We start from the raw sequence: 57,671 nt of genomic DNA on the forward strand, positions 1-57,671 counted from the left end.
GTTCCACTGGCAGACCCGATAACAAGGGGACTGAAAGGTCATGGCCGCGGGTGCACGACTTGATGCTCTCTATGGCGTTCCACTGGCAGACCCGATAATGTTTTTAACAACGAAAAACTACCGCAAAAAGCGGCAAATTTTTCACAAAGAATTGCCGGGGAAATTTCCAGCTGAAAAATAAAAAAGTGCTTCCCCGGATTCCTGTCAGAATCAAATCAAAGGGGAAACACTTTTCACATAAAAAACAACTTGAGAGTATAAATTTTGGCTGTGATGTCAAGTGTGAATTTGAAAATTAAAAGGGTACCCGTTTTTCACAAACAACCAGCATAGAATATCGTCATATCATGATAATTTTGCACACAAATCTGATATTTGGTAATAGTCGTTTTCACAACATCACATTCTTTTAGAAAAAAACGGTCACAAAAGGTGTGACCGAACGGGATAACTACAACCCCATTTCCTGGACCGCCAGGCGAACAACTTCCTCGTCAATCAACTCCTTCTTGGCCTGGTAACCACACAACAGGCAATGGGTAGCTAAATTATTGACCAAGCGAGGCCAGCCACGGGAGTGGGAAGCAATAGCCCCCAGCGCAACATCACTAAAAACATCATGTTTAGCCCCAGCCAGGCTCATATAATGCCGGATGTAACCAGCCATCTCATCCCTGTTAAGGGGTTCGATCTTGTAGCGCATCACCAACCGCTGCGACAAAGGGCGGTTATGGTTCAAAGACAGCTTGTCCTGCATATATGGAAGCCCCGAAATAACCAGAATAAACGGGTTTTCCGAGTCCATGCCGAAATTGAAGATGATGCTTAGATCGTGCAAGAAAAGATCCTTGGCCAGTTGCATCTCGTCCAGGATAAAAACCGGCGTAATTTTCCGCTCCCGGTAAAACGTCAGCACCGCTTTTTGTATCTGGTGAAACAAATCCACCTTGCGAAACTTGGGCTCCTCCCCCAGGCCTGTGACAAGGCCCCGGAAAAAGTCCATCACTGTACCCGTAGAAAGAGGGAAATAAATCACCTTGTACAAAGAAGGATTCAAAGACTCGGCAAAAGCCCTTAGGGTGAAAGTCTTTCCGGCACCCGGCTCACCGATTAAAAGCCCCATGCCCTTTACCTTTTTAAGATAATCCAGCCGGGCTCGTGCTTCAGCAAAAGCCGCGGAAACAAAAGAATCGGCTGTTTTTAAACCCTTGGCAAAGGGCTCCCGGGAAAGGGAATAAAAAGCCTTGTACATCAGCTTTCCTCCTTCACGGTGGACATCTCCCGGAAAGATAAGGCTCGCTTGACCCTGGCGTTATCGGCGAAATTAACAGGCACCGCTGTGGCTACCTGCACGCCGTTATCATAGACATAAATACCCGTGTCATCATACCGCGGCTCAACCCTTTGGCCGATAAATTGCGGGGGCAGCTCAAAGAGCCGGCCCATGATAGACACCGTGCCATCGTGCTTGACCTTACTTTGGACACGTTTTAAGAACAGGACATCCAAAGAGGCGGGATCTTCCACCATGCGCACACTGCTTGCCTGGGACAAATACATATCCAAGGGGGTCATGCCCAGAGAGGAGTGTATTTTGCGGTGGTAATCTTCCTCCAGCCAACGCCAGAACCTTTGATTAAGCTCATCCAGAGAAGATGGCGGCTGGCTCTTTAAAAGTGGAAAGAACCTTGTCTTAACCGTGCCGAAAAAACGCTCAATTTTCCCTTTAGATTAGCTGGGCAGCATGCTTACCTTCACAGGATAGCCCTAAACGGTAATCTATGATCATACGGCCATAAACATCTACGACGCTCATTAAATAAAAGAATCGATGCTCACCGGCTTATATATCCATATTTGATATCTAGTTCAAAAAAGCCGGTTGGAATTGGTTGTCTCATGGTTGATTGCTATCTTGCGTGGGTGCTTAATTACGTATTTGTTGCTGTGGCGCTAGTATGTCTAGTTCCTTGCACAGGCGGTATACTTTTTTCTTGTTAATTATTAGTCCATACTGGTTCTGTAAGCAAAGGGTTAATTTCCTGTAACCATAGATACTTTCTTCGCCGGCAATTAATTCCATAAGCCATTCTTTGATTTGTTCATCGCTAATTGGCTTGTTAGTTTCTTTAGTAAGGGAGTCCCCCGGGGGTTTCCTACCACCTTTATAGATACGGTTTTCCTTAGGTGGGTGCTTTTTTCTGTTATAGTAGGTAGCTTCAAGTACGCCGGCAATTCTAAGCACAACTGCTGCTGGGTATCCCCGGTCAATCCATTTGTCGGCTATTGCTATTCTGTCTGAAAGCCGGGGTTTTACTTTTTTATAAGATCCCTCAGTATGGCTATTTCAAGGTCTTTTTCGCCAAGTATTTGTTTAAGTTTATCGTTTTCTTTTTCTAACTGTTTAAATTCTTGATGCGATGGCACGTATACAGTTGTTTTCTTGGCATCACCTTTTGTATGCTGCCATGCTTTGTGTTTAGACTCGCTGATCCAGCGGTATAGTGTTTTTACGTTAATTTCATGGCGTTTTGCTACTTGAATGGCATTGCCGATTTCTAATGCTTCCTTGATTAGTTGGTCCTTATATTCTTTCGGATATCTTTTACGTTGCATGCTTATCCCCTTCCCGTTAATTTTAGTTTATACTATTAGGGGACAAGACTCAATTATCGTATAGGGGCTAAATAGAAACCATAGGCACTTTTTTTATTATGATGTGTTTTGATTCTGCCGCCGTGGCTGTGGTCAGTGTGGATAACGTGAAACGTTATCCAAGCATTGTGGTCAACCTGGAAGGTTGTCCACAATGCGGCACTGTCCATCAGCCTGTTTACGGTTATGTTTAGTGAGTGCGTAAAGAAAACGCCTTTCTTTTATCCTGAACTAATGCGTTAATACCGTGGTATGATGTAGGGACGTATGTAATTGGAAATTAGTCCGGCTGTTAATTTTGAGAAATTCCCGGCAGTTTATCGTGAGAAACAACATGTCGCCCCCCGCGCGGGGGCGTGGATTGAAACATAGAGTACATAATTTTTGTTATGTGCATTATATTTTACTCATGATTTTTATTGAAGATGGAACCTTTTTTGTTATTTACCGCCAAATATATAAAAATAAACTTGTTGAAAGAAGGTTCCAATTATGAGAAAAAATATAATTCTATTAACTATTATTACTTTAATAGTAGCGGGATGTAGCGTAATATCCTCAAATTCGCCACAAAGATCAATATCTACCCCAGGAGAAATCGTAACAAATGTAAAATATACCCCACCAAAATATAATCCCAATAAGTCAATAACCTACAATAAACCTTATTCCGACCTGAAAGATGAGTTACTTTATGCACGCATTACCACAGGTGACGATTCAACTGGGCGTAAAACTATTAGCTACATAAAAGACAATAAACATTTAGTTCAAATAGTTCAGGAATTTGATAAACTTAAATCTTCAATGCCTCAAAAATACTGCCTTGACCCTAAAAAACAAATTTGTTATGTTGTTACAATCTGGAGAGAGGGAACGTCCGTTAGTTATGTCATAATGGCATATCAATCGGATTTTTATTACTTAGAAAGACCGAATTTAGGAATTAGAAAGATGCCTGAAAAATTAGTTAAACTTCTAGGGTTTTAAGCAGAAGTTTTTGTACATTATTCAGTAACTGTGCAACCAGCATGCCCTCGCTGAGCGCATTAGGGCTTTTCCGCAGCGACGCCAGGAACAAGGAGAGCCTGCTGCTGTCCTGTTCCTCCAAAACGGGAACCGCCACCGCCTCCACACTTCTGCCGCCCATTTCCCGAAGGGCAAAAAACTCGCATTCTCCAGACAACACCAGGCGGGTGCCATCCGGAAAGTTCCCCACCACCGGAGGCGTGAGCAGGCCGTACTCCCGGACAACCCGGGCACAGCGCTCCACATCCTGCCGGTTTACCGAGAGGGACAGTACCTGATTGTCTTTTACACAGGCCGTTTCTACCTGTGTAATGATTCGTTGCGCTTTTTGCATTTGCATCACTTTCGAGAGAAGTGGCTGAGGTTTATCAGGAGCCGTATACGAGGCCCGTACGTGCGGCTATGTGAGAGCAGAAAAGTCGGGATTAGTTATCCCGACTTCGAGCTACTCGATTCTTAATGCAGTGACTTCTTATATTCTTCCAGAAGTTTATCCATTTCCTGTTGAGTTTCCTCATCAAAAATCTGCTTTATGTCAATCATTTGTTCCTGCAAGGCTTCCGAAATGTTGATGGGCACTTCCGCCCTGATGGCAAGAGCAATGGCATCGCTGGGACGAACGTCGATTAAAAAGTCATCATTTTCAGTGGACAGGTATAATTCGGCAAAAAAAGTATTGTCCTTGATTTGTGTAATCTCAACCCTGGTTACTTCTGCCCCCAGCGTTCGGCAGATGGTCAGGGTTATGTCGTGCGTCATCGGTCTTGGCGGAGGGAATTCCTCCAAGGCCACCGCAATGGAGTGAGCTTCCAATAATCCTATCCAGATTGGAAGTACTTTTTGTTCTGTCGGGTCTGTAAGCAAAATAATGGGGCTGCCCGACATATCATATGCTATACCTTTTACTTTGACAATCATGGGACCAAACCTCCCAAAAAAGTTTGTTTTGGAGTTGCTGGTCCATTTACAACAGCTTTTTTATATGAACCTGATGTTGAAGTTATTCTACCACTTTTCGGCCAAATCTCAAAAGGTAATATAGGTTCTTTAGCGACTTTCTCTGAAAATTAGGTTGAGGAACCAGCTAATAACTCCAGTTATAATGGCACCCCAGAAGGCGCCTCCAAAACTCAGCACATCAAAACCGGGGACCAACCAGGAAGCGATAGTAAATGTTAATGCGTTAATAATAAATATAAATAGCCCCAGGGTCAGCATTGTAAATGGGAGGGTTAATAAAACCAGTACTGGGCGTAAAAAAGTGTTAACAATACCCAGGGCGGCGCCTGCCATAAACGCGGGTAAAATACCTGAAATATGAATTCCGTCAATAAGGCGGTCTGCTAACACTACTGCCAGAGCGTTAAGCAAAAAAGATAGTATCCAGTTCATTTGTTTACCTTTCCTATTCATATTTGGAAACTGTACTATATATATTACATTTTTCCAAGTATAAATGAAACAAAAAAAAGCAATATAAATAATGTTCCGGTTAAAAAAAACAAATCGGAGGTGTTACAATTTGCAGCCATGGAAGGATATGGAAAGATGCGTTGAAGTAAACCCGACCTTTGGTAATCAGGTTAATATTATTTATGACGGGTTATTAAGCAAGTGCGGGGCTGACAGGGTTTTTCTCCATTGTGGTTACAGCGATCCCCATAACTGGAGAGATGTTACCACCGTAGAGATGGACCGTACGGCCAGGGGATGGGAAAAGTCGGTTCCGATGAAAAACCATACCATTGCTTTTTGTTTTAAGGACAGTGCCAACAACTGGGACAATAACAGTGGCTTTAACTGGATTGTACGGGCATAATGTTCTTGATAAAGCCCCTGATTGAGGGGCTTTATTCTATTTAAGGTAACGTCTTTTCCGGATAAAGCTAGGGCAAGCTGTTTTATATACCTTTAATATGTTATAATTTGGTTCAGTTATCGCTGTCCCCTTTCATAAGTTGGGGACATTTCTTTGAAACATCGTCAAGGTATTTCCAGCGCGAGCGAACCTGATCAATTAATGAAATATCTAATGTTGCGCGCAGTATGCCGGGTTCAGTGTCCGTATCATTGAAGAAGAGCCCGTCAGGACCGGCTACAAAGCTTCTGCCTGTTACCTCGCGACCGTCGGGGTAACTGGTCCGGGTATTGTTGGCCATAGCCAGAAAAACGGTATTTTCCGCAGCCCGGGTAATACCTATGTGCTGCCATAAATCCATGCGGCCAGCCGGGATGTTGGCAGGGTTAAAGATAATCTGCGCTCCTTTGAGTGCCAATTTCCTTACAATTTCCGGGTAAAATAAATCGACGCAAACAACGGCGGAAACTTTTATGCCCCTGTATTCGAAGACAGGTTGTCTTGTTCCGGGTGTGACAAAATGTCTTTCACCGATGGCATGGGAAGGAAATATTTTATCGTAAAAGGCAATTCTTTTTTTAGTTACAAACGCACCGGTGGATATAATTACTTCCGATTGCCGAACGTATTGCGCTCCGGATATTAATAAAATGTTCTCGGAGGGCAGCGAATTTTGCATTAGACCAATGACTGACATGTGATAGTCTTCATCAACTACAAGCGGTCCGAGCCAGTCTTCCGGCAGCAGGATGAAATCTGCTTCTTTGACTTCCTTTAGAATTTGTATCATTTTTTGCGCGTTGATATCAGGTTTGCGGTTACTGCGGTCAAATTGAACAATGCAAAGATTATAATTCATTAATATTCCACCTTGTCAATTCAACATGCTTTAAAAAATTCTTGTTGTCAGGGTCGGCAAAGGAATAGCCCCCGGCCTTAAGTTTTTGGATCAAATCAGGTAAAGCTTTTAAAGACGCGCTGCGGTCAATATGATGGGCAGGGTCTCCGTCGTGTATAAGCAAAACAGGATTATGCCTAAATTTTATTTTAAAAATTAATCTTTTTACCATTTTAATGGCATCATTATTATATCTTTTTTTTTCCAAACCAGCATCCCAGATCACCGGTATAAAGCCTAAATTATTTATTACTTCAATATTTTTTCGCGAATAATGTCCGCGGGGCGGGCGGAAATATACCGGCCTTTGTCCTGTGGTTTGCTGAATAAGTTTTGCTGTAAGTAAAATTTCTTTTTCCAAATCTTTTGGGGACATATAAGTTATATCCCGGTGGGTGTAGGTATGGATCGCTAAAATATGGCCTTGACGGCTTATTTCTTTTAATAATTCCGGGTTTTTAGCCGCTTCCTGCCCAACTACAAAAAACATGGCCTTGATATGGTTTTGGGCCAATATTTCCAGTACAGTTGGTGTGTATAGTTGGCTTGGACCGTCATCAAAAGTCAGCAATACTTCCTTGCTGCCGTAAATCCAGCCGGGTAATATGGATAAAACGATAAACAGCAAGACGAGAACAATTGCCAGCTTGGATAGATTATTTAAAATTTTGTTGTTGAATAATTGAAATTCCGGAAAACGCATAATAACCCCCAAAAAACCTGTAAAATACAAACGGTGATTGAAAATGAAAAATTCTTATTTAAAATGGTTTAAAGGTAAAGTTAAACGGGCCATAACCAATTATGGTATGATTGAAGACGGGGACAGAATCGCCGTAGGGCTGTCGGGCGGGAAAGACAGTATGGCGCTTCTGCATGTGTTAAATTTAATCCGGCGTGAAGTGCCTGTAAATTACCGTCTTCACGCAATTTATATAAACCCGGGTTGGCCTGTGGACATTGGTGTGATGGAAAAATTCTGCCATGAGCGTGAAGTGCCTTTTACCAATAAAATAACAGATATTGGTGAAGTGGTTTTTTATGAGCGCAATGAAAAAAACCCGTGTGCGCTGTGTGCTAATTTAAGAAGAGGTGCAATAAATAATACTGCCCGGGATCTTGGCTTAAATAAATTAGCTCTGGGACACCATTTGGATGACGCCATTGAAACTTTTTTCATGAGCCTGATTTTCACCGGCCAGTTTAGGACCTTTTCGCCTGTTACATTTATGGACCGGAGCGGAATAACTTTAATTAGGCCGATGATTTACCTGACAGGTCAGACAGTAGAAACTTTAGTTGGAAAAGAGAACTTGCCTGTTGTAAAGAGCCTTTGCCCGGTTAATGGTGAGACCAAGAGAGAAGAGATGAAAAATCTGGTATCAGGGTTAAGCAAGCAATACCCTGAGCTTAGGACACGTTTTTTAACGGCTTTTCAAACACTTGATCCCACAAATCTTTGGCCGCCTATGGTTAGGCGCCATCCAGTCTCAAAGCGGGGTGATGATAGTTGAAGAAAGAGCGATATGTCGCGGGGCAGCTAATAATAGGAGTTTCCGTCTTTTTACTTGTATATACCTTTTTTTATTATAGCAAATATATGAATATTCCCGGAAGGGGAGGTGAATGGGGGACATCAATATTTTTATCCGCCACTGCGGTGTTGGCGGGTATGTTAATTGAATTGGGACGATTTTGGGGCTGGGTAATTGAGGTAAGGATTAACAAGGACCTGCTGGTGCTGCAGGGTATACCCGCAGCCATCTTAAGTATAGTGCCAGGCCCGTATTGGTTGCAGGCAGGCGGAAACGCTTTCCCTTTTAACTTTTTTGCTGATCCTGTGGTTACAGGTATATCAGGAGTTTGGTTGGGTGTAGTCCTGCTCCGTGGTATTTTTAATAATAAACGCATTGGTGACGAAGAAGAGATAAAGAAAAAAAATATTTCAGCATAATTTTTTTTGCCACTAGAAGGTAATTTATGTAATCATGTCTAAAATTTACTATCTATATGGTTGAAGAAACGCTGACGGAGGTGCTGGAATGTTGTTTAAAAGGTATGAAGAAGTCATTCTTCGCCTTGAGGAGTTGGGTGCCCGGATGGGTAAACTTTGCAACAGCGAAAGACAGGAACTGCAAAGTTTATTGGAGGAACAGTCCTGGCTTGGCCTGACACTGGTCAAGAAGGCAAGGTCAATGATGGAAGATATAGACAAGAATTTTGAGAGATTGTTTGACTGGATGATTTTAAGCTCGGATTTAATTGACCGGGCTGCTGAACAGGGCGGCAGGCCTGACGATGTCCTCAGGTTAAAGCTGGTGATGTCGGAAGCAGGTAGCCTGCGGGAACAACTTAAAAAATTATCTATTAATAATAACATCATCGAAAACAATGGCCGGAATCAACAACACGACGCTAATTCTGATGATTCTACCGAAAGTATGGAAATTGAAACGCCCCTGGAAGTTGGGGCGGTTTATGAAGCAGCAGCAGCACTGGAGCCGGTGGAGATCGTTCCTGCGGCACCGGTTCAGCAGGTAAAAATGAAAAAGGTTCGAAAAAAAAAAGACCAAAGTAAGAAAATGGCTAACTCATATGCCCCCCCAAAAGAGCTGTTAATGGCTATTTCACAGCGAGTGGCTCCTGCTGTTAAACGTTATGTAAACTTGCCTGAACTTAACCCGGTTGTAAGTGATATAATACAACCACGCCAGGAATAAAAAGCACTTGCATTTTAGCTTAACATCATATAAGATTTTTAACTATAATTGATGTATTACGGGGTGAAGTATTTGGCTTATTCCGAAAACGGTGCAGGGGTGGTCAACAAGTTTCTGGAAGCCATAGAAGGCGGAGATGCTATAACTTTTTGGAATTTGTTGGATAGTAGAGGGAAGGGTTATTTCCTTGGTATGTGGTTTTATGCCCTGGGTAATGCTGATCTTTCAGCCATTTCACATTTAGCTGAAGATGATAATTTTTTAAAAGACGCGCTGGACCAGATCATCAAAGATTTAAAAACAAACCTTGCGGCCTTATTGGACAATTTTCGGGTCGGCGACCTGCAATATACCGACAGCCACCACGCTGTTGTTCCAGTGAGCGCGGGGAGTGGAGAAGAAAAAGTTATCACCGATCATATTCCATTAGTGCTTGAGCTTGCTTCGACTGAAGGGCAATACGACGGGAAAGTAGGCATGACCTGCTGGAAAATTGATACCCTTAAATGTTTTAGTGTTCGCAAGAACTAAGAGGAAAGGGGACACACCCCTTCGGTAAATGTCCCCAACGTATGAATGTCCCAAATTAAAGCCCCCTGCACATTAATGCCGGCAGAGGGCTTTTTAGAAAAATATACCTGGCCATAGATATGGCCGGGTTAAGGAGAAAAGTACTGAAAAGCGCGCTAAGGGAACTGATTTAGCGCGCTTTTCTTGTTGAAAAAGCTCCAACGGGGCAGGCGCCGGCGCATGCACCGCAGCTGTCGCAGCCGCTCTCGCCCAGTGGCGCATCTCCGAAAGTGGTGACAATTCGTTCATAGCCGCGCCGGGTAAAGCCTAAAATACCCCTGCCGCTGCTGCGGCAGGCGAGTACACAATGCCCGCACAGGACACATTTGCCGGGATCGTAAAGGATGCCGGCAGCGCTGCTGTCCACCGGCAGGTCCCTTTCCAGGGCCGGCAGGTTTTTGGGCTTTAGTCTTAGCTTGCGTTCTTTGGCAATTCGCTGCAGCTCACAGCTGCCGTTGGCGGCGCAATTTTTGCAATCCAGCCGGTGGTTGGACATGATTAGCTCAAATCCGGCCGCCACCAGAGCGTCAACTCTTTCGCTGCGTGTACTGACCACCATTCCATCCGCTACTTTTACAGTGCAAGCCGGAACAGGCATGGGACGTCCCTGCATTTCCACGAAACACAGCCGGCAGGATGCTGAAGGGTGCTCTTCTTCCCGGTGGGCGCACAGGTGGGGGATGTATACGCCGTTGTCCAGGGCTGCCCATAACAGTATGTCACCTTCACGGGCGCTTATTTGCCTGTCGTCAATGGTAATAGTTATTTCGCTCATTATTTTTTCCCCCTTTCTTGTTCCATTTCAGCTACCTTGTAAGGGGGAGAAACTTTGATCACTGCCTTGTATTGCGGCGGGCAGGCTACCATGCAGCTGTCACATTTAACGCATTTCTCCTGGTTGATCACCTTAATGCGGTCTTCGTTATCATAGATTGCTTCCACCGGGCAGCTTCCCACACAGGCGTCGCATGAGCGCTCGCACTTGTCCGGTAGTATATAATAAGCAATTAAATCCTTACACATCAGCGAAGGGCAACGGCCTTCGTTGATATGGGCTTCGTATTCTTCACGGAAATATTTTAGGGTGCTCAGCACCGGGTTGGGCGCTGTTTTACCCAGGTTGCAAAGCGAGCCTTCCCTAACCTTGGAAGCCAACTCCATCAGCATATCAATGTCTTCAGGTTTGCCCCGGCCCTTGGTGATTCTCTCCAGTATGTCCAGCATGTGCTTGGTACCCAAACGGCAGAAAGTGCACTTGCCGCAGGATTCCTTTTGGGTGAAGTCAAGGAAGAACCTGGCGATTTCCACCATGCAGTCATTCTCATCCAGCACCACCATGCCGCCCGATCCCATCATTGCGCCGGCCTTGGTTAAAGAGTCAAAGTCAATAGGTGTATCCAGGGCTTCTTCAGGCAGGCAGCCACCGGACGGCCCCCCGATTTGCACAGCTTTAAAATTCTTGCCGTTGGCAATGCCGCTGCCCACGTCAAAAATAAGCTCCCGCAAAGTAGTGCTCATGGGCACTTCAGCAAGGCCGGTGTTGACCACTTTACCGGCCAGTGCGAAAATAGCGGTACCCGGGCTTTTTTCCGTGCCGTTGCTCCTAAACCACTCGGCCCCCCGGTTAATAATATAAGGCACGTAAGACAGAGATTTAACGTTATTGATAACAGTTGGTTTACCCCATAGCCCGGATATTGCCGGAAAGGGCGGGCGGTGTCTGGGAATACCGGGCTGCCCTTCCATCGACGCAATCAGTGCGGTTTCTTCACCGCAAACGAAAGCTCCCGAGCCCTGGAACAGCTCAATATCAAAGTTAAAATCACTGCCCAGGATCGATTTGCCCAGCAGGCCTTTTTCTTTGGCTGTTTGGACTGCCAGGGCGACCCGCTCTACGGCCAGGGGATACTCGGCCCTGATATACACATAACCTTTTTCGGCGCCGGCGGCCCTGGCGGCAATAGCCAGGCCCTCAATCAACAGGTGCGGGTTTGATTCAAGGATGGTCCTGTCCATAAATGCGCCGGGGTCGCCTTCATCGGCGTTGCAGATGACGTATTTTTGATCGCCTGCTGAGTTGCGGCATGTCTCCCATTTAACTCCGGTGGGAAAACCTGCACCGCCGCGTCCCCGCAGCCCGGAAGCTTTTACGGTTTCGATTATTTCTTCGGGTGTAGTTTCCAGAGCTTTAACCAGTGCGCTATAACCACCGGTTGCAAGATAGTGGTCAATATCACGGGGGTCAATAAAACCGCACTGCTCCATAACAATTTTATTTTCATAAACACCGCGCGGAAAGTCCTGGAAGGTTGGGAAAAAATCATTGGGCTCAATGGCCGCCAGTGCAAACTCGATGCCGGGGTCTCCTTCGGTAAGGTAATCGCGCACTATCCTGGCCCCCACGCCCTCTTTGACATAGCCATAGCAAATGGTCGGGAAACCTTCATTATAAATTACCATAACCGGTTCGGCGTAGCAATGTCCCATGCAGCCGACTTCCAGTACAGTGGCATCCAGCTGTAGTTTTTGAAGTTCGGTTTTTACTTCTTCAAGCAGGCTTAATGCTCCGGCGGCGCGGCCGCAGGTGGCGGCCCCCACCAAAATAAGTGGTTTGGAGTGCAATTGTTCCCATTTTTGTTGGGCGGCGGCTTTCAATTGTTCAAAAGCGGCCGAAACAACTGCAGTGTTATTGTTACCCATTGTTGGCATCGCCTTCTTTCATTTTCCGCTTATCCAGTTGATGGGAGAACAACAGCCCGTCGACCCTGGTAGGTGTAATCTTACCGTGTACCTCTTCATTAATGACAACTACCGGGGCCATGGTGCAGCAGCCTACGCAGGCCACCCGTTCCAAACTATATTCGCGGTCCTCGGTGGTCTCACCAACTTTAATATTCAGCCGTCGTTCCCAGGCTTCCTGGATTATGTGGGCGCCTCTCATGTGGCAAGCTGTACCCATGCAAATTTTTACCTGGTTTTTGCCGGGAGGTGTAAGGCGGAACTGGTTATAAAACGTAATTATTCCATAAATGTCTACGGGCGGCACACCGAAATGGGCGGCCACCTCTTCCATGGCGATTTGTGGAACGTAGCCCAGCTTGCTTTGGACCTGCTGCAGCACGGGTATGATACGCCCCTTATCGCCCTGGTCAAGTCTTCCCAAAATTGCTTGGGTAACCTCAACTGCCGCTTGTTTTTCTTCTTCGGTCAGTCTCATAAATCATCGCCCCACTAGGTTTTTAATAAATAAATTGTTAACAAATAAATTATATCATAAAATTTATCGCAAAATCTATATTTTACGATTTTTGATTAAAAATATTTTCTTCCAACCAGTTCCTTATTTCAGCATTAATATCAAACAAACGGTCATGATTAATGTTGCCGCCCTGTTCCTCAACGGCCTTAATCATCATTTCCCTGGGGGGTTGGTCCAGCAGCGGTTGGGTCTTGCTAAGATGCTTTTTAATCATGTAGATGGCTAAAACAGGGTTTTTATCGCAAACATCAATTACAAAGGCATAACCAATGCGCCTGTTTTTAAATTCTTCTTCCAGGCGGAAATCCCATAAAATACTATCCCTGATTTCATCAAAAAATTTCATCTATCCCACCTGCCAATCTTTTTTGTTTTGTACATATGTTTAAATTTTAGCACAGATAAAAGATTTAATCAAAAACTCGTATAAAAAGTAAAAATACCCTTTGGCCGGGTGGTAAAATTTAGTGGAAATGATATGGTTTAATGCCCATATGCATAGCTGCAACCCCGCCGGAATAAGCCTTTACTTCAATTTTTTCAAGCCCGGCCAAGCGGAACATTTCAGCTAACTCCTTGCTGTCCGGGAAATCCCTGGCTGATTCCTGCAGCCAGGAGTACTGGTCGTAGCTGTTCGCAAAAAGCTTTCCCAGCAGAGGCATAACAAACCGGAAATAAGCATAGTAGACCTGTTTGAATACCGGCAAACTGGGTTGTGACGTTTCCAGGCAGACAACTTTGCCGCCCGGCTTGGCGACACGGCGCATTTCTTTTAGTACCTGCATATAATCAGGAACGTTGCGCAGCCCAAAACCGATGGTGACGTAATCAAATGTATTGTCGTCAAATGGCAATTGCATGGCGTTGCCGTGGATCAGCTTTACCTGGCCCAGCCGCGCGGCATTAACTTTCTCCTGCCCTATTTTAAGCATATTTGGGCTGAAGTCCAACCCGTAGACTATCCCTTTCGGCCCTACTGCGTTAGCCAGGGCAATCGTCCAATCCGCCGTTCCGCAGCACACATCAAGCGCCCGATGGCCCTTTTTAACCTTCATGCGGCGCATCGTATCCTTCCGCCACGCTTTATGGCGCTGAAAACTAATAACGGAGTTCATAAAGTCGTATTTTTTATAAATTGTTTCAAAAACTTCGTGCACCCGCTCTTCCTTGGTCTGCTGCATGAGGTACCTTCTTTCCATTTAATCGTGGGCCTTTTTCTTATTATTACCCTCCACCGGTAAAAATCCTTTTTTAAAATTAGTTCTTTCTATAATACTTCCGAAACGCTCGCCCGGCTGCCCTTCGTTTAGCAGCAATTCCAAACACATTTACAGTGATTTTGCCGCCCCGGCAACGTTGGTCAATTAAACCAATTAAAACACCTCTTTATTGAAAAAAAATCCATGTCAGCATCCCCTGGTAGTTGCTTTACTTAACTAAAAGATCTTCTCCATGTTCGCCCCGGGCTACAAAAACCCGTCCGGTATTTCTCTGTTTGTACTTCAATTTCATTCCCCCGTACATGAGATTTATTCTTGAAAATTATTAAAAAGTATATCACGGAGGGTAGGGTATGGTTAAAAAATTCTACTGTTTAGGAACATTTTGTCCTGACAGTAGGTTGAAATGAAAACGGGGGCAGTGCCCCCTTTTGATGCTTTCAGCTTAGTTTTAAAAAAATTTGGCCACGTATTCCGCCAGATCCACTACTCTACAGGAATAACCCCACTCATTATCATACCAGGCCATTACTTTAACCAGTTTGCTTCCCATAACCATAGTCGACAGCCCGTCAACTATGCTGGACCTGCTATCTCCATAATAGTCCCTGGATACCAGCGGTTCATCGGAAAAACCCAGGATGCCTTTAAGTTCTCCTTCCGCTGCGTTTAATAGCGCGGTATTTACTTCAGCTGCTCCGGTTGCTTTTTCCGTCAAGGCCACAAAATCTACCATGGACACGTTGGGGGTCGGCACCCGGATGGCAAAGCCGTTGAGTTTTCCTGCCAGCTCCGGCAGCACTTGTCCCACTGCTTGCGCGGCACCGGTAGTAGTCGGGATAATTGAAAGCGCCGCCGCCCTGGCCCTTCTTAAATCTTTGTGAGGAAGATCTAAAATCTGCTGGTCGTTGGTATAAGAGTGCACTGTGGTCATCATACCATAATCAATGCCAAAATTTTGATGCAAAACTTTTACAACCGGAGCCAGGCAATTGGTGGTGCAGGATGCATTAGATATGACGTGATGTTTTGCGGGGTCGTAAGTGTTTTGGTTTACACCCATGACGATGGTTGCATCAACTTTCTTACCCGGGGCGCTGATAATTACTTTTCGGGCACCGGATTGTAAATGTAGGCTTGCGCTTTCCATATCCACAAATCTGCCTGTGGACTCAATTACAATGTCTACTCCAAGTTTCCCCCACGGAATATCTGCCGGATTTTTATAATTAAATACCTTGATTTTTTGATCATCAACTATTAGATTTTCTTCATCTGCTTGAACCGCTGCGTTTATTCTCCCATGCACCGAATCGTATTTTAAGAGATGGGCCAGGGTTGCCGGTGAAGTAAGGTCGTTTACTGCTACAATATCAAATTCCGCCTTTCTGTACTGGCACACCCTTAAAACGTTTCTTCCGATTCTGCCGAAGCCGTTAATACCGATCCTTACGCTCATCATATTCCCCCTCAACTGGTTTCCAAGAATTGTACATGGATTTGTTAATATTGTAAATACAATCACATGAAATTTAACAAAAAAGCTTATAATTTAGGTTAACCGTTCTATGGTTTCATTTTTCCATGGATTATCTTGGTTATTAATTACAATAACTGCAGATATTGATTAATATTTGGGGTATCATGACGTGGAATAGGATACCACCAATTCAAAAAAAAGAACTGGTTGGTCAGTTTCCGGGTTTTTCTACCCGGGTATATTTTATTTTTTACCAAACAGGTTTTAAAAGCGATGCAGAAACAGTACAATATTTAGGGTAATTTTGTTCCGTGAGGTGACATTAGTTGGATTCTTTACCAGCCGGCATTATAGAGACAATAGCCCGGGAATCCGGATTGCCCGGTAGTAAAGTGGAAGGTACCGTCAAGTTGCTGGATGCGGGCAATACAGTCCCCTTTATCGCCCGTTATCGAAAAGAATTTACCGGGGAACTGGACGAGGTTCAGATCAGGCGTGTGGAGGAACTGGTCAGCTATTACAGGAATTTGGAGCAGCGCAGGGCTGAAGTGCTCAGAATTATTGAGGAGCAGGGTAAGCTCACTGATGAAATCAGGCAGCGGCTGATGGCTGCAACTAAGCAGGCAGAAGTGGAAGATATCTACCGTCCGTTCAGGCAAAAGCGTAGGACCAGGGCAGGCCAGGCCAGGGAGAAGGGATTGGAGCCACTGGCGGAATACATTCGTTCTTTTCCTGTTTCAGGCAACCCCGAGCATGAAGCAGCCCTATATTTGTCAAACGATGTTCCTTCTGTCGAGGAAGCTCTTCAGGGAGCCATGGACATTGTGGCGGAGCAGGTGGCCGATGATCCCGATGTGCGCGGATGGGTGCGCAGCTATGCCCGGAAAAAAGGGTGGCTGGTCAGCCGGGCTAAGGATACCGGCTCCGATTCTGTTTACCGGATGTATTATGATTACCGGGAGCCCGTGCCAAATGTTGCACCGCACAGAGTGCTTGCGATAAACCGCGGGGAGAGAGAGGATGTACTTACAGTTTCCATTGAATTGGATCAGGAGGAAATTCTGGCCTGGTTGCAGCGACGTTTTGTTAAGCAAAATTCCGTCACGTCCGGACTTGCGGCAAGGGCGGCGGCGGATGCCTATCGGAGGCTGGTGGCGCCTGCCGTAGAGCGGGATGTGCGTAATGAGTTAACTGAAAAGGCCGAGGAGCAGGCACTGAAAGTGTTTGCCCGCAACCTGCGCAGCCTGTTGCTGCAGCCGCCTGTTCCGGGCAAAGTGGTGTTGGGGGTGGATCCGGCCTACCGTACGGGCTGTAAATGGGCCGTAGTGGATGAAACAGGCAAACTATTGGAAACAGGAGTTGTTTATCCCACACCACCCCAAAAGAAGGTTAAAGAGGCCAAAGCTGAGTTTGACCGCCTGGTAGATAAATACGGTGTGCAGGTTATAGCCATAGGGAATGGTACTGCCTCTCGCGAAACCGAACAATTTGTAGCCGGCTTTATCAAGGAGCGGCAAGGGGAAACACTGGCTTACGTAATTGTAAGCGAGGCCGGAGCCAGCGTCTACTCGGCGTCGGAGCTTGCTGCCGGGGAATTCCCGCAGCTGGATGTTACGGCGCGCAGCGCGGTTTCCATCGCAAGACGCCTGCAGGACCCCCTGGCCGAACTGGTAAAAATTGAGCCCAGGGCCATAGGTGTTGGCCAGTACCAGCATGACGTGGCTCCCAAAAAACTGGATGAGAACCTGGCAAAAGTTGTTGAATCAGTGGTTAATTACGTGGGCGTGGACTTAAATACAGCTTCCGCTGCCCTGCTCAAGTATGTAGCTGGAATTAACGCTGTTGTTGCTGAGAATATAGTGAAATACCGGGAGTTGGAAGGAAAATTTGTCAGCCGCCGGCAGCTGGCCAAAGTGCCAAGACTGGGACCTAAAACAATGGAGCAATGCGCGGGCTTTTTAAGGGTCAGAGGTGGTGAAAACCCGCTGGACGCCACATCTATCCATCCCGAGTCCTATAAACTGGTGGGCAAATTGCTTGAATTAATTGACACAGGTCCGGAAATGATCGGGAGTCCATCCCTGAGAGCGAAGCTGGCGCGATTAGACGTGGAGCAAATCGCCGCAGAACTGAACGCCGGTGTTCCGACCCTGAAGGACGTGCGGGACGCCTTGGCCCGGCCGGGACGGGATCCCCGTGAAGAACTGCCGCCGCCGTTGTTTAGAATAGATGTGCTAAAGGTTGATGACCTGAAGCAGGGGATGGTTTTAAAGGGTGTAGTGCGCAATGTTGTAGATTTCGGGGCCTTTGTTGACATAGGGGTTAAAAATGACGGTCTGGTCCATATTTCAGAATTGAGCCGGGAATATGTGCGTCATCCCCTGGACGTTGTATCCGTTGGTGATACCGTGACAGTAAAGGTGCTGTCAGTGGAGACTGGCAGCGGGAGAATTGCACTTTCTATGAAGTTATAATTATAAGGAAGATAAGGAAGCCCGCCGGATAAAGACGGGCTTAAAAGCCTTTAAGGACTGCTTTATTTAAAGTTGGGCTTTCTTTTTTGCAAAAAAGCTTGGACGCCCTCTTGAAAATCACTGTCCGACAAAGCCATCAATTGCAGAGAAGCCTCAATTTCCAACTGGGCGGCAAGTGTATTCTGGGAGCTTAGCTTCAACATTTGTTTAATGTAACCAATAGCTTTCTGGGGTCCGGCAGCAAGCCTGAGTGCAAGTTTCTCAACGTAGGCGGCCAACTCTGCAGCAGGCACTACCTGGTTAAATAGATTAAGCCTTAATGCTTCCCGGGCATCAAGTAATTGCCCTGTCAACATTAATTCCGCCGCTTTATGGTAGCCGACTTTTCTTGGTAAAAACCACGAAGCCCCGCTGTCCGGCACCGCTGCGATATTTACAAAATTGGGCGCGAACTTGGCCTGGTCCGATGCTATAATCATATCGCAGGCCAGGGCTATGGCTGTTCCGGCTCCGGCAACGGCACCATTTACCGCAGCGATGACAGGTTTGGGAAAACTGTCCAGTAGGGTAGCCACACGGCTGGCGTTATCTAAGATTTCTCTTTTTTTCAGGTTATCGTTCGAGGACATGAGCCAGGCTAAATCCCCTCCGGCGCAAAAAGCTTTGCCGCTACCTGTTATGATCAGAACTCTAACAGCATCATCCTGTCCGGCAAGCTGCAGCGCGTGGGCGAATTCTCCTGCCAGTTCTTTGCTGATGGCGTTGAAATTCTCCGGCTTGTTAAATGTAATGGTGGCTATCTTGTTTTCATTGACTTCATAAATTATTGTTTTAAAGCTCAATAATAACACCTTCCTATAGCTAATGAATGGTTATTCATTTTTAGTTTAATTTGACAAGCCTTAAGGTATTTCCTGCAGAGTAAATAAAAAATGCTGTATAAGGCTTATCCAAATGAGAAAGCTATAAATATCATGCCAGGAATAGTATTAACAGTATGGGGGTGTTAGTTGTGAAATCTGTGCTTTTTAAGATTAAAGGTATGCATACCCAGGAAGACCGAATAAATGTGATGAACGCTATCCACAAATACTCAGGGGTTCTGTATATTGATGTCAATATGCATGACGAAAAGGTAAAAGTTGATTACGACCCCAATAATATTACTGTCGGTGATATGCGCAGGTATATTGAAAGCGAGAATTATACTGTTGATGTATTAAGTTACTCTTAATTACCAAGCCGGACCACCCAACCAGTAAAATCTTTTTAAATTATTATTGTGTACTTTTTCAGCATTGCAGGAATTTTTATGTTCTGTCTAATAATCTATAATATAAGTGTTTTGTGTTAAAAAAATAGAACCGGGTTGGTTTATGTAGTCTGCTGGAGCCGCTAATCGTAGTGATTCCGCCCGGAGATTCGAAAGTGGACAAGTTTGCCCACCACGGGGAAGGTGGGCGACGATAGTTTTATACTTAAACTCCCCGAATATTTGACTAATCAATTGATTGAGATTTAAGGAAGGGGGACACACCACTTCGAGGAATGTCCCCAATTGAGAGGTGAGTACTTAGTATTGTGGAACAGCAGCCGCTATTAAAGGTAACTAATTTAAAAACGCATTTTTTTACTGATGACGGCGTTGTGCCGGCGGTTGACGGGGTGAGTTTCACTGTAAACGTGGGTGAAACCCTGGCTATTGTGGGTGAGTCCGGTTCCGGTAAAAGCGTTACTTCGACCTCAATATTAAGACTGGTGCCATCCCCGCCGGGCCGTATTATCGACGGTTCCATCATATTTGAAGACACCGATCTTCTTGGTAAAACGGAAGATGAAATGCAGCGCATACGCGGTGATCGTATTTCAATGATTTTTCAGGAGCCCATGACCTCATTAAACCCGGTTCATCGTGTAGGTGAACAGATTGCCGAGGCGTACAGGTTGCACCGGGGCATGGATAAGCATGAAGCTATGCAGCGGGCTGTCCGGATGCTGGAGCGGGTGGGAATTCCATCTCCCGAAAAGAGAGCCGGGGATTTTCCCCACCAGCTAAGCGGCGGTATGAGGCAAAGGGTGATGATAGCTATTGCGCTTTCTTGCAGGCCTGCGCTGCTAATTGCAGACGAGCCGACCACCGCCCTGGATGTAACTATTCAGGCCCAGATACTGGATCTGATGCGCAAACTCCAGGAAGAGTCACGTACTTCCATTTTATTGATAACCCATGACCTTGGTGTAGTGGCGGAAATGGCTGACAGGGTTATTGTAATGTATGCGGGCAAAGTTGTGGAAGAAGGGGACGTAGCCGCTATTTTTAAAAATCCTTTGCATCCGTATACCAGAGGATTGCTGGGATCAATTCCTCGCCTTGACTGGCGCAGGCGCACCATTTTGCCAAGCATAGAGGGTGTTGTGCCAAACCCGCTGGAATTCCCGACGGGCTGCCGGTTTAACCCCAGGTGTCCGGATGCCGGGGCGAAGTGCAGGGAAAGTGAGCCGGCATTAAAGGAAATGACCGGAAGTCAAAAGGTGGCATGCTGGTTGATGGAGAGGGGATGCTAGGTTGTCTGGTGCGCTGTTGGAAGTAAAAGATGTAAAGAAACATTTTCCCATCAAGCGGGGTCTGATGTCAAAAAATGCAGGGTGCATAAAGGCGGTTGACGGCGTTTCTTTTAGCGTCCACAAGGGCGAGACGCTGGGGCTGGTGGGCGAAAGCGGGTGTGGTAAGTCAACCACCGGCAGATTGGTGTTAAGGCTGCTGGAGCCCACGTCCGGGGAAGTGTTGTTCGAGGACAAAAACATTTACCGGCTAAGTTTTAACCAGATGAGACAGCTGCGCAGAGATATGCAGATCATTTTCCAGGATCCTTATGCGTCACTTAACCCCAGGCTTACCGTGGAGGATATCATTATCGAGCCGCTGGTGATTCATGGTATCGGGGACAGCCATTCGCGCCGCCAAAGGGTTAAAGAAATGCTTGATTTGGTGGGGCTTTCAAGTTACCACGGCAGCCGCTACCCCCATGAATTTAGCGGTGGCCAGCGGCAACGAATCGGGATTGCCAGGGCCCTGGCATTAAATCCCAAATTGATTGTATGCGATGAACCGGTGTCTGCCCTGGATGTGTCGATTCAGTCCCAGGTGCTCAATCTTCTGATGCAACTGCAGGATATGTTGAAGCTCACGTATATCTTTATTGCCCATGGTCTAAATGTGGTTAAGCACGTGAGTGACCGGGTTGGTGTAATGTATTTGGGCAAAATTGTAGAAATTGCAGATAGTGAAGAACTTTACAGGAACGCAATGCACCCGTATAGTCAAGCACTGTTGTCGGCGGTGCCCGTACCGGACCCGGAAATTAAGCGGGAACGTATTATTTTAACCGGCGATGTTCCGAGCCCGGCCAACCCACCTACCGGCTGCAGATTCCATACTCGCTGCCCCCAGTGCATGGATATCTGCAGGTTGGAGGAACCGGCATTGCGACCTGTTTCAGATAAATATATGGTTGCCTGTCATAAGTATCAGTAAAAGTATGTGCCTTTAAAAGTAAGTACCATTGCCGAAAACCAAATATGGAAAATGTGAGGTTGAAAATGATGAAAAAGTTTTTCCTGGTAACCTGTTTTATTTTGGCGGCGGCATTGCTGCTGGCCGGCTGTGGTGGGGGCGGCGAGCAAAAAAGCACCGCCGACAACAGCATGATTGTAGTTGGGCTGCAAGCCGAGCCTGCCACCTTGGATCCCCACCAAATGCAGGACTATAACTCCACCCGCGCCGGGCGCGAAATTTTTAACACCCTGGTGGAATTTAAAGATGAATCAACGGAGTTGGAACCGGGCTTGGCCACTTCCTGGGATATTTCGGAAGACGGTCTGGAGTATGTATTCCACCTGCGCCAAGGCGTAAAGTTCCATGACGGAACACCCTTTAATGCAGATGCTGTTAAGTTCTCCATCGATCGCCAGATCGACCCCAAACACCCATTTCATGACACCGGTACATACCCCTATGCTGATTTTACTTTCGGTATGGTCAAATCGGTGGATGTTGTGGATGAAGCAACTGTTAAAATTACCTTAAAGGAAAAATTTGCACCTTTCCTGGCCAACATGGCCATGCCTGCTGCTTGTATCGTCAGCCCAACGGCAGTGGAGAAATATGGCAAGGATTTCACTAAAAATCCAGTTGGCACAGGCCCGTATAAATTCGTCAGCTGGAACCCGGGTGTCGAAGTAATCGTTGAAGCAAACCCCGATTACTGGGGTGAAAAGGCCAAAATACAAAAGATTGTTTACAAGCCGATCATTGAAGACCAGGCCCGGCTGACAGAGCTGGAATCGGGTAATGTTGACTTTATCGTAAACATTCCGCCGGATGACCTGGCCAGATTAAAAGCCGACGGCAACTATGCCATAGTTGAACAACCCGGTATGCATGTTTGGTACACTGCTATGAACTGCCAGAAACCGCCCTTTAATAATGTTAAGGTGCGCCAGGCGGTTAACTACGCCATCAATAAGGAATCCATTGTTAAAAATATACTTAAAGATACCGGCGTGCCTGCCGTTGGCCCGCTGCCACCGGTAATCTGGAGCCAGACCTCCGATGTGCCGAAATACGATTATAACCCTGAAAAGGCCAGGCAACTTTTGGCCGAGGCCGGTTACCCCAATGGTTTTGACGTAACTTATTGGGTGCCGGAATCCGGTTCCGGCATGCAGCAACCTGTGGCCATGGCTACGGCTATTCAGTCCGATCTGGCCAAGGTGGGCATCAATGTTAAAATCCAGACACTGGAATGGACTTCCTATCTGGATAAAGTCTTTGTCCCCGCTGATAAAAGTGATATGCAGATGCACCAGATGTCCTGGATCGGTGACAATGGTGATCCGGATAACTTCCTGTATATTTTGCTTTCCGGCGAACAGTGGCCCGAGGCCGGCTTTAATGACGCCTATTATAAGAATGACAAAGTCGATCAGCTGTTAAAGCAAGCCCGGACCCTTTCCAAGCAGGAAGACCGCACTCCATTATATCAAGAGGCGCAGAAGTTAATTATGGAAGACTCTCCTTGGGTTATAGTTGACCACGAAACGCAAATAGTTGCCATGAACAAAAAGATCAAAGGCTTCAAACTTCATCCCACGGGTGTCTTCAGGTTTGAAAAAGCCAGTTTGGAATAAATGCTGATGACGGCGGGGCTTTTGCCCCGCCGGGAAAATGTTTGATAATGGCAATGGTACTTTTTTTGAGGGGGTGAACCCTTGCTTTCTTATTTAATTAAACGATTATTATATCTCATCCCGGTTCTTTTCGGCGTATCCGTACTGGTATTTGGCATAATGCACCTGGCGCCGGGGGATCCGGCCCAGGTTATATTGGGGCCAAAAGCAACTGCGCAGTCCCTGGCCAAGCTGAGGGCGGAACTGGGCCTTGACCAGCCGGTATATAAACAGTATCTAAACTGGATGGCAAATGTGCTGCAAGGGGATTGGGGACGATCCATTCAAATGAAGCGCGAAGTTTTGCCGCTGGTTGCGGGCCGGTTTTTAAACACGCTGGTATTAACCCTTTTTGCCGCGCTTTTAGCAATTTCCGTAGGTCTTTTGGCCGGTATCGTTTCCGCCACCAGGCAGTACTCCGTTTTTGACCGGGTTTCAATGGTGGGGGCACTGGTAGGTTTTTGCCTGCCGGTTTTTTGGCTGGGCATCATTCTGCAATTCATCTTTGGCTTAAAGTTGAATATGCTGCCCGTATCGGGCATGCATTCTCCCGGGCACAGCGGCTTTGCCGATATGCTGCCGTTTATCATCCTGCCGGCCATAGCGCTGTCGGCTGAGCCGGCCGCGGTAATTGCAAGAATGACCCGATCCAGCATTCTGGAAGTGATCAGGCAGGATTACATCAGAACCGCCAGGGCCAAGGGATTATCCCAGGGTGGTACCATCTGGCACCATGCTTTGAAAAATGCGCTTATACCCGTGGTGACAGTGGTGGGTATGCAAATCGGTTACCTGCTGGCCGGCGCGGTTTTGGTGGAAATGGTGTTTAGCTGGCCCGGAATCGGCACATTAATGGTTAACGGTATTATTGCCAGGGATTTCCCGCTGGTCCAGGGGATTATTCTGCTGGTGTCGACATCCTATGTACTGGTAAATCTGCTGGTTGATATCCTCTACACTTACCTGGACCCAAGGATCACCTACGATTGAGGGAGGTGCGCAATTGTCTTCTACCGGATCTGAAATTGCAGTAAAACCGCAGGGCACGGCACAAAGGACCAAAACCCGGGAACTGTGGCGGCGCCTGAAAAAGGATAAATTTGCAGTTGCGGGTGGTATTGTTTTATTAACTGTTATTATTCTCGGCATTGCCGCCCCGCTCTTAACATCATATAACCCTTATGATGCCGTACTGGACCAGCGCCTGTTGCCCCCTGGAACCGGTGGGCACCTGTTGGGAACTGATCAAATGGGGCGCGACTTATTGACCAGACTGTTTTACGGGGCACGAATATCCGTGATGGTCGGTTTTGTTGCCGTGGCCATAGCGCTCTTTTTCGGTATTATTGTGGGTCTTTTCGCGGGTTATTACGGAGGGCTGGTTGACACCATTTTTATGCGGGGTATTGATATACTTATGGCCTTTCCATACGTGCTGTTGGCTATTGCCATTATCGCCGCTTTGGGGCCGGGCTTGTTCCAGGCGATGATTGCCATTGCTATCGTCGGGATACCTTATTATGCCAGGATAGTGCGGGGTACCGTACTTTCTTTGCGGGAAAAGGAATTTGTGGAAGCTGAAAAAGCACTCGGTGCCGGTAACCTGAGAATTATCTTTAAACATATTCTGCCTAATACTATGGCCCCTATCATCGTAGCGGCCACCCTTGACGTGGGCTGGATGATCATTGCGGCAGCCGGGCTTAGCTTTCTGGGGCTGGGCGCTCAGCCACCAACCGCCGAGTGGGGGGTGATGCTGAGCGAGGGGCGTAACTTCCTGCGTGTAGCGCCCTGGGTTTCCATATTCCCGGGCCTGTGTATATTTATAGTGGTGTTATCATTAAACCTGTTGGGGGACGGATTGCGGGATGCGCTCGACCCCAGGTTAAAAGAATAGGAGGAATATTGATGAGGATACCCCGCAAACTGGTTGCCACATTCTCAATTTGTGGTTACGACCCGGCATCCGGGGAAATAGGGGTGGCGGTTCAATCCAAATTCCTGGCGGTTGGGGCCGTGGTGCCCTGGGTCAAAGCCGGTGTTGGGGCAATTGCCACCCAGTCATGGGCCAATACCAGCTACGGGCCTGATGGGCTTAAATTGTTGGAAGAAGGACTTTCACCCCGGGAAGTCATTGAAAGACTAACCGGAAGTGATGAAGGGCGTAATCTGCGGCAGGTGGGGATAATAGACGCCAAAGGCCGATCGGCGTCCTATACCGGTACGGAATGTTACCCCTGGGCCGGTGGCTTGGCCGGTGAAAATTTTGCCTGCCAGGGAAATATACTGGTTGGCGCTGAAACAGTCCGGGCCATGGCCGAAACTTTTAATTCAGTGCGGGGTGACCTGGCTGAAAAGTTGCTGGCGGCCCTGGACGCAGGCCAGCAAGCCGGGGGGGACAGCAGGGGGAAACAATCGGCCGCCCTTTACGTGGCCAAGGAAAAGGGCGGTTATGGGGGATACAACGATAGATATATTGATTTACGTGTGGACGATCATCCCGACCCCATCAAGGAATTGATACGCATTCATGGCTTGTATAAGCTGTACTTTTATAAGACTGTGCCGGATAACATTATCACCATAGAAGGCCCACTAATCACTGAGATTCAGGAATTGCTAAATAAATGGGGATATCCAACTCCGGTTAACGGTGTTGTAGATGTCCAATTTAACGAAGCTCTAAAAACTTTTTATCTAACCGAAAACTTTGATGAGCGGATATGTGATGACGGATATATTGATAAAGAGGTATTGGCTTTTATGAGGCGGAAGTCTTAAAACGTTTTGAAACAAAAGTTTTTAAAAGCTGCCGGCAGGCCCTTTCTTTCGGGGTCGTACAGGCAGCTTTTAGTTTGTGCTACTCTACCCCTCTGCGCGGTTTCTCCGGGCTAGTTCTTTTTTGCCTGGTAAAAATAAGGCCAGGATCAAGCCTGCTACCGGGAAAATCATCATTACCCGGAATACCGCGGGCAATCCCCAAAGGTCGGCGACGTAACCCAGCAACGTGGCGCCCACTCCGCCCATACCGATGGCAAAGCCCATGATTAATCCGGATGCAAGACCCACGTTATTGGGCAGGAGCTCCTGGCTGAAAACAACGGTTACGGCAAATGTGGATATTATAATAAAGCCCAACAGGGCTACCACGGCAGGTGTCCAGTTGCTGCCAAGCCTAACGAAAAGGTACAACAGGGGAATCATTAACGCCATGGAAGTAACCACAACATTCTTGAGTCCCCACCTGTCCGCCAGCGGGCCTCCTGTCAGTGTGCCGAAAGCGCCGGCAAACAAGAATACCGAAGTAAGTGTGGCTGCATACGTTTCGCTTCGGTGCAAGTAATGGACATAATACTGCGGCAAAAAAGTAACCAGCCCGAAATGAACCCAGGAGCGCATAATTACAACCAGCATCAAAATTATTACAGGTAAAAGCAATTTAAAAGTTAACGGGTCTGCCGGCTTGGATAAATGACTTTGGCTTTGATCTTCAACGGGTGCCATGTCTTTTTTAGGCCCTGTTCCAGTTATTGTGGAAAGGTAAAACAGGAGTATTAAAGCCATTAATCCGTTTAATGCAAAGAAACCGGTTGAGCCCCTTAACCCGGCCAAACCAAAGAAATAAGTGGCCAGCACCGGCCCGGCGGCAAACCCGGCGTTACCTCCCACGGAAAATATTGACATGCCGGTGGCCTTGCGCGGCCCGCTGGCAAAACGAGAATATTTTGAGCTTTCAGGATGGTAGGCTGCAATTCCCAGGCCGCTGGCCAGAGCCGCCAAAAGCAGAATGTGGTAATTGGGGCTGAAGCCTGTCAAAGACATGCCCAGACCGGCCAGGAGGCATCCAGTTGGGATTAACCAGTAAGCGGTAAAACGATCGCTGAAAATGCCAAAAACGGGTTGAATTACGGATGAACTCAAATTAAACGCCAGCATTACAATGCCTACCTGCAGTTGGGTGAGTGAAAAGGCTGGCTGTAAAAAAGCCAACATCATAGGTAATGCGCCCTGGTTTAGATCGGTTACGACGTGACCTATACCAAGCAGGGCCAGAACTTTTTTATTCATTTTCATTTTTCATACTCCTGGCATAAATTTTGGCACGAATAGCTAACCTCAAAATTTAATTTCATTAAGTTTGGGTAATTTCCTTCCTGAATATCATTTAATATTTTAATTGCTTTGGGGTATGTACGGAAAAAAACATTTGTGTAATATTTCACTGGTGGTGACAAAAAGTAGTTGCAATGGAATCAAGATTAGAATATAATACAAGAAAGTTACATATTGCACAAACGAAAAAGCTTCTCCTGGGCCAACAATTATAAGGTTCAAAGGTTTAAATGGTAAAGGGGGGGATATATACATAACAGGCAAAGAGAAAAATGTAGTGCAAAGTTTAAAAGCATAAGTGATCTAATTCACTAATTATTGCAAGTTATTTATTTAACAAGTTAGTTACTTTAAGCAAATTAATTTCGGAAGGGTGGGTGTAATAATGAATAACACCACACAAGCAACCGTTGGCGCACCCGTCGAGGTGTCCAAAATTAATAACCTGTCCGAAGAGTGGCGCAGAATAGCGTTTGCTTTGCTGGGAATAGGACTTTTTGCTTTATTTTACTTCTTGCCTCAGCTGCCTTCGGCAGTGGACCCATCGGGTAAGGTTTTTGAGCTGTCCAGGCAGGCTCAATTGGCCATAGGGCTGTTCCTGCTGGCAGGAATTTGGTGGGTATTCGAAGTAGTGCCCATTGGAGTAACAAGTATCGCCATCGGTGTTATCCAGGCTGCTTTTTCGATTCGTGGAGCAAAAGAGGCGTTTGCACCGTTTATGGATACTTCGGTTTTATTTATTCTCGGCTCGCTTTTGCTGGGCCTGGCGTTTACCAAGGCCGGTGTGACAACCAGGCTGGCCTTTAAGATGCTTTCAATAGCTGGCGAAGATTCAAGAAAAATATTACTGGGTGTGTTTTTGGTAACCACTGCGCTGACTCACTTAATGGCTCACACCGCTGTGGCGGCTGCAATGTTCCCTTTGATGCTGGTAATTTTAAGTCTGTACGGCAAGGAAGATGAGCCGAGCAACTTTGGTAAAGCGATGTTTATAGGCATGGCCTACGCTGCCGGTGCAGGCAGTATGATCACCCTGCTGGGTGCGTCTCGCGGACCCGTAGCCCTGGGATTTTTCCAGCAGTTTACCGGAAATACGGTGGGTTTTATGCAATATTCCCTGATCATGGCACCTTTCGGATATTTCATGGTCATAGTAACCTGGTTCCTGCTGTGTTACGTGTTCTATAAGCCGGAGAAAAAACAAGTTGCCGGGCTGCGCAAAAAGGTTGATGAAATGTATGCACAACTCGGCCCTATGTCAGGTAAGGAAATTTTTGTTATAGTTTTGGCACTGGCTGTGATAACCGTCCTGGCGGTACAGCAATTTGTGCCGGCCCTAAAAGACATGAACAGGTGCATTCCCATGCTGGTCGCGGTGTTGATTATGTTCCTGACCAAGTTGTTCACGGTGGAAGACCTGGAAAAGAATGTGCCCTGGAATATAGTTCTGCTGTTCGGCGGCGCAATGAGCATCGGTACTGTTCTGTGGGAAACCGGCGCGGCCGAGTGGATGGCGGTTCACTGGCTGGCCATGTTCCAAAATGCGCACTGGCTTGTATTCGTAACTGCAATCGCTTTTTTGGTAATAATCTTGACCAACTTTATTATGAACGTTGCGGCTATCGCCATCACTTTACCGGTGGCACTGGTTATCGCCGGATACCTGCATGTTAACCCATATTTGATTCTCTTTACTTCACTGGCCATGGCGGCACTGCCTTACATGCTGCTGGTGGGGGCCGCTCCCAATGCCATTGCATACCAGTCCAAACAGTTTACGCCCGGACAGTTCTTTATGGTGGGTATTCCCTTCACCGTTCTGGCTCTGGTGACAGTGGCCATATTTGCTCTGGTGGTTTGGCCTCTAATGGGAATACCGGCTTTGGTGCCGTAACCGTTGCTGAATTACAACTGAATTGCAACTGAGGAAAAAGCAAAGAACCCTGATGGGGTTCTTTTGCTTTTTTTCTTCTTAATCGCAATAAGTTAACGGAATAACAACTGGTTTTTATTAATAAGTATTAAGTAAAACAATTATTGGGGGATTTTAAATATGTCAAACACTACGACTAAAGACAGGGGCTGTGTTACTCCCGCCCTTTTCAAGTGTGCCTATCAGGCGCCGTACCCTGAGGTCCGGGTGGTAAAACCCAGTGCTTATTACGCCCAATTGTTGTTGGAGGATTATGCCGGTCAGGTAAGCGAAACAACCGCCATCACCCAGTATCTTTATCATCATTACGTACTGGAAAAAGAATACAAAGAAATAGCCGACCTGTTGTCATGTATAGCCCTTGTAGAAATGCATCACCAGGAAATGCTTGCCGATGTCATTATCAAACTTGGAGCTGACCCGCAATATAGGACCATAGGCCCAAACAACGTGGAAACATATTGGAGCGCATCGTATATAACATACGGTACAGCTCTTTGTGACCGTATTTCAGCTGATATTGCCGGTGAGTGGTCAGCTATAGCCAACTACCGAAGGCACCAGAGCATCATTGATGACCCATATATTAAGGCTGTGTTGGAAAGAATCATCTTGGATGAAATGCATCACATTACGTTATTTAACCAGGTATTATATCAATACTGCCGTCCGGTGTAGCGGCAGAACGGTAGCGGTACCGGTATCGAGGATAAGACTAAATAAATAATAAAAGCCCCACCAGGATATGGCCGGGCAGTTATTATTACTCATTTATTATTCATTCTTTTTCATTTTTAATTTCGCTTGCTGTTTCTTTAATAATTTTCATGATCTGGTTCATCATTTCCTGGAAATTATTTTGGGCCTCGGAGAATTCTTTAATCGTTCTGTTTTCCATGAACTTCAGCTGAACATCCTCATATTCCCTGGTTTCTTCTTTAGTCAGGGTCTGTCCCTTTTTTTGTTTTTCCTTTTGCAACTGCTGAAGTTCGTGAAACCTTTTTAATAATGCCTGGGCATTGGGGTCGCCGATCATTGCATTTTCAGCTCTTTTAACTTCCTTGAACTCATCTGATTCCGTAATGCTTCTGCCAAGTTCAGCCGCTTTTTCAAAGACCAATTTAGACAATGGTACCGCCTCCCTTTCGGTTATGTTTAGGACAATTAGTTCTAATATCCAATTATTGCACACAAATGTATTATAACATGTTAAAGTGTGTTGTCCAAAGTCGTGACGTGATTTTATCCTTTATGAGTTTATATCCGGCCATTAATTGGGGACGAGTAAAAAGCGCTCAATAATGAAACTATTGGGCGCGCTTTTTTTTGAATAATGGTTTTGGGGGTTAACAAGAGACGGCATTCTGATATAATTGATGTGTTAGAAAATTGTTGCGGGAGATGAATTATGCCCAAAGACTATGTGTTATTTGATTTGGACGGAACTCTGCTCGACTCGCTGCCGCTGATCGAAAATTCATTCAGGTATACTTTTAAACAGTTTGGTATCCCCTGGCAAAACGGCGCGGTAATGAAGACCGTGGGCCTGCCCCTCAGAGAGGCTTGTAAGCAATTTGCAAGGGAGAAATGGCGGGAATTTTTTAATTGTTATATTCAGTACCAGTTGCAAATTCATGATGATTTTATCCGTGCTTTTCCAGGTACAACAACGGCACTGGCACAAATTAAAACCATGGTGAAAGGGATGGGGGTTGTGACTTCCAAGCGCCGGATCATGGCGGTGCGGGGAACTGAAGTAACAGGCTTGGATCAATTTTTTGAACACATTGTGTCGTTGGAAGATGTAGATAAACCCAAGCCCGATCCTCAGCCGGTGCAGCGCTGCCTGGAATTCTTTGGGGCAAGACCCCGGCAGGCGGTTTTTGTTGGAGATAGTTATTATGATATAGAATCAGGGCATAATGCCGGTGTTATTACGGTGGGGGTAACCTGGGGCATGGCGGCACGGGATGAATTGGAGGCAGCAGGCTCAGACTTCGTGGTAGACTCATGGAGCCAACTCATATCGGTTTTGAATGAAGTAAAGTGAAATAATTTTACAAATTATCCCAGGTGCCTGACACCTCAGTCTGGAATCGTATCTGACAGTTCTACCCATTCAGTCAGATAGTTTTCCAGTTTCTTGCGTAATTCCTCCAGGTCTCTGTTTTTTTGCCGGTATGCTTCATGGTCGCCGTATACTTCCGGCTGGTATAATTCATTTTCTATTACCTTGATCTCTTCTTCCAGTGAGCAGATTAAATCTTCTAATTCCGCATACCGGCGCAATTTGTTTCTTTCCTCACGTTGAACTTTTTTGCGGCGGAGGTAATTACTTTTCCCCTCCGTTACCGTTTTCTCTTCAGTTGAATCCAATGAGGCTAATTCTGTTTTTTTACTTCGATAATAGTCATAATCACCCTGGTAGCTTTGAATGCCGGTTTCGGTTAATTCAAAAACCCTGGTTGCTATCTTGTTAATAAAGTAGCGGTCATGAGAGATAAATAAGATCGTACCCCCAAAACCTGCCAGCGCCTCTTCCAGGGCCTCGTTGCTTAATATATCCAGATGATTGGTGGGTTCGTCCAGCAATAGTAAATTGGCCCGCCCGCAAATGAGTTTGGCTAAAGCAAGCCTTGATTTTTCACCGCCACTTAAATTACCAACCAATTTATGGGCATCGTCACCTGTGAAAAGAAACTTGCCCAGTACGGTGCGCACGTCTTGCTCATTTAGTTCAGGAAAATCATCCCATAATTCATTGATAACCTGTTTTTCGTAATTCAAGTTGGTCTGTTCCTGGTCGTAGTAATTTTCCTGGACATGATATCCCTTTCTGATTGTTCCAGACAGCGGTGCTAAAGCACCGGCTATGGTTTTTAATAATGTGGTTTTACCTGTTCCGTTAGGTCCCAGCAGGGCTATCCGCTCGCCACGGTAAATGGTAAAATTGATATTGCGGCTAACCGGTTTCCCGCTGTAGCCCACGCATAATTCTTTGACCATAAGAACTTCCTTGCCGCTCTGACGGGATGACTCCAAAGCTAATGAAATTTTACGATTATCCGTTGTTGGTCTTTCCAGTGGCTTAATTTTATCAAGTAATTTTTGTTTGCTTTTGGCCCTGCCGGCTGTTGAAGCCCGGGCTATATTGCGGCGCACAAAGTCCTCCAGGTGCGCAATTTCTTCCTGTTGCTTTTTGTATTGCTTGGCCCGGCGCTCCAATTCTTCTGCTTTAGCTGTCAGATAGCGTGAATAATTTCCGGTGTATCTGGTTAGGCTGCAAAACTCAAGTTCGTAGATGGTCTGCGCCAGGGTGTCTAAAAAGTAGCGGTCATGGGAGACTGTAAGAATTGCGCCTGGGTAAGACTGAAGAAATTTTTCAAGCCAACCCATGGTTTCCAGATCAAGGTAGTTCGTTGGTTCGTCCAGAATCAACACATTGGGCTTGGTCAAAAGCAATTTCGCCAGCGCCAGCCTGGTCTTTTCACCGCCGCTTAAATTATCGACCGGTGTTTGATAGTAGTCTTCGGTAAATTTAAGGCCATGCAAAACGCTGCGCAGGGTAGCCTCATATTCATAGCCGCCGTTTCGACTAAAACTTTCGCGGAGAAGGGTATATTCCTCAGTGATCTTATTTAATAAAGCCTGGTTGGATGTAACATTCGGCGCGCTCATTTTTTCTTCCAGAACTCTCAATTGGTTTTCCTGATGAATTAGCCCGGCAAATGCGTCAAGCATTTCATCCCAAACCGTGCGGTTGCATTCCTGCCCTCCGCCCTGGGCCAGGTAACCTATGCTAACGCATTTGGGGCGAATTATCTCACCTGCATCGGGCTGAAGGTTACCGGTAATGATTTTCAGCAAGGTGGTTTTTCCGGCGCCGTTACGGCCAACCAGTCCGACCCGTTCTCCTTCTCGTATGGATAATGTAGCGTCTTTCAACACGTCAACGCTGCCAAAAGATTTATAGATATGAGTTGCCTGTAAAACTATCACTTTAATGAATCACTCCCACACGCATAAAGTTTACCCTATTTGTGCATTGAAGAAAAGTTTTATCTAAATTTAGATGCTTTTTTCACAATCTGCAGGAAAAATTAAATTGGGCGTCGAAACAATCATAACATGACATTAGCTAGTGGGCAGGGTGTCCATTTTTAACCGGTTGCCCGCCTGGTTGTTTATTCTACAGAGGGATTGCCTTAAAACATTGCATATTGTATTAAGCCTTGGGCAACGGTATGCAATTGTAAAAAACAAACAGTAATTTAGGCGATATTTTTCGTGTATGAATGTGTTGCACTCCTCTGTTTAGAATGATAATATATTGCTAGTGCCAAAAAGCTTTTAACCCTAAAAATATAATTAGAGATTTTTTAGGGGAGAATAAGAAAATTATATGCTAAATTTATGCGGAGGTGAGATTATGGCTTTTATCGAAATAGGTGGAAAGCAAATCGAGCTTGATGAAGACGGTTTCGTGGTTAACCCGGATGAGTGGACTGATGAAGTCGCTATTATGTTCGCTGAAGGCGAAGGTATCAAGGAACTTACTGAAGACCACTGGAAAGTAATCCGTTACCTGCGCGATTACTACAAGCAATTCCAGGTTGCTCCGATGGTAAGGAAAATGTGCAAACAAACCGGATACAGCTTGAAGCAGATTTACGAACTGTTTCCGTCCGGCCCAGCCAAGGGCGCTTGCAAACTAGCTGGCTTACCCAAGCCGACTGGTTGCGTATAATAAAGACCAACCGACCCACCCGGTAATAAAGGGTGGGATTTTTTATTGACAAAAAACGGGATGGCAATTAAAATAGTAATGAACATTAGTTCAATACTTGACAGAAGGAGTTGTATTGGTCGTGAAAATAGCTATTCCGTCCGAATATGGCCATGTTAACCAGCATTTTGGCATGAGTAAGGAATTTACTATTGTTGAGTTGGATGGAGATAAAATCGTCTCACAGAAAATTGTTTCCTCAGAAAACCTTCAGCACAATCATTCCGGCCTTGCCGGCCTAATGAAAGATGAGGCTGTGGATGCTGTTATCGTAGGAGGCATTGGCGCGCACGCTTTACGGGCGCTTGAGGAAACCGGGTTAAAGGTGGTCAGCGGGGGCAGTGGTAAAATTGGAGATGTTGTGGCCAGATTCGCCCGCGGTGAGCTGACGGGCCGGCCGCAAGGCTGCAGCCATCACCATGGGGACCATCACCATCACGCAGGCGGTTGCCATCATAGTTAAATTCCATAGCCTGCCAGGATGCCAATTATAGTTAAAAATATGCCGCAACCTATTAACAGAGCAATTTTCTTCACCTTGGCATCCCAGTGTTGAGGCCTGAAGCCGGGCCACTTTCCAGTGCCGGCTACATGCAGCGTCAATAGTAGTATCCCGGTGGTCAAAATACCCAGTCCGGAGATCATAAACAAAAAACTTGTTAAGATCATTGGATAGCCCTCGCTAGATGCAATTGATTACATTAATAATAACTTATTCCTCAAATTTGTAACAGTAATAAAAATCTGAGTAAGTGTTGGTTCCATTAGACGGGTTAACAAATAACACCCTTTAGGGGTGTTTTTTTTTCCTCGCTTTATTATATAATGTATAAGGGACAAGTTCGAATTGCGTCAGGCTTGTTTATATTGCAACAGATCACCCAGTGATTGTAGAAAGGATGATGATAATAAAATGCTGCCGCTTATCAAGTTGCATCAAGCTGTAAGCCAGGCGGAGGAAAACGGCTTGTTTGACCAGTTGGACAAAGTGTACGAACAGCTTCCTGAAACCGAATGTGACCGCTGCGCCACTTGCTGTACCGTGCCTCAGCCAGCCTATATTATTGAATACCTTAATATGTTCCGCCATGTCAACAAAAATATGCCGGAAAAATGGCCGGATATATTGGCTGGTGCTGTTCGGTATTATTTTCTGGAGCTTGTAGATATTAACCAGCGGTGCCCGTTTCTTGACGAGAAAAATGAATGCGGGGTTTATGAAGTCAGGCCCTTTACCTGCCGTATATTCGGGCTTATGGGCAAGCCCAAAACAAATGATCAGGCACTTCGTAATATGAGAAAACTGGCTGAGAATTACCGTACTGAACATGGTATTGAGCTGCCCCCGGAGATAGTGGAATATCAAATGCCGGTTTGTGACCGGGTAAAGGTGAAAAGCGGGCAAAATAAAAAGCCCGCCGAGTTGATTCATTTGCTTTCTGCTGATATCGGCCAGCTTGAAACTTTGTTTGTGCCTATGGATGTGGTTGAAAGCCAGTTTACATTTGTGCCTTACGTGAATCACCTTGTTCTGAGCGTGGTGAGCGAAGGTGCCAGAATCCGCCGCCCTAAAGTAATGAAAGAGTTTCTGGAAAACGGAAAAAGTGACCTGCTGCAGGGATATATTGAAAAATATGCGAGGACATCATTTTGATGTCCTCTTAAATCTTTATGGTATGTACTGGCGAGGGCTTTTAAGGGTTGTCAATAATATGGATTCGTGCTATATTTTTAGTAACGTGCATGTGTATACAAAATAATAAGAATGACATATCTAGTAAGCCTTTCATGTGCATAGATTCACAATGGGTGCTATTGTACTTTTCGCCACAAAAAATTATAAATTTTTTCCTCAATAAAAAAGAAGGAAGAAATAAGTTTGTGTCTAATTTCATTTAATAGGGTTTTAGCTAACAACATTTTATTGTAACAGCAATTTGAAAAACTGATTAGCAACCGGCCGACAAAAATAAAAAAAGCCGGATTCCTTAATTTAAACAGAGTAGATAATTTAATTAGGGAGAAAGTTTTCAGATTGGGAGATTGGGTTTTCATTAGGAACATTTTTGTTCCTTGGTTGCAAAATTAAATTAAAACAATTTAGGAGGGAAAACATTTATGGCGTTACCCAAACCACACGGCCCGGAAGGGAAACTAATGCCCCTGCTGCTTTATGGCGAGGAAAGAGAAGCTGAAATTAAACGGGCGGAAGGTCTGCCCAAGGTGTACATGAGCTCCAGGGAAACATCCGACGTACTGATGCTTGGTATCGGCGCTTTCACACCTTTAAAAGGCTTTATGAAGAAAGATGATTACACCGGCTGCGTATTTGACCTTAAGATGACTGACGGTACTATGTGGCCGATGCCTGTCACCCTGTCCATCACTGGTGAAGAAAAAGATGCCATTGGCCTTAAAGAAGGTATGGAAGTTGCCCTTTATGACAGGGCTTCTGAAGAGCTTTATGCAACCATGCTGGTAGAAGAAATCTACACCTACGACAAAGAAGCCGAGTGCCGCGAAGTATTTAAAACTCTGGACGCCGAAGGACACCCCGGTGTGGCCAGCGTTATGAAACAGGGTGAATTCAACCTGGGCGGCCCCATCAAGGTTTTGAACGAAGGTGTATATCCTCAAAAGTACCCCAAATATTACCTGTATCCTGCAGAAGCCAGGAAACTGTTTGAAGAAAAAGGCTGGTCCAATGTTGTTGCGTTCCAAACCAGGAACCCAATGCACCGCTCCCACGAATATCTCTGCAAGTTTGCACTGGAAAGCGGTCTGGTGGACGGCTGCTTCATCCACGCCATCGTTGGTGCCCTGAAGCCTGGCGATATTCCGGGGGAAACTCGTGTCAAGTGCTATGAAGTGCTGGTTGACAAGTACTTCCCGAAAGAGAACATTGCTCTGGGCGTATATCCTATGGAAATGCGTTACGGTGGCCCCCGTGAAGCCCTGCTGCACGCTGTATTCCGCCAAAACTGGGGCTGCAAATACCTCATTGTTGGCCGCGACCATGCCGGCGTAGGTGACTACTACGGACCGTTTGATGCTCAGAAAATTTTTGACACTTTGTGGGAAGGCGCCTTGGAACTGAAGCCCATGTTGATCGCCTGGACCTTCTATTGCTACAAGTGTCAGAGCATGGCCAGCCAGCGCACTTGCCCGCACGGTCCGGAAGATCGCTGCGTGGTTAGCGGCACCAAGTTCCGCCGCATGATGCAAGAAGGAGAAGAAATTCCCAAGGAGTTTGGTCGTCCCGAAGTTATGGAAATCCTGCGTGAATACTATAAGACTGCTGAAAAAGTCGAAATTAAAAAGGGTGCATACGAAGATATCCCTGGTCCCCAGAAGTAAAAACAGCAATAAAAACTGTGCCAGGTGGGCCCGGGCGGCACTCCTGGCACAACGCAAAATACTTGGTAATATGTGGTCGCAAACTGAATATAATTTTAAAGAATTAGGTTGCCCGAGCACTGCTTAAAGGTAAAAAGTGTCTTAAAAAACACTAATTAATTATCTCATTAAAGAAGGATACCGGGCACCTGTGTCGAAAGTATAATTATTATTAAAACGAGTACGGCTTGTATTCGAGATTGTGATTAACAATGCAATCTAAGTTTTAGCTATGACACACAAGGTGTTTAATGGGCCTGAAGTGTCGGAGTTTTATTGACACAACGGGTTGCTCCATAGCAATGCCGGATTGAAAACCAGTTTGGGGAGGTGGTTTGGAAAAAGGGTGTAGAAGTTACACCACAGCGAAATTTAACTGTACTTTGTTTTGACAGGTGAAAAGGGCTAGGAGAGAAAAGGTTGAATATTTTTCTCTAGGTTAACATCCGACACGTGACATCAATTTCTACAATCAGCAAAGGCTGAACTGTAGAAACTTATTAACAAATAGGGAACGGGAGGTTGAATTAATGCCAACTTTTGTAATGACCGAGAAATGTGACGGCTGCAAGGGTAAAGACAAAACTGCTTGCATGCATGCATGCCCCAATGATTTAATGGTGCTGGACAAAGAAAAAATGAAGGCTTACAACCGTGACCCCTGGCATTGCTGGGAGTGCCTTTGCTGTGCAAAAGCTTGCCCGCAGCAAGCCATGGACCTGCGTGGTTACGCTGACTTCGTGCCGATGGGCGCCAGTGTAACTCCTCTGAGAGGTTCTGACAATATTATGTGGACCATCAAGTTCAGGGATGGTATGGTCAAGCGCTTCAAGTTCCCCATCAGGACAACTGAAGAAGGTACTGCGGTTCCTGGCGGCGACTTTGCGGAAGGCGCCGGCGACCTGAACAGCCAAGCTCTGTTCACTGAGCCTGCATCCCTGCTGATGGACGAAGTGCCTACTATCAAGAAGTAATTGCGACCTAATTGTAAATTTAAAGAACTTTACGGAGGAGGTTTATATTAATGCCAATGAATTTTGAAACTGTAGAAGTCACCACTGACCTTCTGATCGTGGGCGGCGGTATGGCAGCTTGCGGCGCGGCAGTGGAAGCATCTTACTGGGCAAAGAAACAAGGTTTGAAAGTAACTCTCGTGGACAAGGCTTCCATGGACCGCAGTGGTGCTGTGGCTATGGGTCTGTCTGCTATTAACCAATACCTCGGCGTAGGCAAAGGCAAAAACACTGTTGAGCAGTATGTTGAGTATGTTAAAAACGACCTGATGGGCATTGCCCGTGACGACCTCGTTTACAACATCGCCCGCCACGTTGACGGAACAGTTCACCTGTTTGAAAAATGGGGTCTGCCCATTTGGAAAACTGAAGATGGCGAATACGTAAATGAAGGCCGCTGGCAGATCATGATCAATGGTGAATCCTACAAGGTCATCGTTGCTGAAGCTGCTAAGAACGCTCTTGGCATGGACAACATTTACGAGCGCGTATTCGTGATCGAGCCTCTGCTTGATGGCGACAGGATTGCCGGCGCTGTTGGTTTCAGCGTTCGCGAAAATAAATTCTATGTATTCAAGGCTAAAGCCGTTCTGGCTGCCATGGGCGGTGCCGTTGGCGTATTCAAGCCCCGCTCCACCGGTGAAGGTCTTGGCCGCTCCTGGTATCCTCCGTTCAGCACCGGTTCCAGTGCCTACTTCACCATCCGTGCCGGCGCTGAAATGACATGTCAGGAAGTCCGCTTCATCCCGGTTCGCTTTAAGGATGCATACGGCCCGGTTGGCGCCTGGTTCCTGCTCTTCAAATCCAGAGCCACCAACGCATTCGGCGGCGAATACATGGTTGAGCGTAGAGACGAACTGCAAAACTGGGCTCCTTACGGCCTGGTCAAGCCGATTCCGGCCAACCTGCGTAACTACCTCGGCATGCTGGACGAAAGTGAAGGCAAAGGCCCTCTGTTCATGAGGACTGAAGAAGCCATCGCCAAGCTCGCCGATGCATATAAAGATGATCCAAAGGCCTTCAAGAAGAAAATGAAGGAACTGGAAGCCGAAGCTTGGGAAGACTTCCTTGATATGACTATCTCCCAGGCCCTGCTGTGGGCTGCTACCAACACCCAGCCGGAAGAGAAATCCTCCGAAATCGCAGCTGCTGAACCTTACTTCATCGGTTCGCACTCCGGTGCATCCGGCGCATGGGTATCCGGTCCTGAAGACATCGCTCCTCCTGAGTACTTCTGGGGCTATGCCAACATGACCACCGTTAAGGGTCTGTTTGCCGCTGGTGATGCTTCCGGCGCTTCCAGCCACAAGTTCTCCTCCGGCTCCCACGCTGAAGGCCGTATTGCTGCCAAGGCTGCCATCAAGTTCATCGTTGAGAACAACACTCAGCCCAACGTTGACATGGCCAAAGTGGAAGAGCTCAAAGCTGCCACTTACAAGCCTCTGGAACTGTACGAAGCCAATAAAGACTTCACCACCGATCCCGAAGTCAACCCTGCTTACATTAAGCCTAAGATGTTCATGTTCCGCCTGCAGAAATTGATGGATGAGTATGTTGGCGGCGTGACCGCGAACTTCTCCACCAACCAGGCTAAACTTAACAGGGCTATGGAACTGCTTGGCTTCATGAAGGAAGACGCTGAGAAACTGGCTGCGAAAGACCTGCATGAACTCATGAGGTGCTGGGAAAACATTCACCGGATGTGGCAGGCCGAATCTCACGTTCGTGCTGTGATGTTCCGTGAAGAAACCAGGTGGCCCGGTTACTACTTCCGCGCTGACCTTCCGAAGATGGATGAAGAAAACTGGCTGTGCTTTGTCAACCTCAAGTGGGATCCCGCCACTGGCCAGTGGGATGTATTCAAGAAGCCTGTAATTCGTCTGTTTGAATAGTTAGCGGAAAGGGGACACACCTCGTCCCCAATTAAAAACAAATGATCTCTCCCCATGTCCCGGGCGAGATCAAGTAACTCTTCAAATGTGCCATCCACGGCGCAAAGAGGGCCCGTAGCCGATGGCCACGGGTCCTTTGCGCTGTGAAATAGTTGGGGACATTCCCCAGACGGTGTATCCCCTTCCCATTTAAGGAGTTGCTAAACAGCCCTGGCTGAGTCGCGCTTGTAGGGACTGGGCAATTTTTTACCGAGGTAAATGCAATTTTGCCAGGCGTCCTTACAGGCCGCCTGGAGTTTTTTTTAATCCCGGCCTTCGGGTAGCCTAAAATATAAAGCTTTTGTCGGTTATTTGCTAAACTAACCGGCTAACTAGCAGTTAAAATAACTTGGGGCAGAATAATCTAAGACGGGAGAAATGGCGTGGTGATAAATTATGGCAAATAAAAGTATATTAGTTGTCGGGGGAGGAATCAGCGGCCTTACCGCAGCTGTGGAAGCAGCTGAAGTAGGTAACGAGGTTTTCATTATAGAGAAAAACCCGTATCTGGGCGGCAGGGTTAGCCAGCTTAACCAGTACTTCCCCAAGCTTTGTCCACCCAACTGTGGACTTGAAATTAACTTCCAGCGTATTAGAAAAAACCCCAAAATAAACTTCTTTACCATGGCAGAAGTTGAGAGCATATCCGGCCAGGAAGGTAATTTTGAAGTTACCGTGAAAATTAATCCCCGTTATGTCAACGAAAAATGCACAGCCTGCGGCAAATGCGTTGAGGCCTGCCCGGCCGAAAGAGCCAACACTTTCAACTACGGAATGGATAAAACCAAAGCGGTTTACCTGCCCCACGAATTTGCGTTCCCCATGAAGTATGCTATCGATGACCAAGCGTGTAAGGGCGCCGGGTGCGGTAAATGCGCTGAGGCCTGCGAGTATGGGGCTATTGAATTGGGCATGCAGGCTAAAACCATGAAGCTTAACGTGGGCTCCATAATATGGGCCACCGGCTGGACTCCGTATGATGCCGGCAAGCTCAGCTATTACGGTTTCGGCAGATACGACAATGTAATTACCAACGTAATGATGGAAAGGTTGGCCGCATACAACGGCCCGACCAAAGGCAAAATTGTGCGCCCGTCCGACGGTAAAGAAATTAAGAGTGTGGCATTTATTCAGTGCGCCGGCTCGCGTGATGAGAACCACCTTAAGGCTTGCTCCAACGTATGCTGCTTGGCCTCGCTGAAACACGCCACTTACATCAGGGAGCAGTACCCCGATGCCGAAATCTGCATTTATTATATTGATATCAGGGCTCGTGGCAAGTATGAAGACTTTTTCACCAAGGTGCAGGAAGAAGCCAACATCACCCTGATTAAAGGTAAAGCCGGCGAAGTTAAACAAGATCCGGAAACTAATCAGTTAATTGTCATTGCAGAGGATCAAATTGAGCAGAAGGTAATTGAGAAGAAGTTTGACCTCGTTGTGCTGGCAACCGGAATGGCTCCCAATACTTCCATGGCGCAAATACCCTGCGAAGCCGCCTACGACGAAGATGGCTTTGTGGCTGCAGCGGCGCCTGGAATATATGCCACCGGTTGCACCAAGAGTCCGTTGGATGTTGCCTCAGCTGTAAGGGATGCTACCGCTACAGCGCTCAAGGCGATTCAATCTACGGTGAGGGGGCAACAATAATGGAAAAGAAAATAGCTGTCTATATTTGCACTGGCTGCGGAATTGGCGAGGCCCTGGACATCGATGCTCTGTCCAAGGTAGCAACAGGTGAATACAAAGCTCCAATTTGTAAGCAACATGGTTTTCTTTGCGGCCAGGAAGGCGTAGAGTTGATCAAAAATGATATCGAGGCTGAAGGAGCTAATACCATAGTTATAGCCGGCTGCTCCTCCAGGGTCAACTATGATGTTTTTAGTTTCGGACCGGATAAAATTGTGGAAAGATGCAACCTGAGAGAACAAGTTGCCTGGTGCCACCCGGCCGGGGATGAAGACACACAGATGCTGGCTGAAGATTACCTGCGCATGACCCTGGCTAAACTTAAAAATTTGAACCTCCCGGAGCCTTACCAGGTAGAGAATATGTCCAAAACAGTTCTGGTGGTTGGCGGTGGCTTCACTGGCCTTACTGCTGCGCTGGAATCAGCCAAGGCAGGCTATCAGACCGTGCTGGTGGAAAAAGAAGCCACGTTGGGCGGCTACGTGGGTAAAATGTACAAGCAAGTACCCATGAAGGCTCCCTTTACCGAGCTCGAAGAAAACGGAATACCTGCCTTAATTAAGGCAGTTGAAGATGCCGGGGTTAAGGTTTACACATCAGCTACTCTTGAAAAAACTGCCGGTGCCCCCGGGATGTTTGACGTTACCATAAACCAAAACGGCAGCACAGTGGAAGAGCGGGTAGGCGCCATCGTCCTGGCTACCGGCGCTAAACCGTATGATGCCGATAAACTTGGGCATCTTGGTTATGGCAAGTATGAAAATGTAATTACCCAGGCCCAGTTTGAAGAAATGGCTGTGGCAGGCAAACTGGAAGCCAGTAAGGTTGCGTTTATCCAATGTGCCGGTTCCAGGGACAAGGAACACCTGCCCTACTGCTCGGCTGCTTGCTGTATCGAATCCATGAAGCAGGCTCTTATAGTTAAGGAAAAGAATCCTGAAGCCAACGTATATATTTATTTCAAAGACATTCGCTCTAACGGCCAGTATGAGCACTTCTACAAGAAGGCTCAGCAGGAAGGCGTCATCTTTATCAAGGGTGATGTAACCGAAATAGCGGAAAACGATGGAACACTGACTATAACTGCTGATGACCATACCATGGGGACCCAGTCCGAGGCTGACGAGTTTGATCTCGTGGTCCTGGCCAACGGTATGGTTCCGTCTGCGGCGCTGGGTGATGTGGTAGAAGAGCCGGCGCAGGATGAGGCAGCTGCCGCTGCTGAAGAGCCGAAGGCACAGGCCCCCACGATTATCAAGGCTAATTTGCTGAACCTGGCTTACAGGCAGGGCCCGGAACTGCCGGCACTAAAATACGGTTTCCCCGATTCGCATTATATCTGCTTCCCATATGAAACCAGGCGTACCGGTATATATGCGGCCGGTGTTGTGCGCGCTCCCATGGATATGCTTTACGCCCAGGAGGACGCCGTGGGCGCTGCGCTGAAAGCGATCCAGTGCATTGAAGCAACCGCCGTTGGCCAGGCGGTTCACCCGAGATCCGGTGATATGTCCTTCCCGGAATTCAACATGACCCGCTGCACCCAGTGCAAACGCTGTACCGAGGAATGCCCGTTCGGCGCCATTAACGAAGACGAAAAAGCCAATCCGCTGCCAAACCCGAGCCGCTGCAGAAGGTGCGGCACCTGTATGGGCGCTTGCCCCGAGCGGATTATTTCCTTCAAGAACTACTCTGTGCCCATGATCGGCAATATGGTCAAGGCCATTGAAGTGCCCGAAGAAGCGGATGAGAAGCCCAGAATTCTGGTATTCGCTTGTGAAAACGATGCTATTCCGGCCCTTGACATGGCAGGGTTGAACCACTTGGAATACAACCCGTGGGTAAGGATAATTCCAGTGCGGTGCCTGGGGTCCTTGAACCTGGTCTGGATCAATGACGCCATGGCCAAAGGCTTTGACGGCGTATTGCTGATGGGCTGCAAGCACGGTGATGATTACCAGTGCCACTTCATGAAGGGCAGCGAGTTGGCGGAAATCCGCCTGTCCAAGATTTCTGAAACACTCAACCGTCTTGGCCTGGAATCCGAGCGCGTGCGGGCTACCACAGTAAACATTATGGACTATGATAAGATTCCGGCCATGCTGGATGAGTTTGCCGCTGAATTGGAAGAACTCGGGCCCAACCCGATGAAAGACTTCCAGTAAAAAACAATTTGCTGGATTTTAGTTAAAGATATCCGGTTGTTTGGAAATAAAGATAGAGGGGCGGCCGCAACCAGGGCCGTCCCACACTCCTTTAAAAAATAGAAAGGGAGTATGTTCTTAATATGGAACAAAACAATAAACCTGTTAAATATGATTTGAATTTTGCCCGGGAGATTTATAATTTAGAAAACGGTTCTTATATCAAGCAATGTATGCAGTGTGGAATGTGCGCAATTTCCTGTGCTACCCGTGAAATCATGGATTATTCGCCAAGGCGCCTGTTTAACCTGATTAAACTGGGCAAAAAGGATGAAGTTATGCAAGCAAATACCATGTGGAACTGCACATCCTGCTGCACCTGCAAAGCGCGCTGCCCCAGAGGGGTGCCGATTATCGATGTTATGCATGATCTGAAAAAATACGCAATTCAAAATGGTTACGCAGATTACCCGCAAGCGGCCTTCTATAAGGCGTTTTGGGCTGAAGTGGCCGGCCGGGGTAAGGTTTTTGAGGGTGGAGTTACTGCTAGGTATTACCTGCTCCGCGGACTGGACGAAGTTAAGAAGGCCATGGCCATGAAGGACGTGGGCCTGAAAATGCTCAAGCATAAAAGGATGCCTTTGTTCCCGCCCAAGAAAATTAAGGGCCTGGGCAATCTGAAGAAAATTATTAAAAAGGCGCAGGAAATTGAGCGGAGGGAGGCCAGATGATGAAATATAGCTTATATCCCGGTTGTTCTATGGAAGCAACTGCACAGGCCAACCTGAAATCAATAATTGCTGTGGCCAAGGCTCTGGACCTGCACCTGGAAGAAATTCCCGACTGGAACTGCTGTGGCGCCACTGTGGCCTCGGGTGTGGTTGGGGACTTTACTCAGCAGGTAATGACCGCCCGTAACCTGGCCATAGCCGAAGCAAAAGGCCTGGATGTGGTTGTGGGCTGCAGTTCATGTTACCTCAGCCTGGCCGTAACCAACAAGCGCTTTAAGGAAGATGAACACTTTAAAGCAAAGGCTAACGAGGCGCTGGCAGCCGGCGGCTACAAGTATGACGGATCGCTAAGAGTGCGGCAGTTCCTGGAAGTGGTAATAAATGATGTCGGTTTTGATAAAATCAAAGCAAGAGTTAAAAAACCGCTGGCTGGATTAAAGGTGGCAGGATATGTTGGCTGCCAGACGGTAAGGGCGATCCCTTACGAATTTGACGATCCGGAGTATCCCGTTCAGATGGATAAATTGATGGAAGCACTTGGCGCAACAGCTACTAAATTCCCCATGAAGGCTCGCTGCTGTGGTAGTTCCAACGCCATCGCCGCAACGGAAATAGTGATTGATCAAGCTTATAAGATTTTTGAATCAGCCAGCGAAGGTGGAGCGGACGTTATTGCAACTCCCTGCCCTATGTGCCAGTTGAACCTGGATGCCTATGAGCAGATGGTAAATCAAAAATACGGAACCAATTTTAGCCTGCCGATCCTGTTTTTCACCCAGTTGATGGCTGTAGCATTTGATTTGCCTGCTGACGCGCAAGCACTAAGTTATTGTATTAATTCACCTTACCAGGCGCTGGCAAGCTATGGCGTCGCAAGATAAAGTAGTAAATACAATAAGGACAAATGTCGGGATCTAGCTCTCCGCAAAAAAGGGGAGCTTTTATTTTTCCTGACTTTATCAGGGTGCGACAGGGGGACGGTTCTCCCATGTCGCATTTCTTATCGTATTGTGGTGACAAAATATAATGCACCACCTGAGTGCAATCTTAATGCTGTAGTATCAATATTGCAGATAATTTCACTTGTGGGAAGTTTAAGCTTGTGATAAAATAAGTGCAATAAAGCACAAATATGGTGACTAAAGATAAATTTAATCGTTAGAGAGGACAGGTTTCAAGACTGGATGGCTGAGAATGTAATTTATTACATTGGTTGATTGAAAACAGTAGGGAGGAGGATGTGCAGTTCGAACAAGTATATAGCATCACGAGAGGGTATATTGAAAAATGCGGCAGGATTTTATGTGGATTTTAGTGAATAATTGATTATAATGTCTTTATTGTCAAAGGAGGAATTTATTTGCCCGAACACCTTCAAATTTATTTTGCCACAGCAGTGTTTTTAATTACTTATGTTATTATTGTTTCGGAAAAAATCCACCGGGCAGTTATAGCTCTGGTTGGGGCGGCATTAATTACAATAACAAAAATCTTGGGTCCTGAAGAAGCGGTTCACGCCATAGATTTTAATACTATTGGTTTACTGGTGGGGATGATGATAATCGTAGGTATTACCCGCCAGACCGGCGTGTTTGAATATTTGGCAATCAAGGCTGCGAAAAGCTCCAAGGGCCACCCTTTAAAAATAATGGCGGCGCTTTCACTGGTAACCGCCGTGCTATCGGCCTTTTTGGACAATGTAACGACTGTGCTGCTTATCGTTCCGGTTACCTTTGCTATAGCGCAAAAACTAAGGATCAGCCCCATACCCATATTGATAGCAGAAATTATATCTTCAAATATTGGGGGTACAGCCACACTAATCGGCGATCCGCCCAATATTATGATCGGTAGTGCAACGCACCTTGGATTCATGGATTTCATTATTAACCTTACACCAATTATAGTGGTCATATACGTAGTTACGCTGACGTTGCTCCGTTTTATATACGGTTCTCAACTCGCTGCAGATCCGGAACGTCAAAAATCAATTATGGAATTAAATGAACGAAATGAGCTGAAGGATATCAAGCTGCTTCGCAAATGTTTAATTGTCCTGGTGCTGACTATATTGGGTTTTGTTTTGCATCAGTATGTAGATCTTGAATCTTCTGTCATTGCCTTAACCGGTGCCAGCCTGCTTCTCTTGATCAGCAAGGAGGACCCTGAGCACGCGCTGCATGCAGTGGAATGGCCAGTAATATTTTTCTTTATTGGTTTATTTGTGCTGGTGGGCAGTCTGGAAAAGGTTGGCGTTATCGAAGCCATCGCCAGGGCCTCACTTGATATAACCGGCGGAATTATGATCCCAACGGCTATGCTAATCCTCTGGTTGTCGGGGATCGCTTCGGCTTTCGTAGATAATATTCCATTCGTTGCCACCATGATTCCGTTGATCAAGGATATGGGCCAACTAATGGGTGTTACTGACCCAACTGCCCTGAATGTATTCTGGTGGGCGTTATCCCTTGGAGCCTGTCTGGGTGGCAACGGCACTATTATAGGCGCGTCAGCCAATGTTGTAGTCATTGGCATGGCAGAAAAGCGGGGAGTCCCAATCACCTTTATGAACTATTTCATAGTGGCGTTTCCATTGATGCTGGTATCCCTGGTTTTAAGTTCTGCTTACCTGGTTTTATGGCATATTTATCCTGAAACCATAACTATAATTGTGACCCTGCTATTTGGTGCCCTTGTTGGCTTTGGTGCAATGCCGGTAAACAAGGCACTGGAACGGAGAGCTGTCAAAAAGAAGGGCGGCATTCAGAAATAAATACGATTTTGGAGTACAGAGTCTCTCTTCTCTAGATGTCATGGGAGACTCTTTTTGGTCACGGATGGGACGGTTGAACAGCGAAAGATTATCTCAAACTAAGAGTAAAATTTCCGTTATGCAGTTGGCCGCGTAAATGTTATGTTGCCAGCCCAGGCGCTGCTCGTAATCTTGGAATTCGCGGCGGCGGCCTCATCCTTGAAGACTATGCGGGTAATTTCCCTGAAAATATCAACACTGCGGACCATGCCCACAAGGCGCTTTTTATCTTTAACAGCAACTGCTTCAACCTTATTTTTTACCATGGAATAAGCAGCTTTAAGCAGTGTGTCGTTTATATCAACATGATTTTCAATGGGCTGCATGAAATCCCTAACATTATTATGTACAATTTCCTGGCAGCGTTCGGTTAAAAGACCATCCCAGAAAAAAGCAATCTCAGCTGTCCATAAGTAATATTCATTAACGTTTTTAACAGATCTTTTGAGGTATTGGGGTTCAATGGCCGCAAGCAGTTCGGGGATTCCGAATGTCCCCACCAATTCAAAATTATCGACGATAAAGACACAATTACGCCCGGTTCGGGGTTTGCCCTGGTAGTTATAAGAGTTCAATAAAACTCGTAATACATCTTTAAGGGTAGCTTCGCCAGACACAGTCGGGTAATCATATATTGGAATCATGATATCTTTTACTTTATTTTCATAAGTGTTGGTGTTCTCCATGATTAGGCCTCCTTTCGACGCTATAAAGTGAATTTTATGTTTAAAGTAGTGACAATTTTTCAACTAAAACAATTGTCAAAGGCGCAGGGTTGTGATATTATTAACAAAGATCTTGGTGTTAGTCGTCTTGGAGGAAACATAAACCGGTAATATCCGGCTTATATTTCAGCTAAGGTTTTAATCACCCCCAAAAATATTTATAAACATAGTGACGAAATAGTTAAAAATTTCACAAATGGCTTAGAACCATTATACAGTATATTGTTATAATGTGCAATATTTCACATTTACTTTCTTTTGCGAGCTTATGCTGCATAACCATACGGGCTACAAGGGAATTTGCGCAACGTGCAGAGGGAACTACCGGGGTGCCAAGTCAAAAGTAACAAGAAAATTTTTTAGAAAGTCAATGCGCGCAAGTGATTAACATGCGCGCATTTCTTTGTCTTTTATTATTTATCATTACTGTAAATAGCCGGATAGTGTTTTTTTTTAAGCTTTAAAGTATAATATAAAAAACTATTTCACCAGTTAAGCAGGTGACGTATGGGTAACAAAAAGATTTTTGACCTGCAGGAATATAGGAATGATAAAGATAAACCAGGTGGTAATAACGAGCCATCTTCTGTACAGCCCCGGCTTAAAGCTGGACAAAATGATTGGTTAAACGGGCTGAAATCTTTTATTGTTGAAAAGAAATGGCTATTACTTGGTACTTTGCTGCTTGTTGTAATTTGTTTAATGAATACGCCATACGGCCTAACCGATAAGGGGAAATATGCAATTGGATTGTGGGCCTTTGTAGTAGTATGTTTTTTAACGGAGGCGCTTCCTCTGCCTGTAATTGCAATGGTTATTGGCTGTTACCAGGTTGTGGTGGGAATAGCGGGATTCCAGGAGGTTTCCAGGACCTTTATGGATGATGCTGTAATATTTATTATGGGAGTTTTGATGTTGGGAGCTATGCTTGTTAAGTATAACATTCATAACAAATTTGCCCTTTTCATATTGAAAATATCCGGCACCAGAATTGACAGGGTGGTTTTGGGAATGGTGACTTTTTGCGCGTTAAGCGCCGGGTTTATAACCGAACACGCTGCTGTGACAATAATGTTTCCCATTGGGGTTGGAATTGTATCATTAAGCGGAGGCATTAACAAGGTTCCCAGGTTGGGTAAACTATTGATGCTGGCCATTGCTTACGGAGTAATAATTGGCGGCATCGCCACTCCATCCGGTGGAGCCCGTAATGCCCTGATGCTCAGCTTTTTAAATAACATGGGTATAAACATGGGCTATGGACAGTGGATTTTAATGGCCTTTCCCCTGACATTGATAATGATTATTATAGTGACTTACTGGTTGTTAAAGTTGTATCAACCCGAGGTTGAAGATTTAAAGGATGTAATGGAAAGAATCAAGCGCGAATTGGATGCAGACGGTCCCATGACAGCGAAAGCAAAAGCGGCTATGGCCATTTTCCTCGCCATAGTTGCAGGATGGGTTCTATTTAGCCGGCAGTATGGCGTTGGTAATATTGCCATGATTGGCGTTATCTTGGCGGTTATACTGCGCCTTGTTGATTGGAACTATTTGCAGCAAAAAACACAGTGGGGAGTGGTTGTACTTTATGCCGGGGCAGTTTCAATGGGTAAAATGCTGGTAACAACCGGGGCGGCCTCATGGTTGGCCAAGTTGCTTTTATCCGGGGCAAAGGCCATTGGAATATCCAAAGGGCTTCCGCTGCTGGCTGTAACCACTTCTATAACAGCACTGGTTACCAATACGATGGCTGACGGGCCGACAGTTGCCGTGGTGGGTCCTGTGTTCATCAAGGCAGCGGAATTAGCCGGTACTTCACCGTTGGTTATTGGTGTTGCCACCTCCTTGGGTTCGGCATTTTCGTTTATTCTGGTGATTGCAACCCCAGCAAATGCTATTGTATATGGACCCGGTTTTTTAAAAGCATCTGATTTTCTTAAAGCGGGCAGTTTTTTATTCATTATCTCTCTGGTACTTATTATTGTTGGATTGGCTGGTATTTGGTGGCGTGTTCTGGGTATCTGGTGAACAATTCGGCAACGTTTATTCCTAATGGTTCTAAATATTGCGGCAATTACAAATATAAAAAATACATGGTGAAATATTGCACAAATAAAAAATATGTGGTATAGTTTTTTTAAGCAAAAATTGAGCTAAAATTATTGGAAGGTAAGAAACAAATGAATTAGTGAAAATTTTAACTTTATCAACCGTGGGACAGAAAGTAGTGTGAAAAGTTATTACAAAGTTGGAGACTAGACAGGAAGTTGGTTCAAAGGTGGTGAGGAAATGTTTTTCCGTAAAATTACCAGTAAAAGTAACGGAAAAGAGTACACTTACCTGAAGTTGATTGAAAATTACAGAGAAGGTGATAAAGTTAAACAAAGGGTTATCGCTAACCTTGGAAGTCTGGACAGATTAACGCCGGATAAGGTTAACGGCCTGATAGCCGGTTTGTCAAAAATCTGTGGAGTAGATCAAAAATCTGACAAGATTGAGACAAAGAAGATTTTGCGCTACGGTGAAGTTCTGGCAATACATAAAATATGGGAATTGCTAGGTGTGGAACAAGTTTTTAATAAAATCATTCCAACCCCGGATAATGAGGTTGATGTACCTTTATTGGCAGAGCTAATGGTAATTAACCAGATAATCAGACCTCAACATAAACAGGCAATAAGTGATTGGTACCACTGCCTTTATTTGCCGGATCTGGAGGGTCGGAGTTTATCTCCTCACCACTTTTACCAGGCATTGGACCTAATGGCGGAATTTAAAGAAGAACTTGAAAGCGGCATCTTTAAAAACATTAATAACATGTTTCAAATAAATACGGACCTGGCGTTCTGTCGATTAACCACAGCTGTATTCGAACCGCCACTGCAAGAGGACCTTAATTTGGTATCCTATGGTAAATATATTTTAGGGGAACCCGAAGAATTTGAGAAAATTGATTTGGGATTGCTGGTCAGCAGGGACAGCATGCCTCTGGGGCATAGAATTATCAGGGAGAATACAGAGGAAGTGGAATACAAAGCGGTACTGGAATACTTGAGGCGTAATTTTGGAATTGATAGATGCATTTTTGTCGGCGACCGCAGTATCCTTGGCAACCCGGCCTTGGAGATTTTAGTAGCTCATGGCTACGAATATATTATCGGACGCAAACACATGGTTGATCAAGATCATGATTTGTTTATAGGAGAAATGAAATCAGGTTTAAATGGTTTTAGTGAAATTAACGAAGATCTTTGGTTCAAGGAAATAAGAAATGGTGACATAAGATATTTATTATGCTGTAATCCCAGAGCTTCGGAACAAATGAAAAGCATGATTTATGAAAGACTCAATATGATAGATAATCAATTTACCGAGCTTAAGCGGGGGTTAAAAGAAAAACGTGGAGTAAAAATAAATAACCATCGCGTCTTTAAGGATAGTTTTTGCCGTAAATACATTGAGTGGCAATACGATGATTCCACCATGGAATTCTCATATCGATTTAAGCAAGACCAAATTTTGCGGGACATCGCGCTTGCTGGATCGTTTATACTGGAAACCAATAATAACTTCCTCAGGGGGCAAGAAATTGTAAAAGCATATTCAGGGCTTGCTCATATGAGTGAATCGCTTAAAGAAATTAAAAACTTTGAGCCAAGGCAAAATTACCTTTATGCCGAACTTAACTTATCAGCCAATATTTTCGTGTGTGTGCTTGCAGTGGCACTTGAAAAAACACTGGAGCGGATAATGCGTCAAGCCGGCCTGAATTTGGATAGTCGCAAGGCGTTGCTTTTATTGGAAGAGATTAAAGTTGCAATTAATCAATTGGATGGCGAAGAATTTAAATCTACAACCAGCATTACTGAGTCTCAAGAAAAAATTCTTAGCGCCATTGGGATAGTCAGAGACCATCGTAATATTATTTGACGGTTCCGGTTTTTACTCTTATAAAAAGTGGCAACAAAAAGTAACAATATTTTTTTCGGACACATTGTGTAATAATGCACAATATATTTTGCCCTACAATTACATTGGCGGACGTAATTGTAAAAGCAAGCTGTATGTTGGTCTATTCATAAAAATAATAACATAAAACGGTTTATTTTATCAACTGTTTTTGTTAAAAAGTTGTCACTACCCCGAAAACCGGTTGCAAACTGTCAAATGCATATTATTTCACAATAAAAGAGGTGGTGGAAAAATAGCAAATTGGTGTACAAAAAAATAAACTATGCTTGTTTAAAGGCGTTAATGGAATTTTTCTAAAATTAAGGAGGGAAGACAATAATGGGTATTATGAAAAAAATGGCCACAGGGGGCCTGGCCACAGGAAAAATTCTAACAGATTTATCCAGGGCGCAAGCCAACTGGGAGCTTGAAATGAGCCGCGTAATTCTCGGCAGGAGATGGAAATGGTTATTGGTTGCAATGCTGCCTGTTTTGCTCGGCGTAGGCCTGGAAGTGGCCTCGGCTGCCGACCTGCCGGGGTATCTCGGTGGAAGCAAAGGGTATATGCCAAGTTTCGTAACCCTAAATATGTTTATCGGCTCCATATTTGTAGGCCTTATGGCGGGTTTGATCACCGGGGTTATCGGAGCCGGCGGCGGGTACGTGCTTACGCCCGCGCTGATGAGTATCGGTGTTAAAGGTATCATGGCGGTTGGTACCGACCAGTTTCACCTCTTCGCCAAAGCTATCATGGGTACGGTTATTCACAAGAAGATGGGCAATGTAAACTTCTGGATCGCAGTTTGGTTTGTGGTTGGCTCAGTAGCAGGCGCCACCACCGGCGGTATGATTAACCGGGCCATTTACCAGAAGAGTCCCGCCCTGAGTGACGCCTTCATTAGTTTGATCTATGCAATTATACTTGGCATCCTTGGCGCATACGCTCTGTATGACTGGATCAGTTCCAGCAGGAAAAACAAAACTGCCGGTGGTAACGTAACTGAAGCTACGACAAAGTTTGCCAAGTGGCTGCAGGCACTGCCCCTGAAGCCCAGGGTTAAATTCGATGAGGATATCGTTCCCGGTGGGCGCAGCTTGTCGGTTTACCCGCTGATTATCGTAGGATTCATCGTCGGTAATGTGGCTGCCATGATGGGTGTCGGCGGCGGCTTTCTGACCTTCCCGATCTTCGTGTACGGGCTTGGCGTATCGACCTTTACCACAGTAGGAACAGATATTTTGCAAATTATCTTCACCACAGCTTATTCTTCAATCGCCCAGTATGCAGTTTACGGTTATGTGTTCTACAGCGTGGCCATGGGAATGCTGCTCGGTTCACTGGTGGGGGTTCAGATGGGCGCACTGGCAACCAAAGTTCTGAAGGGCTCCACTATCCGCGCCATTTACGCCCTGACAATTATAGCAGGTTTCACCAACAGGATTTGTGCTCTACCGCCCAAACTGAACGATGCCGGTTACCTGTCAATGAGTAAGCAAGGCATGGCTGTTTTGACAAATGTCGGTAATATAGTGTTCTTTGTTCTGGCAGCATTGTTCTCCGTCTGGATTATGGTCTCGTTCTTCAGGGGTGTTGGCAAATTCAGGGAGCAGGCCAGGGCTGAGGCAGAGGCAAAACTGTCCACTGCCACCAACTAAAATAAGGGGGTGTTGAGTAATGATAATAAATAAGAAACAATTTATCACCGGCATTGTGTTGCTGCTCATCTTTACCGCGGTGTTTATAACTATGATGAGCCCGGTAATGAACGGCAAAACGGTAATCCAGGCAGCCGATGACTTGTTCAACCAGCTTACTAAGGGCTCGACCTACAGTATTCCCAAGGTTACTGATAAAGCGGCCAAATTTGAAGGCACCAGCTTCCAGGTTTCAGTAAAAGCTGAAAGCCCGGAAGACGTAGAAAAGTACACCAAGGTTTTTTCAGCCGCTGGCGCGCAGGTTACTCCCGCTGGCGGCAAGGTTAAAATCGCTGGCGATTTGGGCAAAGTATCCGTAGCAGCATTAAACGATGCGGATATAGAATTCAATAACAACGGTGCCCAACTAAAAAGTAAGTACGGAATGGAATCCAGGGAAGTTATCTATTACTGGTATAACGGTTTTAAAGCAATTAGCGCCCAGTATAAACTGGATAATAAAGTAAAGGAATTGGATATAGTAAACAGCGTAATGACAAAAGGACTTGAGCCGGCTTATAATTTCGAAGGAATTCAAGCCGTCAAGGTTAATGAAAGAAGCGGAATCACAACTTTCATGCTGGTGTTCTACGTACTCTACACAATTCTGTATGGCTTTGCGATAATGTATCTCTTTGAAGGATTGGGTATTGTTGCTTCGTCGCACGGTGAAAAAGCGGAGGCATAATGGAAAGGGGACATCCTCTCTATGATACCGGGCTTTAGGGTCGGAGGAATGTCCCCAATACAATGAACTGTCATTGCGAGCGTAGCGAAGCAATCTCAATATGGGATTGCTTCGCTTCTTCTTTTTTAAAATACGCAGGTGGAAATTACAAACATTTTTTGTTAATATATTGGCTAATACAATATACGAGGAGTGGTGGGGTTGTCTCAGGGATACAAGCGTTTTATTTTGCTGGCCGGCCTGGCTGCATTTGTTATGGGCATAATGTTCGCCGGGGGCTGCTTGCTGGTTAATGACTTTAAAGGAGACGAAAAAACGGTACCGCCCGGGTATTCCAGTAATACCCCCGACCAGGGGCTGCCAGGAGTTGGTGCCGGTACAATCGCAGATATAGTAAAAAATTCCGGCCCCGCAGTGGTTAAAATAAGCGTGGAAAAACAAGTTGGCGGGAACAATTATATTGACCCGCTCTGGAATGATCCTTTCTTTCGTAATTTTTTTGGAATACCTGAGAGGCAACAGCCCAGAACCGAATCCGGGCTCGGTTCCGGCTTTATTATTTCAAAGGACGGCTACATATTGACCAATGAGCACGTGATAGACGGCGCAGATAAAATTATGGTTACTGTCCAGGGTGATCAAAAAGATTATCAAGCCAAGTTGATAGGTGCTGATTATGACCTGGACCTGGCAATTTTAAAAATAGATAAAAAAGGTGACATTCCATATTTAAAATTGGGCGATTCTGAAAAAATAGAAGTTGGAAACTGGGTAATTGCCATCGGAAACCCATTTGGCTTTGACCATACAGTAACGGTTGGTGTTATCAGCGCCAAAGGCCGGCCTGTACCCGTTGAAGGCAGGTATTACAAAAACTTGCTGCAAACAGATGCCGCAATTAACCCGGGTAACAGCGGGGGGCCACTGTTAAATTTAAAAGGTGAAGTTATAGGGATTAATACTGCGGTTGCCCAGGCACAGGGAATAGGTTTTGCTATCCCGACCAGCACGGTTAAGGATGTGCGAAATGAGCTGATGCAGAAAGGTAAGGTTATCAGACCCTGGCTGGGCATTCAAATGCAAAACCTAACTCCTGATTTGACAGAATACCTTAATTTAAAAAACAGTGAAGGTGTGGTCGTGGTTGGCGTTGTGCCGGGAAGCCCGGCGCAAAAAGCAGGTTTGCGCCAAGGTGACGTAATTGTTGAGTTTCAAAAGCATAAGATTAAGAACGCTGATGAACTGGCTGAAAGCATTAAGAAAACGGAAGTTGGACAAAAATTATTGCTATTAATTTACCGGGACGGCCAGCCCGTGTATATCACTGTTGTGGTAGGTGAAAAACCTGCGCAGATGCAGTAAATAGAAACACCTCCGGTTGTCTCCGCCGGAGGTGTTTAATGTTATTGTTTACTGATCCAATTTAACAGTTCTTTGCGTAAAAGTTTTCCGGATGAAGTTTTGGGAATATTTTCAACAAACTTGTAATAGCGAGGTATCTTGTAATTGGCCATCTTGCCCTCGCAAAACTTTTTAATTTGCTCATCATCCAGTTTTTTGCCTTCCCTGGGCATGATAAAAGCGAGCACTTCTTCGCCCATTACCGCATCTGGAACACCTACCACAGCCACTTCAAATATATCCGGGTGGTCATAAAGCACTTCTTCAACTTCCCGCGGGTTAATATTAATTCCTCCACGGATAATCAATTCTTTTTTGCGGTCAACAATATATAAGTCTCCGTCCTCGTCAAAGTAAGCCAAATCACCGGTATGGAACCACCCGTTGCGCATTGCCCACCTGGTTTCTTCTTCCCGGTTGTAATATCCTTTCATTACATTGGGTCCGCGAACAACTATTTCGCCAACCTGCCCCTGGGGTACCTCCCTGTCTTCGTAATCAACAACTTTTACTTCTACACCGGGAATAGGTTTGCCAATTGAACCCGGTTTTTTTGAAGAGCCAATAAAATTGACGGTCACCACCGGTGATGTTTCGGTTAACCCGTAGCCTTCAGTTATCGGTAGTTTCATTTTTGATTCAAATTCCTCGTACAGGTCGGCAGGCATGGTGGCAGCACCGGTTAAAGCTATTCGTAACGAACCGGTATCAAATTTATCTAAATCGCTGTAATTGATAATAAAATTGTACATGGTGGGGGGGCCAAAAAAGAATGAAATTTTTTCACTTTCAATTATCTTTAATGTTTCAGCGGCACCCTGCCATCCTTCCTGAACAACTATAGTTGCCCCTGCAACGATGGAGCTATTCATTATACACGTCTGAGCAGCAGCATGGTAAACCGGTGCGGTTAACAGAGCACGGTCTGAAGGGGCCATGCGGCAAAGTTGAGAGAATGTTAGAGCGTTGCTGTAAAGATTATAATTGGTCAGCATCGCTCCTTTGGGTTTTCCTGCCGTTGCCGCGGTATATAAAATAACTGCAATATCTTCCCGGCTGTACTTGGTATCGGGAAAAGTACCGGCGCCAAGCTCAAAAATTTGCTCCAAGCTCAAAAAACCTTCATCTTCAGAATTTAATTCATTCACGATTATTTTTAGAGAAACGCCCATTTTTTCCTTTAAAGTGGCAAATTTCTCATTCAGTTTCAAAGTTGTAATTACCGCCGTTGGCTGACAGTCTCTAATTACAACGGCAAATTCATTAAT

55 protein-coding genes and 1 pseudogene (1 of these 56 cut by a window edge) are annotated in these 57,671 nt (G+C 45.9%); 34 read left to right on the forward strand and 22 right to left on the reverse strand.

What is annotated here, in order from left to right:
- Window positions 1-451 precede the first annotated feature (451 nt).
- The 4 genes and pseudogenes from H569_RS0117160 to H569_RS0117175 all read right to left on the reverse strand — a co-directional run bounded on the left by H569_RS0117160 (window position 452) and on the right by H569_RS0117175 (window position 2,616).
- Window positions 452-1,252, reverse strand: a complete 801-nt coding sequence (locus H569_RS0117160; protein ID WP_027365974.1) for an ExeA family protein — start codon at window positions 1,250-1,252, stop codon at window positions 452-454.
- Window positions 1,252-1,731: pseudogene (locus H569_RS20910) on the reverse strand (Mu transposase C-terminal domain-containing protein); the annotation flags it as partial. The gene H569_RS0117160 and the pseudogene H569_RS20910, both read right to left, overlap by 1 nt.
- Window positions 1,732-1,927: 196 nt before the next feature.
- Window positions 1,928-2,245: an IS3 family transposase gene (locus tag H569_RS21535; protein WP_027365976.1), complete on the reverse strand. Its 318-nt coding sequence runs from the start codon at window positions 2,243-2,245 to the stop codon at window positions 1,928-1,930.
- A 68-nt stretch (window positions 2,246-2,313) separates the two neighbouring features.
- Window positions 2,314-2,616: a transposase gene (locus tag H569_RS0117175; protein ID WP_027365977.1), complete on the reverse strand. Its 303-nt coding sequence runs from the start codon at window positions 2,614-2,616 to the stop codon at window positions 2,314-2,316.
- Window positions 2,617-2,714: 98 nt separating this feature from the next.
- Here H569_RS0117175 and H569_RS23425 point away from each other — a divergent pair, with 98 nt between their 5' ends.
- Complete coding sequence (locus H569_RS23425; RefSeq protein ID WP_257720127.1) at window positions 2,715-2,849, forward strand: hypothetical protein; 135 nt, start codon at window positions 2,715-2,717, stop codon at window positions 2,847-2,849.
- A 298-nt stretch (window positions 2,850-3,147) separates the two neighbouring features.
- Window positions 3,148-3,645, forward strand: coding sequence for a hypothetical protein (locus H569_RS0117185; protein ID WP_027365978.1), 498 nt, complete (start codon window positions 3,148-3,150; stop codon window positions 3,643-3,645).
- On the opposite strand, the gene H569_RS0117190 is transcribed toward H569_RS0117185, so the two are convergent.
- The 3 genes from H569_RS0117190 to H569_RS0117200 all read right to left on the reverse strand — a co-directional run bounded on the left by H569_RS0117190 (window position 3,626) and on the right by H569_RS0117200 (window position 5,076).
- Window positions 3,626-4,018, reverse strand: coding sequence for a hypothetical protein (locus H569_RS0117190; RefSeq protein ID WP_027365979.1), 393 nt, complete (start codon window positions 4,016-4,018; stop codon window positions 3,626-3,628). The two genes, H569_RS0117185 and H569_RS0117190, sit on opposite strands and share 20 nt — an antisense overlap.
- 122 nt (window positions 4,019-4,140) lie before the next feature.
- Window positions 4,141-4,602 (reverse strand): bifunctional nuclease family protein, encoded by a 462-nt coding sequence (locus tag H569_RS0117195; protein ID WP_027365980.1) that lies wholly within the window; start codon window positions 4,600-4,602, stop codon window positions 4,141-4,143.
- A gap of 129 nt (window positions 4,603-4,731) precedes the next feature.
- A complete protein-coding gene (locus tag H569_RS0117200; RefSeq protein ID WP_027365981.1) occupies window positions 4,732-5,076 on the reverse strand; it encodes a phage holin family protein in 345 nt (114 codons plus the stop codon).
- Window positions 5,077-5,206: 130 nt separating this feature from the next.
- Here H569_RS0117200 and H569_RS0117205 point away from each other — a divergent pair, with 130 nt between their 5' ends.
- Window positions 5,207-5,503, forward strand: a complete 297-nt coding sequence (locus tag H569_RS0117205; RefSeq protein ID WP_027365982.1) for a carbohydrate-binding protein — start codon at window positions 5,207-5,209, stop codon at window positions 5,501-5,503.
- A 112-nt stretch (window positions 5,504-5,615) separates the two neighbouring features.
- On the opposite strand, the gene H569_RS0117210 is transcribed toward H569_RS0117205, so the two are convergent.
- Entirely contained in the window at window positions 5,616-6,401 is a 786-nt protein-coding gene (locus H569_RS0117210) for a carbon-nitrogen hydrolase family protein (RefSeq protein ID WP_027365983.1), read from the reverse strand.
- Window positions 6,391-7,143 (reverse strand): polysaccharide deacetylase family protein, encoded by a 753-nt coding sequence (locus H569_RS20920; RefSeq protein ID WP_051273736.1) that lies wholly within the window; start codon window positions 7,141-7,143, stop codon window positions 6,391-6,393. Before H569_RS20920 ends, H569_RS0117210 begins: the two co-directional genes overlap by 11 nt.
- A 43-nt stretch (window positions 7,144-7,186) precedes the next feature.
- Between H569_RS20920 and H569_RS20925 the strand changes: the two genes are divergently transcribed.
- The 4 genes from H569_RS20925 (at window position 7,187) to H569_RS0117235 (ending at window position 9,691) form a co-directional block, all read left to right on the forward strand.
- A complete protein-coding gene (locus H569_RS20925; RefSeq protein ID WP_034631263.1) occupies window positions 7,187-7,954 on the forward strand; it encodes a tRNA lysidine(34) synthetase in 768 nt (255 codons plus the stop codon).
- Window positions 7,955-8,112: 158 nt separating this feature from the next.
- Window positions 8,113-8,394 carry a hypothetical protein gene (locus H569_RS22660; protein ID WP_157833578.1) on the forward strand — a complete coding sequence of 94 codons (282 nt, stop codon included), beginning with the start codon at window positions 8,113-8,115 and terminating at the stop codon, window positions 8,392-8,394.
- A gap of 88 nt (window positions 8,395-8,482) precedes the next feature.
- A complete protein-coding gene (locus H569_RS0117230; RefSeq protein ID WP_027365985.1) occupies window positions 8,483-9,160 on the forward strand; it encodes a hypothetical protein in 678 nt (225 codons plus the stop codon).
- Between the two features lie 72 nt (window positions 9,161-9,232).
- On the forward strand, window positions 9,233-9,691 hold the full coding sequence (locus H569_RS0117235; protein ID WP_027365986.1) for a hypothetical protein: 459 nt from the start codon (window positions 9,233-9,235) through the stop codon (window positions 9,689-9,691).
- A 169-nt stretch (window positions 9,692-9,860) separates the two neighbouring features.
- Here the strand turns inward: H569_RS0117235 and H569_RS0117240 are convergent, their stop codons facing one another.
- The 6 genes from H569_RS0117240 to gap form a co-directional block, all read right to left on the reverse strand.
- Window positions 9,861-10,505 carry a 2Fe-2S iron-sulfur cluster-binding protein gene (locus tag H569_RS0117240; RefSeq protein ID WP_027365987.1) on the reverse strand — a complete coding sequence of 215 codons (645 nt, stop codon included), beginning with the start codon at window positions 10,503-10,505 and terminating at the stop codon, window positions 9,861-9,863.
- Complete coding sequence (locus tag H569_RS0117245) at window positions 10,505-12,430, reverse strand: NADH-quinone oxidoreductase subunit NuoF (protein WP_034631266.1); 1,926 nt, start codon at window positions 12,428-12,430, stop codon at window positions 10,505-10,507. The genes H569_RS0117240 and H569_RS0117245 overlap by 1 nt, the downstream gene beginning before the upstream one ends.
- The gene (gene nuoE, locus H569_RS0117250; protein WP_027365989.1) at window positions 12,423-12,947 is read right to left on the reverse strand and encodes an NADH-quinone oxidoreductase subunit NuoE; all 525 of its coding nucleotides are present in this window, start codon (window positions 12,945-12,947) and stop codon (window positions 12,423-12,425) included. Before nuoE ends, H569_RS0117245 begins: the two co-directional genes overlap by 8 nt.
- Window positions 12,948-13,029: 82 nt before the next feature.
- Window positions 13,030-13,335, reverse strand: a complete 306-nt coding sequence (locus H569_RS0117255) for a DVU0772 family protein (protein WP_027365990.1) — start codon at window positions 13,333-13,335, stop codon at window positions 13,030-13,032.
- Between the two features lie 118 nt (window positions 13,336-13,453).
- Window positions 13,454-14,170 carry a demethylmenaquinone methyltransferase gene (locus H569_RS0117260; RefSeq protein ID WP_027365991.1) on the reverse strand — a complete coding sequence of 239 codons (717 nt, stop codon included), beginning with the start codon at window positions 14,168-14,170 and terminating at the stop codon, window positions 13,454-13,456.
- 490 nt (window positions 14,171-14,660) lie between these two features.
- Window positions 14,661-15,668 carry a type I glyceraldehyde-3-phosphate dehydrogenase gene (gene gap, locus H569_RS0117270; protein ID WP_027365992.1) on the reverse strand — a complete coding sequence of 336 codons (1,008 nt, stop codon included), beginning with the start codon at window positions 15,666-15,668 and terminating at the stop codon, window positions 14,661-14,663.
- A gap of 347 nt (window positions 15,669-16,015) precedes the next feature.
- On the opposite strand from gap, the gene H569_RS0117275 reads away from it, so the two are divergent.
- Window positions 16,016-18,163, forward strand: a complete 2,148-nt coding sequence (locus H569_RS0117275) for a Tex family protein (RefSeq protein WP_269464939.1) — start codon at window positions 16,016-16,018, stop codon at window positions 18,161-18,163.
- Window positions 18,164-18,225: 62 nt separating this feature from the next.
- Here H569_RS0117275 and H569_RS0117280 read toward each other — a convergent pair whose 3' ends face one another.
- Window positions 18,226-19,005: an enoyl-CoA hydratase/isomerase family protein gene (locus H569_RS0117280; RefSeq protein WP_027365994.1), complete on the reverse strand. Its 780-nt coding sequence runs from the start codon at window positions 19,003-19,005 to the stop codon at window positions 18,226-18,228.
- 170 nt (window positions 19,006-19,175) lie between these two features.
- Here H569_RS0117280 and H569_RS0117285 point away from each other — a divergent pair, with 170 nt between their 5' ends.
- The 7 genes from H569_RS0117285 to H569_RS0117315 all read left to right on the forward strand — a co-directional run bounded on the left by H569_RS0117285 (window position 19,176) and on the right by H569_RS0117315 (window position 26,173).
- The gene (locus H569_RS0117285) at window positions 19,176-19,397 is read left to right on the forward strand and encodes a heavy-metal-associated domain-containing protein (protein WP_027365995.1); all 222 of its coding nucleotides are present in this window, start codon (window positions 19,176-19,178) and stop codon (window positions 19,395-19,397) included.
- 347 nt (window positions 19,398-19,744) lie between these two features.
- A complete protein-coding gene (locus H569_RS0117290; protein WP_027365996.1) occupies window positions 19,745-20,728 on the forward strand; it encodes an ABC transporter ATP-binding protein in 984 nt (327 codons plus the stop codon).
- 1 nt (window position 20,729) lies between these two features.
- Window positions 20,730-21,698: an ABC transporter ATP-binding protein gene (locus tag H569_RS0117295; protein ID WP_027365997.1), complete on the forward strand. Its 969-nt coding sequence runs from the start codon at window positions 20,730-20,732 to the stop codon at window positions 21,696-21,698.
- Window positions 21,699-21,763: 65 nt separating this feature from the next.
- Window positions 21,764-23,353: an ABC transporter substrate-binding protein gene (locus H569_RS0117300; protein WP_238492595.1), complete on the forward strand. Its 1,590-nt coding sequence runs from the start codon at window positions 21,764-21,766 to the stop codon at window positions 23,351-23,353.
- Between the two features lie 81 nt (window positions 23,354-23,434).
- Window positions 23,435-24,382 carry an ABC transporter permease gene (locus H569_RS0117305; RefSeq protein WP_027365999.1) on the forward strand — a complete coding sequence of 316 codons (948 nt, stop codon included), beginning with the start codon at window positions 23,435-23,437 and terminating at the stop codon, window positions 24,380-24,382.
- A gap of 13 nt (window positions 24,383-24,395) precedes the next feature.
- Window positions 24,396-25,289: a nickel transporter permease gene (nikC, locus tag H569_RS0117310; RefSeq protein WP_114679320.1), complete on the forward strand. Its 894-nt coding sequence runs from the start codon at window positions 24,396-24,398 to the stop codon at window positions 25,287-25,289.
- A gap of 11 nt (window positions 25,290-25,300) precedes the next feature.
- Entirely contained in the window at window positions 25,301-26,173 is an 873-nt protein-coding gene (locus H569_RS0117315) for a DUF1028 domain-containing protein (protein WP_027366001.1), read from the forward strand.
- Window positions 26,174-26,257: 84 nt separating this feature from the next.
- Here H569_RS0117315 and H569_RS0117320 read toward each other — a convergent pair whose 3' ends face one another.
- Window positions 26,258-27,466, reverse strand: a complete 1,209-nt coding sequence (locus tag H569_RS0117320; RefSeq protein ID WP_027366002.1) for an MFS transporter — start codon at window positions 27,464-27,466, stop codon at window positions 26,258-26,260.
- 424 nt (window positions 27,467-27,890) lie between these two features.
- Here H569_RS0117320 and H569_RS0117325 point away from each other — a divergent pair, with 424 nt between their 5' ends.
- Entirely contained in the window at window positions 27,891-29,399 is a 1,509-nt protein-coding gene (locus H569_RS0117325; protein WP_081411097.1) for an SLC13 family permease, read from the forward strand.
- Window positions 29,400-29,558: 159 nt separating this feature from the next.
- Window positions 29,559-30,116, forward strand: coding sequence for a ferritin-like domain-containing protein (locus H569_RS0117330; protein ID WP_027366004.1), 558 nt, complete (start codon window positions 29,559-29,561; stop codon window positions 30,114-30,116).
- Window positions 30,117-30,216: 100 nt separating this feature from the next.
- On the opposite strand, the gene H569_RS0117335 is transcribed toward H569_RS0117330, so the two are convergent.
- Window positions 30,217-30,567: a YlbF family regulator gene (locus tag H569_RS0117335; RefSeq protein WP_027366005.1), complete on the reverse strand. Its 351-nt coding sequence runs from the start codon at window positions 30,565-30,567 to the stop codon at window positions 30,217-30,219.
- A 279-nt stretch (window positions 30,568-30,846) separates the two neighbouring features.
- Between H569_RS0117335 and H569_RS0117340 the strand changes: the two genes are divergently transcribed.
- The gene (locus H569_RS0117340) at window positions 30,847-31,488 is read left to right on the forward strand and encodes an HAD-IA family hydrolase (RefSeq protein ID WP_027366006.1); all 642 of its coding nucleotides are present in this window, start codon (window positions 30,847-30,849) and stop codon (window positions 31,486-31,488) included.
- A 35-nt stretch (window positions 31,489-31,523) separates the two neighbouring features.
- Here the strand turns inward: H569_RS0117340 and H569_RS0117345 are convergent, their stop codons facing one another.
- Window positions 31,524-33,437, reverse strand: a complete 1,914-nt coding sequence (locus H569_RS0117345; RefSeq protein WP_027366007.1) for an ABC-F family ATP-binding cassette domain-containing protein — start codon at window positions 33,435-33,437, stop codon at window positions 31,524-31,526.
- Between the two features lie 430 nt (window positions 33,438-33,867).
- On the opposite strand from H569_RS0117345, the gene H569_RS0117350 reads away from it, so the two are divergent.
- Together H569_RS0117350 and H569_RS0117355 are read left to right on the forward strand one after the other, a co-directional pair.
- Window positions 33,868-34,185, forward strand: a complete 318-nt coding sequence (locus H569_RS0117350; protein WP_027366008.1) for a TusE/DsrC/DsvC family sulfur relay protein — start codon at window positions 33,868-33,870, stop codon at window positions 34,183-34,185.
- Between the two features lie 121 nt (window positions 34,186-34,306).
- Window positions 34,307-34,687 (forward strand): NifB/NifX family molybdenum-iron cluster-binding protein, encoded by a 381-nt coding sequence (locus tag H569_RS0117355; RefSeq protein ID WP_027366009.1) that lies wholly within the window; start codon window positions 34,307-34,309, stop codon window positions 34,685-34,687.
- On the opposite strand, the gene H569_RS0117360 is transcribed toward H569_RS0117355, so the two are convergent.
- Window positions 34,684-34,893 (reverse strand): hypothetical protein, encoded by a 210-nt coding sequence (locus H569_RS0117360; protein ID WP_027366010.1) that lies wholly within the window; start codon window positions 34,891-34,893, stop codon window positions 34,684-34,686. The genes H569_RS0117355 and H569_RS0117360 overlap by 4 nt on opposite strands.
- A gap of 244 nt (window positions 34,894-35,137) precedes the next feature.
- Here H569_RS0117360 and H569_RS0117365 point away from each other — a divergent pair, with 244 nt between their 5' ends.
- The 9 genes from H569_RS0117365 (at window position 35,138) to H569_RS0117410 (ending at window position 47,901) form a co-directional block, all read left to right on the forward strand.
- Window positions 35,138-35,878 (forward strand): YkgJ family cysteine cluster protein, encoded by a 741-nt coding sequence (locus tag H569_RS0117365; protein WP_027366011.1) that lies wholly within the window; start codon window positions 35,138-35,140, stop codon window positions 35,876-35,878.
- 464 nt (window positions 35,879-36,342) lie between these two features.
- Window positions 36,343-37,581: a sulfate adenylyltransferase gene (sat, locus tag H569_RS0117375; protein ID WP_027366013.1), complete on the forward strand. Its 1,239-nt coding sequence runs from the start codon at window positions 36,343-36,345 to the stop codon at window positions 37,579-37,581.
- Between the two features lie 569 nt (window positions 37,582-38,150).
- On the forward strand, window positions 38,151-38,594 hold the full coding sequence (gene aprB / locus H569_RS0117380) for an adenylyl-sulfate reductase subunit beta (protein WP_027366014.1): 444 nt from the start codon (window positions 38,151-38,153) through the stop codon (window positions 38,592-38,594).
- Between the two features lie 50 nt (window positions 38,595-38,644).
- Complete coding sequence (aprA, locus tag H569_RS0117385; RefSeq protein ID WP_027366015.1) at window positions 38,645-40,525, forward strand: adenylyl-sulfate reductase subunit alpha; 1,881 nt, start codon at window positions 38,645-38,647, stop codon at window positions 40,523-40,525.
- A gap of 435 nt (window positions 40,526-40,960) precedes the next feature.
- Window positions 40,961-42,214: a CoB--CoM heterodisulfide reductase iron-sulfur subunit A family protein gene (locus H569_RS0117390; protein ID WP_027366016.1), complete on the forward strand. Its 1,254-nt coding sequence runs from the start codon at window positions 40,961-40,963 to the stop codon at window positions 42,212-42,214.
- Window positions 42,214-44,418: an FAD-dependent oxidoreductase gene (locus tag H569_RS0117395; protein WP_027366017.1), complete on the forward strand. Its 2,205-nt coding sequence runs from the start codon at window positions 42,214-42,216 to the stop codon at window positions 44,416-44,418. The genes H569_RS0117390 and H569_RS0117395 overlap by 1 nt, the downstream gene beginning before the upstream one ends.
- A 122-nt stretch (window positions 44,419-44,540) precedes the next feature.
- Complete coding sequence (locus H569_RS0117400) at window positions 44,541-45,128, forward strand: 4Fe-4S dicluster domain-containing protein (RefSeq protein WP_027366018.1); 588 nt, start codon at window positions 44,541-44,543, stop codon at window positions 45,126-45,128.
- The gene (locus H569_RS0117405; protein ID WP_309294796.1) at window positions 45,125-46,009 is read left to right on the forward strand and encodes a CoB--CoM heterodisulfide reductase iron-sulfur subunit B family protein; all 885 of its coding nucleotides are present in this window, start codon (window positions 45,125-45,127) and stop codon (window positions 46,007-46,009) included. Before H569_RS0117400 ends, H569_RS0117405 begins: the two co-directional genes overlap by 4 nt.
- 479 nt (window positions 46,010-46,488) lie before the next feature.
- On the forward strand, window positions 46,489-47,901 hold the full coding sequence (locus H569_RS0117410; protein ID WP_027366020.1) for an ArsB/NhaD family transporter: 1,413 nt from the start codon (window positions 46,489-46,491) through the stop codon (window positions 47,899-47,901).
- 116 nt (window positions 47,902-48,017) lie between these two features.
- Here the strand turns inward: H569_RS0117410 and H569_RS0117415 are convergent, their stop codons facing one another.
- Entirely contained in the window at window positions 48,018-48,626 is a 609-nt protein-coding gene (locus H569_RS0117415; protein WP_027366021.1) for a CBS domain-containing protein, read from the reverse strand.
- Window positions 48,627-49,172: 546 nt separating this feature from the next.
- On the opposite strand from H569_RS0117415, the gene H569_RS0117420 reads away from it, so the two are divergent.
- The 5 genes from H569_RS0117420 (at window position 49,173) to H569_RS0117440 (ending at window position 56,364) form a co-directional block, all read left to right on the forward strand.
- Window positions 49,173-50,696, forward strand: a complete 1,524-nt coding sequence (locus H569_RS0117420) for an SLC13 family permease (RefSeq protein ID WP_027366022.1) — start codon at window positions 49,173-49,175, stop codon at window positions 50,694-50,696.
- 261 nt (window positions 50,697-50,957) lie between these two features.
- Window positions 50,958-52,598, forward strand: coding sequence for an IS1634 family transposase (locus H569_RS0117425; RefSeq protein ID WP_027366023.1), 1,641 nt, complete (start codon window positions 50,958-50,960; stop codon window positions 52,596-52,598).
- A 360-nt stretch (window positions 52,599-52,958) separates the two neighbouring features.
- Complete coding sequence (locus tag H569_RS20930) at window positions 52,959-54,275, forward strand: sulfite exporter TauE/SafE family protein (protein WP_081411099.1); 1,317 nt, start codon at window positions 52,959-52,961, stop codon at window positions 54,273-54,275.
- 19 nt (window positions 54,276-54,294) lie between these two features.
- The gene (locus H569_RS0117435; RefSeq protein WP_027366024.1) at window positions 54,295-55,002 is read left to right on the forward strand and encodes a hypothetical protein; all 708 of its coding nucleotides are present in this window, start codon (window positions 54,295-54,297) and stop codon (window positions 55,000-55,002) included.
- Window positions 55,003-55,203: 201 nt separating this feature from the next.
- The gene (locus H569_RS0117440) at window positions 55,204-56,364 is read left to right on the forward strand and encodes a S1C family serine protease (RefSeq protein ID WP_034631275.1); all 1,161 of its coding nucleotides are present in this window, start codon (window positions 55,204-55,206) and stop codon (window positions 56,362-56,364) included.
- Between the two features lie 41 nt (window positions 56,365-56,405).
- On the opposite strand, the gene H569_RS0117445 is transcribed toward H569_RS0117440, so the two are convergent.
- Window positions 56,406-57,671, reverse strand: the 3' portion of a protein-coding gene (locus H569_RS0117445; RefSeq protein ID WP_027366026.1) for a class I adenylate-forming enzyme family protein. The gene runs 258 nt beyond the window's last position; 1,266 of the gene's 1,524 nt are visible here — the last part of the coding sequence; the start codon falls outside the window, past its right edge — the gene reads right to left on this strand; it ends in the stop codon at window positions 56,406-56,408.

Origin of the sequence: Desulfotruncus alcoholivorax DSM 16058, from assembly GCF_000430885.1 — a bacterium.
GTDB classification, from domain to species: Bacteria; Bacillota; Desulfotomaculia; order Desulfotomaculales; family Desulfallaceae; genus Desulfotruncus; species Desulfotruncus alcoholivorax.

Coding starts and splice junctions, on each gene's coding strand:
- H569_RS0117160 (WP_027365974.1), bottom strand. CDS start 1,252: ATGTACAAGGCTTTTTATTCCCTTTCCCGGGAGCCCTTTGCCAAGGGT.
- H569_RS0117175 (WP_027365977.1), bottom strand. CDS start 2,616: ATGCAACGTAAAAGATATCCGAAAGAATATAAGGACCAACTAATCAAG.
- H569_RS23425 (WP_257720127.1), top strand. CDS start 2,715: ATGATGTGTTTTGATTCTGCCGCCGTGGCTGTGGTCAGTGTGGATAAC.
- H569_RS0117185 (WP_027365978.1), top strand. CDS start 3,148: ATGAGAAAAAATATAATTCTATTAACTATTATTACTTTAATAGTAGCG.
- H569_RS0117190 (WP_027365979.1), bottom strand. CDS start 4,018: ATGCAAAAAGCGCAACGAATCATTACACAGGTAGAAACGGCCTGTGTA.
- H569_RS0117195 (WP_027365980.1), bottom strand. CDS start 4,602: ATGATTGTCAAAGTAAAAGGTATAGCATATGATATGTCGGGCAGCCCC.
- H569_RS0117200 (WP_027365981.1), bottom strand. CDS start 5,076: ATGAACTGGATACTATCTTTTTTGCTTAACGCTCTGGCAGTAGTGTTA.
- H569_RS0117210 (WP_027365983.1), bottom strand. CDS start 6,401: ATGAATTATAATCTTTGCATTGTTCAATTTGACCGCAGTAACCGCAAA.
- H569_RS20920 (WP_051273736.1), bottom strand. CDS start 7,143: ATGCGTTTTCCGGAATTTCAATTATTCAACAACAAAATTTTAAATAAT.
- H569_RS20925 (WP_034631263.1), top strand. CDS start 7,187: ATGAAAAATTCTTATTTAAAATGGTTTAAAGGTAAAGTTAAACGGGCC.
- H569_RS22660 (WP_157833578.1), top strand. CDS start 8,113: ATGTTAATTGAATTGGGACGATTTTGGGGCTGGGTAATTGAGGTAAGG.
- H569_RS0117230 (WP_027365985.1), top strand. CDS start 8,483: ATGTTGTTTAAAAGGTATGAAGAAGTCATTCTTCGCCTTGAGGAGTTG.
- H569_RS0117240 (WP_027365987.1), bottom strand. CDS start 10,505: ATGAGCGAAATAACTATTACCATTGACGACAGGCAAATAAGCGCCCGT.
- H569_RS0117245 (WP_034631266.1), bottom strand. CDS start 12,430: ATGGGTAACAATAACACTGCAGTTGTTTCGGCCGCTTTTGAACAATTG.
- nuoE (WP_027365989.1), bottom strand. CDS start 12,947: ATGAGACTGACCGAAGAAGAAAAACAAGCGGCAGTTGAGGTTACCCAA.
- H569_RS0117255 (WP_027365990.1), bottom strand. CDS start 13,335: ATGAAATTTTTTGATGAAATCAGGGATAGTATTTTATGGGATTTCCGC.
- H569_RS0117260 (WP_027365991.1), bottom strand. CDS start 14,170: ATGCAGCAGACCAAGGAAGAGCGGGTGCACGAAGTTTTTGAAACAATT.
- gap (WP_027365992.1), bottom strand. CDS start 15,668: ATGAGCGTAAGGATCGGTATTAACGGCTTCGGCAGAATCGGAAGAAAC.
- H569_RS0117300 (WP_238492595.1), top strand. CDS start 21,764: ATGATGAAAAAGTTTTTCCTGGTAACCTGTTTTATTTTGGCGGCGGCA.
- H569_RS0117315 (WP_027366001.1), top strand. CDS start 25,301: ATGAGGATACCCCGCAAACTGGTTGCCACATTCTCAATTTGTGGTTAC.
- H569_RS0117320 (WP_027366002.1), bottom strand. CDS start 27,466: ATGAAAATGAATAAAAAAGTTCTGGCCCTGCTTGGTATAGGTCACGTC.
- H569_RS0117325 (WP_081411097.1), top strand. CDS start 27,891: ATGAATAACACCACACAAGCAACCGTTGGCGCACCCGTCGAGGTGTCC.
- H569_RS0117330 (WP_027366004.1), top strand. CDS start 29,559: ATGTCAAACACTACGACTAAAGACAGGGGCTGTGTTACTCCCGCCCTT.
- H569_RS0117340 (WP_027366006.1), top strand. CDS start 30,847: ATGCCCAAAGACTATGTGTTATTTGATTTGGACGGAACTCTGCTCGAC.
- H569_RS0117350 (WP_027366008.1), top strand. CDS start 33,868: ATGGCTTTTATCGAAATAGGTGGAAAGCAAATCGAGCTTGATGAAGAC.
- H569_RS0117360 (WP_027366010.1), bottom strand. CDS start 34,893: ATGATCTTAACAAGTTTTTTGTTTATGATCTCCGGACTGGGTATTTTG.
- H569_RS0117365 (WP_027366011.1), top strand. CDS start 35,138: ATGCTGCCGCTTATCAAGTTGCATCAAGCTGTAAGCCAGGCGGAGGAA.
- sat (WP_027366013.1), top strand. CDS start 36,343: ATGGCGTTACCCAAACCACACGGCCCGGAAGGGAAACTAATGCCCCTG.
- aprB (WP_027366014.1), top strand. CDS start 38,151: ATGCCAACTTTTGTAATGACCGAGAAATGTGACGGCTGCAAGGGTAAA.
- aprA (WP_027366015.1), top strand. CDS start 38,645: ATGCCAATGAATTTTGAAACTGTAGAAGTCACCACTGACCTTCTGATC.
- H569_RS0117390 (WP_027366016.1), top strand. CDS start 40,961: ATGGCAAATAAAAGTATATTAGTTGTCGGGGGAGGAATCAGCGGCCTT.
- H569_RS0117395 (WP_027366017.1), top strand. CDS start 42,214: ATGGAAAAGAAAATAGCTGTCTATATTTGCACTGGCTGCGGAATTGGC.
- H569_RS0117400 (WP_027366018.1), top strand. CDS start 44,541: ATGGAACAAAACAATAAACCTGTTAAATATGATTTGAATTTTGCCCGG.
- H569_RS0117405 (WP_309294796.1), top strand. CDS start 45,125: ATGATGAAATATAGCTTATATCCCGGTTGTTCTATGGAAGCAACTGCA.
- H569_RS0117415 (WP_027366021.1), bottom strand. CDS start 48,626: ATGGAGAACACCAACACTTATGAAAATAAAGTAAAAGATATCATGATT.
- H569_RS0117420 (WP_027366022.1), top strand. CDS start 49,173: ATGGGTAACAAAAAGATTTTTGACCTGCAGGAATATAGGAATGATAAA.
- H569_RS0117425 (WP_027366023.1), top strand. CDS start 50,958: ATGTTTTTCCGTAAAATTACCAGTAAAAGTAACGGAAAAGAGTACACT.
- H569_RS20930 (WP_081411099.1), top strand. CDS start 52,959: ATGGGTATTATGAAAAAAATGGCCACAGGGGGCCTGGCCACAGGAAAA.
- H569_RS0117435 (WP_027366024.1), top strand. CDS start 54,295: ATGATAATAAATAAGAAACAATTTATCACCGGCATTGTGTTGCTGCTC.